Annotated in this window: 35 protein-coding genes; 14 read left to right on the top strand and 21 right to left on the bottom strand. The window is 70.9% G+C overall.

All coding sequences use genetic code 11. The features are described 5' to 3' along the window. Positions 1–191: 191 nt before the first annotated feature. The 3 genes from C1I93_RS06250 to C1I93_RS06240 all read right to left on the bottom strand — a co-directional run bounded on the left by C1I93_RS06250 (position 192) and on the right by C1I93_RS06240 (position 2,946). Positions 192–1,118 carry an ATP-grasp domain-containing protein gene (locus C1I93_RS06250; protein ID WP_111242263.1) on the bottom strand — a complete coding sequence of 309 codons (927 nt, stop codon included), beginning with the start codon at positions 1,116–1,118 and terminating at the stop codon, positions 192–194. A 120-nt stretch (positions 1,119–1,238) separates the two neighbouring features. After that, a complete protein-coding gene (locus C1I93_RS06245) occupies positions 1,239–1,574 on the bottom strand; it encodes a hypothetical protein (protein WP_111242262.1) in 336 nt (111 codons plus the stop codon). 415 nt (positions 1,575–1,989) lie between these two features. Beyond that, positions 1,990–2,946, bottom strand: coding sequence for a heme o synthase (locus C1I93_RS06240; protein WP_111242261.1), 957 nt, complete (start codon positions 2,944–2,946; stop codon positions 1,990–1,992). Between the two features lie 341 nt (positions 2,947–3,287). Between C1I93_RS06240 and tkt the strand changes: the two genes are divergently transcribed. The 6 genes from tkt to pgl all read left to right on the top strand — a co-directional run bounded on the left by tkt (position 3,288) and on the right by pgl (position 11,614). Continuing rightward, complete coding sequence (tkt, locus tag C1I93_RS06235) at positions 3,288–5,342, top strand: transketolase (RefSeq protein WP_249412458.1); 2,055 nt, start codon at positions 3,288–3,290, stop codon at positions 5,340–5,342. 17 nt (positions 5,343–5,359) lie between these two features. Beyond that, the gene (gene tal / locus C1I93_RS06230) at positions 5,360–6,538 is read left to right on the top strand and encodes a transaldolase (RefSeq protein WP_111242259.1); all 1,179 of its coding nucleotides are present in this window, start codon (positions 5,360–5,362) and stop codon (positions 6,536–6,538) included. A 48-nt stretch (positions 6,539–6,586) separates the two neighbouring features. After that, the gene (locus C1I93_RS06225) at positions 6,587–8,149 is read left to right on the top strand and encodes a glucose-6-phosphate isomerase (RefSeq protein ID WP_111242258.1); all 1,563 of its coding nucleotides are present in this window, start codon (positions 6,587–6,589) and stop codon (positions 8,147–8,149) included. A 97-nt stretch (positions 8,150–8,246) separates the two neighbouring features. Further along, on the top strand, positions 8,247–9,761 hold the full coding sequence (zwf, locus tag C1I93_RS06220; protein WP_111242257.1) for a glucose-6-phosphate dehydrogenase: 1,515 nt from the start codon (positions 8,247–8,249) through the stop codon (positions 9,759–9,761). Positions 9,762–9,792: 31 nt separating this feature from the next. After that, positions 9,793–10,809 carry a glucose-6-phosphate dehydrogenase assembly protein OpcA gene (locus tag C1I93_RS06215; RefSeq protein ID WP_111242256.1) on the top strand — a complete coding sequence of 339 codons (1,017 nt, stop codon included), beginning with the start codon at positions 9,793–9,795 and terminating at the stop codon, positions 10,807–10,809. Positions 10,810–10,864: 55 nt separating this feature from the next. After that, complete coding sequence (pgl, locus tag C1I93_RS06210) at positions 10,865–11,614, top strand: 6-phosphogluconolactonase (protein ID WP_111242255.1); 750 nt, start codon at positions 10,865–10,867, stop codon at positions 11,612–11,614. A gap of 82 nt (positions 11,615–11,696) precedes the next feature. Here the strand turns inward: pgl and C1I93_RS06205 are convergent, their stop codons facing one another. The 8 genes from C1I93_RS06205 to rapZ form a co-directional block, all read right to left on the bottom strand. After that, positions 11,697–12,041, bottom strand: a complete 345-nt coding sequence (locus C1I93_RS06205; protein WP_111242254.1) for an RNA polymerase-binding protein RbpA — start codon at positions 12,039–12,041, stop codon at positions 11,697–11,699. Between the two features lie 138 nt (positions 12,042–12,179). Next, the gene (secG, locus tag C1I93_RS06200) at positions 12,180–12,440 is read right to left on the bottom strand and encodes a preprotein translocase subunit SecG (RefSeq protein WP_111242253.1); all 261 of its coding nucleotides are present in this window, start codon (positions 12,438–12,440) and stop codon (positions 12,180–12,182) included. 95 nt (positions 12,441–12,535) lie between these two features. Continuing rightward, a complete protein-coding gene (gene tpiA / locus C1I93_RS06195; protein ID WP_111242252.1) occupies positions 12,536–13,327 on the bottom strand; it encodes a triose-phosphate isomerase in 792 nt (263 codons plus the stop codon). Further along, entirely contained in the window at positions 13,327–14,529 is a 1,203-nt protein-coding gene (locus C1I93_RS06190) for a phosphoglycerate kinase (protein WP_111242251.1), read from the bottom strand. The genes tpiA and C1I93_RS06190 overlap by 1 nt, the downstream gene beginning before the upstream one ends. Continuing rightward, positions 14,526–15,530 (bottom strand): type I glyceraldehyde-3-phosphate dehydrogenase, encoded by a 1,005-nt coding sequence (gap, locus tag C1I93_RS06185; protein ID WP_111242250.1) that lies wholly within the window; start codon positions 15,528–15,530, stop codon positions 14,526–14,528. Before gap ends, C1I93_RS06190 begins: the two co-directional genes overlap by 4 nt. A gap of 261 nt (positions 15,531–15,791) precedes the next feature. Then, positions 15,792–16,772, bottom strand: coding sequence for a DNA-binding protein WhiA (whiA, locus tag C1I93_RS06180; protein ID WP_111242249.1), 981 nt, complete (start codon positions 16,770–16,772; stop codon positions 15,792–15,794). A 54-nt stretch (positions 16,773–16,826) separates the two neighbouring features. Beyond that, entirely contained in the window at positions 16,827–17,822 is a 996-nt protein-coding gene (locus C1I93_RS06175) for a gluconeogenesis factor YvcK family protein (RefSeq protein ID WP_111242248.1), read from the bottom strand. After that, positions 17,819–18,736 carry an RNase adapter RapZ gene (rapZ, locus tag C1I93_RS06170; RefSeq protein ID WP_223256564.1) on the bottom strand — a complete coding sequence of 306 codons (918 nt, stop codon included), beginning with the start codon at positions 18,734–18,736 and terminating at the stop codon, positions 17,819–17,821. The genes C1I93_RS06175 and rapZ overlap by 4 nt, the downstream gene beginning before the upstream one ends. Positions 18,737–18,861: 125 nt before the next feature. Here rapZ and C1I93_RS06165 point away from each other — a divergent pair, with 125 nt between their 5' ends. Continuing rightward, a complete protein-coding gene (locus C1I93_RS06165) occupies positions 18,862–19,512 on the top strand; it encodes a hypothetical protein (RefSeq protein WP_111242247.1) in 651 nt (216 codons plus the stop codon). Between the two features lie 50 nt (positions 19,513–19,562). Here the strand turns inward: C1I93_RS06165 and C1I93_RS06160 are convergent, their stop codons facing one another. Beyond that, positions 19,563–20,132: an RBBP9/YdeN family alpha/beta hydrolase gene (locus C1I93_RS06160; RefSeq protein WP_181445034.1), complete on the bottom strand. Its 570-nt coding sequence runs from the start codon at positions 20,130–20,132 to the stop codon at positions 19,563–19,565. Positions 20,133–20,682: 550 nt separating this feature from the next. Between C1I93_RS06160 and recQ the strand changes: the two genes are divergently transcribed. From recQ to C1I93_RS06145, 3 genes are read left to right on the top strand one after another with little or no spacing between them, the layout of a single operon-like run. Beyond that, positions 20,683–22,653: a DNA helicase RecQ gene (gene recQ / locus C1I93_RS06155; protein WP_223256566.1), complete on the top strand. Its 1,971-nt coding sequence runs from the start codon at positions 20,683–20,685 to the stop codon at positions 22,651–22,653. 13 nt (positions 22,654–22,666) lie between these two features. Beyond that, complete coding sequence (locus C1I93_RS06150) at positions 22,667–23,440, top strand: glycerophosphodiester phosphodiesterase family protein (RefSeq protein ID WP_212808326.1); 774 nt, start codon at positions 22,667–22,669, stop codon at positions 23,438–23,440. 16 nt (positions 23,441–23,456) lie between these two features. Beyond that, positions 23,457–24,020, top strand: a complete 564-nt coding sequence (locus C1I93_RS06145; RefSeq protein ID WP_111242245.1) for a DUF4231 domain-containing protein — start codon at positions 23,457–23,459, stop codon at positions 24,018–24,020. Here the strand turns inward: C1I93_RS06145 and C1I93_RS06140 are convergent, their stop codons facing one another. The 5 genes from C1I93_RS06140 to C1I93_RS06120 form a co-directional block, all read right to left on the bottom strand. Beyond that, a complete protein-coding gene (locus C1I93_RS06140; protein ID WP_181445033.1) occupies positions 24,021–25,124 on the bottom strand; it encodes a patatin-like phospholipase family protein in 1,104 nt (367 codons plus the stop codon). 42 nt (positions 25,125–25,166) lie between these two features. After that, complete coding sequence (locus tag C1I93_RS06135; RefSeq protein ID WP_181445032.1) at positions 25,167–26,336, bottom strand: diguanylate cyclase regulator RdcB family protein; 1,170 nt, start codon at positions 26,334–26,336, stop codon at positions 25,167–25,169. Positions 26,337–26,340: 4 nt separating this feature from the next. After that, positions 26,341–27,168, bottom strand: a complete 828-nt coding sequence (locus tag C1I93_RS06130; protein WP_111242242.1) for a hypothetical protein — start codon at positions 27,166–27,168, stop codon at positions 26,341–26,343. 18 nt (positions 27,169–27,186) lie between these two features. Next, positions 27,187–29,010 (bottom strand): acetate and sugar kinases/Hsc70/actin family protein, encoded by a 1,824-nt coding sequence (locus C1I93_RS06125; protein ID WP_146603446.1) that lies wholly within the window; start codon positions 29,008–29,010, stop codon positions 27,187–27,189. Between the two features lie 116 nt (positions 29,011–29,126). Next, entirely contained in the window at positions 29,127–29,969 is an 843-nt protein-coding gene (locus C1I93_RS06120) for an NmrA family NAD(P)-binding protein (protein ID WP_111242265.1), read from the bottom strand. Between the two features lie 81 nt (positions 29,970–30,050). On the opposite strand from C1I93_RS06120, the gene C1I93_RS06115 reads away from it, so the two are divergent. Then, positions 30,051–30,671 carry a TetR/AcrR family transcriptional regulator gene (locus C1I93_RS06115; RefSeq protein WP_111242240.1) on the top strand — a complete coding sequence of 207 codons (621 nt, stop codon included), beginning with the start codon at positions 30,051–30,053 and terminating at the stop codon, positions 30,669–30,671. On the opposite strand, the gene uvrC is transcribed toward C1I93_RS06115, so the two are convergent. Further along, positions 30,672–32,603 carry an excinuclease ABC subunit UvrC gene (gene uvrC / locus C1I93_RS06110; protein WP_111242239.1) on the bottom strand — a complete coding sequence of 644 codons (1,932 nt, stop codon included), beginning with the start codon at positions 32,601–32,603 and terminating at the stop codon, positions 30,672–30,674. 110 nt (positions 32,604–32,713) lie between these two features. On the opposite strand from uvrC, the gene C1I93_RS06105 reads away from it, so the two are divergent. Further along, positions 32,714–33,079 carry a MerR family transcriptional regulator gene (locus C1I93_RS06105; RefSeq protein ID WP_111242238.1) on the top strand — a complete coding sequence of 122 codons (366 nt, stop codon included), beginning with the start codon at positions 32,714–32,716 and terminating at the stop codon, positions 33,077–33,079. 129 nt (positions 33,080–33,208) lie between these two features. Next, positions 33,209–34,147 carry a zinc-binding dehydrogenase gene (locus C1I93_RS06100; protein ID WP_223256568.1) on the top strand — a complete coding sequence of 313 codons (939 nt, stop codon included), beginning with the start codon at positions 33,209–33,211 and terminating at the stop codon, positions 34,145–34,147. 16 nt (positions 34,148–34,163) lie between these two features. Here the strand turns inward: C1I93_RS06100 and C1I93_RS06095 are convergent, their stop codons facing one another. Further along, positions 34,164–35,492: a jacalin-like lectin gene (locus C1I93_RS06095; protein WP_111242236.1), complete on the bottom strand. Its 1,329-nt coding sequence runs from the start codon at positions 35,490–35,492 to the stop codon at positions 34,164–34,166. Between the two features lie 142 nt (positions 35,493–35,634). On the opposite strand from C1I93_RS06095, the gene C1I93_RS06090 reads away from it, so the two are divergent. After that, on the top strand, positions 35,635–38,904 hold the full coding sequence (locus C1I93_RS06090; protein ID WP_111242235.1) for a penicillin acylase family protein: 3,270 nt from the start codon (positions 35,635–35,637) through the stop codon (positions 38,902–38,904). Between the two features lie 62 nt (positions 38,905–38,966). On the opposite strand, the gene C1I93_RS06085 is transcribed toward C1I93_RS06090, so the two are convergent. Further along, positions 38,967–39,434, bottom strand: a complete 468-nt coding sequence (locus C1I93_RS06085; RefSeq protein WP_111242234.1) for a Rieske (2Fe-2S) protein — start codon at positions 39,432–39,434, stop codon at positions 38,967–38,969. A 195-nt stretch (positions 39,435–39,629) separates the two neighbouring features. After that, positions 39,630–42,569 (bottom strand): excinuclease ABC subunit UvrA, encoded by a 2,940-nt coding sequence (gene uvrA / locus C1I93_RS06080; RefSeq protein WP_111242264.1) that lies wholly within the window; start codon positions 42,567–42,569, stop codon positions 39,630–39,632. Positions 42,570–42,693: the final 124 nt, after the last annotated feature.

The following is a 42,693-nucleotide window of genomic DNA, read 5'->3' as shown; positions in this document are numbered from 1 at the left end:
GCGCTGCCGACCGGCTGGCCGACGCGATCGTCACCCAGCTGCGCCGCCGCTGAGACCGTCCCCGCCTGAACAGCCTGGCCCCCGGCCTGAGCCCGCGGTGCTTCCGGCCCAGCCTGAGCCCGCGGTGCTGCTGGCCCAGCCTGAGCCTGCGGTGCTTCCAGCGCGGGCTGAGCCTGCGCGCGTGGACGGTCTCAGCGGCGGCGCAGCTGGGTGACGATCGCGTCGGCCAGCCGGTCGGCAGCGCCGTCGGCGTAGCCGAGGAACAGCGACGGCTCGGTCAGTTCCAGTTCGACGAGTACGGGCCCACCGTCGTCGCCGGGCAGCAGGTCCACCCGGGCGTAGAGCAGTCGCTGCGCCGTGCCGGGGATGGCCGCCAGCACCTTCTCGGCCAGCGCCACCTGCGCGGCGGTGGCCGTGCGCGGGCTTATCGTCTCGGGCTTGAACAACCCGCCGAGACCGAGATCGGGGCCGGTCAGCAGCGCACCCTTGCGGATCGCGTGGCTGAATCTGAGCCCGTCCGGGCCGGCGAAGAAGAGCAGGGCCGTCTCACCCTCGGAGTCCACCGCGCGTAGGTACGGCTGGAGCATGGCCGTGCGGCCCGCCTCGGTGAGCCGGCGCACGTGCGCCTCGGCCAGCGTACGGTGCTCCGGGTCGGCCAGGTCGTAGCGGCCGGTGTCCGCGGAGCCGGCGCTGACCGTCGGCTTGATGACGTACTCGCCGTGTTCGCTGTCGGGCCGCCACGGTTGTCCCGGCTCGACCCATGCGGTCGGCACGGTGGGCACCCCGGCGGCCGAGAGTTCGTCGAGGTAGCGCTTGTCGGTGTTCCAGCCGACCACGTCGGCCGGGTTGACCAGCCGGGGCACCCGCCCGGCCCAGGCGACGAACTCGTCCCGCCGGGGCGCGTAATCCCACGGGGAGCGCAGCACCACGAGGTCGTACCCCGCCCAGTCGACGGTCGGGTCGTCCCAGACCGCGACGGTGGCCGCGACGCCCCGGGCAGCCAGCGGGGCGAGCACCAGCCGGTCGTCCTCATCCAGCTCGGTGAGGTCGGCGCAGGTCACAAGGGCGATCCGCGGTTCGTCCCGGGCCGGCACGTGGCGGTTTTCTGGTGCGTTCATCGCGTCGCTATCCCGGCGGGCCGTGGCCGCCAACTAGGACGGCCGCAGCGGCCGGGTGGGCCACTGCGACCGATCGGATACAGGTCAGCTATCTCTATGGTGACGAATTGTCGTGTTATCTCAGCGAGCCATCGTGCGGCGAGCCATGGAACGCCAGAGGTCATTGCTCGGGCGCATCTGGTCCATCAACTCCCGCTCCCAGGCGTTCTCCACAGCGACTCCGGCCTGCGCGCAGGCCTCGCGGGCCACGACCGTGTCCTCCGCGAACTGGTCGCCCCACGCGCCGTCGGAGCCCACCAGGACGACCCGCGCGCCACGCTTGCCGACGTACTCGATGACCGCCTTCGCCCCACCGTGCTCGGCGGCGAACGTCTTGATCCCCGCCACCAGGCCGTTGGGGGCCTGACCGGAAGCGGTCTGATCAGCCGTCAGCGTCGTATCGGAACCATCTGCCATAACCCGAAGCCTATGCAGAGCCGCACCCTAAGGGGGCAGAACCATGAACCTTTTGTGATACCGATTACGCAGTGGTTTAAGCAAGTCGAGAGGTGTTTCGCCCGCATTTTACCGGCCATAACCGGACCAACCGACACCCCGGATGGCCAGTAACCGGGTGATGCCGAGCGGATCGGGCCGGTCCCCCTTGGGGGAATTGTGCCGACAAAGTCGGATCGCAGTACATCTATGGCGTTCCGCCGGGCAAACCGCAGTGCCACTCCTCGGCCGAGGCCGCGCCGCCCGCCACCCCACCGATGCCCGACTGCGGCGGGATACGTGGAACCGGGGTGGTGGGGCTTGTGTTAAAAGGGGGCCCTTCCTATGCACGAGGCGTTAAGAGGGGGCCCTTCCTTACCCGCCGTCCTGGCATGCCTTACAGCAGGGCGTCGAGGGCGGCGGCGGCGAAGACGATGGTGAGGTACGTCGTCGACCAGTGGAACAGCCGCATCGGCTTGACCGGCTCGCCCCGGCTCGCCCGACCGGCGAGCTTGTGCGCCTCGATCAGGAAGATCACGCCCACCACCAGGGTCGGCACGCCGTAGACCGGGCTCAGACCGAGCGCCCAGACGGCCAGCGAGGTGAGCACGGTCAGCCAGGCGAAGAGGATGATCTCGGCGTTCACCCGCCGCACCGAGGCCACCACCGGCAGCATCGGGATGCCGGCGCGGGCGTAGTCGTCCTTGTATTTCATGGCCAGCGGATAGAAGTGCGGCATCTGCCAGAAGAAGACCACCGCGAACAGCGCCCAGGCCACCGGCGACAGCGACCCGGTCACCGCGGCCCAACCGATCAGCACCGGCGCGGCCCCGCAGGCCCCACCCCAGAAGGTGTTCGCCGCAGTGGTCCGCTTGAGCCAGAGCGTGTAGATCACGTCGTAGTAGACGATCGCGGCCAGGGTGAGCCCGGCGGCGAGCAGGTTGGTGAAGGCTGCCATCAGCGCCAGCGAGACCGTCGCCAGCACCAGGCCGAAGATCAGGGCGTTGCGGGGCGTCACCGTGTGCGCCGGCAGTGGCCGCCGCTTGGTCCGCCGCATCAACTGGTCGATGTCCCGGTCGATGTAGCAGTTGAGGACGCTCGCCGCGCCGGCCGCGAGCGAGCCGCCCACCAGCACCACCGCGACCAGCCAGAGCGACGGCAGCCCGCCGTGCGCGAGCATCATCGCCGGCACCGTGGTCACCAGCAGCAGCTCGACGATCCGCGGCTTGGTCAACGTCACATACGCCGCCACCACCACCCGCAGGTCGCGGGAGCGGACCGGGGTCTCCTCCGCCGCGCGCACCGACGACTGTCCGGCAGTTTTACTGACCGGGCGCTCGGTGATCATGCTCACGGATTGCCACCTTCCGGCGTGGGCAGGGGATTCTCCGGCGGCCGGACCGGCTGCGGGCCGACACACCGCCCCACACACTACGCGCTGTCGTTTTGGCTGCCCGGGCGACCCGGTAACGGTGCGGACCGTCACACCGGCGGCTGAACCGCAGCGTCGACAAGAAACGTACAGACCAGCATGCTGAGATCCTCGGGCACACGTTTAGCGGCGCTCGATAGGGTCACCAGTGAGGGTTCCGCCCATCTCGCCGAGGAGCACTGACCACCGTGGCTGCCAAGCACCCCGCACTCGACTGGACCGACCTCGATCGCCGTGCCGTGGACACCGTCCGCGTACTGGCCATGGATGCCGTGGAGAAATCCGGCAACGGCCACCCGGGCACCGCGATGAGCCTCGCTCCCGCCGCATACCTGTTGTTCAACCGGGTCATGCGGCACAGTCCCGCCGACCCGAACTGGCCCGGCCGGGACCGCTTCGTGCTCTCCGCCGGCCACTCCAGCCTGACGCTCTACATCCAACTCTTCCTCGCCGGCTACCCGCTGAGCCTGGACGACCTCAAGTCGCTGCGGCAGTGGGGTTCGCTCACCCCGGGGCACCCCGAGCACGGGCACACCCCGGGCGTGGAGACCACCACCGGCCCGCTCGGGCAGGGCCTGGGCAACGCCGTCGGCATGGCCATGGCGGCGCGCCGCGAGCGTGGCCTGTTCGACCCGGAGGCCGAGGCCGGCGAGTCCGCCTTCGACCACCACATCTGGTGCATCGCCTCCGACGGCGACATCGAGGAGGGCATCAGCCACGAGGCCAGCGCGCTCGCCGGGCACCAGCAGCTGGGCAACCTCTGCGTGATCTACGACGACAACGAGATCTCGATCGAGGACGACACCCGCATCGCGATGAGCGAGGACGTGGCGGCCCGCTACGCGGCGTACGGCTGGCACGTGCAGACGGTCGACTGGCGCCGCGGCGACGCCGACCAGGGCGACTACCACGAGAACGTCGAGGAGCTCTACCAGGCGCTGCTGGCCGCCAAGGCGGAGACGGCTCGCCCGTCGTTCATCGCGCTGCGCACCATCATCGGTTGGCCGGCACCGAACAAGCAGAACACCGGCAAGATCCACGGCTCGGCGCTGGGTGCCGACGAGGTGGCCGCCACCAAGGAGATCCTCGGCTTCAACCCGGCCGAGTCCTTCGAGGTCAGCGAGGAGGTGCTGGCCCACAGCCGGGAGGTGCTGCGCCGGGGTGAGGCCGCCCAGCAGGAGTGGACGGCCGCCTTCGACGCCTGGTCCGCGGCCAACCCGCAGCGGCGCGCGCTCTACGACCGGCTGGCCGGTCGGGTGCTGCCCGACGGTTGGACCGAGGCGCTGCCGGAGTTCCCGGCCGACGCCAAGGGCGTGGCCACCCGGGCCGCCTCCGGCAAGGTGCTGGCCGCGCTCGCCCCGGTGCTGCCCGAGCTGTGGGGCGGGTCGGCCGACCTGGCGGAGAGCAACAACACCACGATGAAGGGTGAGCCCTCCTTCGTCCCCAGCCAGTACGCCACCAAGGAGTTCCCCGGCCACGAGTACGGCCGCACGCTGCACTTCGGCATCCGGGAACACGCCATGGGCGCGATCCTCAACGGCATCGCCCTGCACGGCGGCACCCGCCCGTACGGCGGCACCTTCCTGGTGTTCAGCGACTACATGCGGCCCTCGGTGCGGTTGGCCGCGCTGATGAAGCTGCCGGTGGTCTACGTCTGGACGCACGACTCGATCGGGCTCGGCGAGGACGGCCCGACCCACCAGCCGGTGGAGCACCTGACCGCGCTGCGCGCCATCCCCGGCCTGGACGTGGTCCGCCCGGCCGACGCCAACGAGACGGCCTGGGCCTGGCGGCAGGCCCTGGAGCACACCGACCGGCCGACCGCGCTGGCGCTGAGCCGGCAGCCGCTGCCCACCCTGGACCGGTCCGAGTTCGCCGGGGCCGAGGGGACCGCCAAGGGCGGCTACGTGCTGGCCGAGGCGTCCAACGGCAAGCCGCAGGTGATCATCGTCGGTACCGGTTCCGAGGTGCAGCTCTGCCTGACCGCCCGGGATCGGCTGGAGGCCGAGGGCACGCCGACCCGGGTGGTCTCGATGCCGTGCCAGGAGTGGTTCTACGAGCAGGACGAGGCGTACCGGGAGTCGGTCCTGCCGCGCGGGGTAAAGGCGCGGGTGAGCGTGGAGGCGGGCATCGCGATGTCGTGGCGCGCGATCGTCGGCGACTGCGGCGAGAGTGTCAGCCTCGAACACTACGGCGCGAGCGCCCCGCACTCCGTGCTCTTCGAGCAGTTCGGCTTCACCCCCGACCGGATCGTCGCCGCCGCGCACGCGGCGCTGACCCGGGTCGGGGACATCACCGGTTTCACGACCGGCAACTGAGGGGAGCGTTGGCGTACATGACTGACCGACTGGGCGAACTGACCGCTGCGGGAGTGGCGGTCTGGCTCGACGACCTTTCCCGGGTACGACTCAGCTCCGGCGGGCTGGACCAGCTGCGCCGGGAGCAGCACGTGGTCGGGGTGACCACCAACCCGACCATCTTCGCCAAGGCGTTGAGCGACGCCGACACCTACGACTGGCAGTTGCGCGACCTGGCCACCCGGGGCATCGAGGTGGAAGAGGCCGTCCGCATGCTCACCACGTACGACGTGCGGTGGGCGTGTGACGTGATGCGGCCGGCGTACGACGCCAGTGAGGGTGTCGACGGCCGGGTCTCCATCGAGGTGGACCCGCGCTCGGCGCACGATGCGGCCAAGACCGTCGCCGAGGCCAAGGCGCTGTGGTGGTTGGTGGACCGGCCGAACCTGTTCATCAAGATCCCGGCGACCGAGGCCGGCCTGCCGGCGATCACCGCCGTGCTGGCCGAGGGGATCAGCGTCAACGTCACGCTGATCTTCGGGTTGGACCGTTACTCGCAGGTGATGGAGGCGTTCCTCGCCGGCCTGGAGCAGGCCAAGGCGAACGGCCACGACCTGTCGAAGATCGGCTCGGTGGCCTCGTTCTTCGTCTCCCGGGTCGACAGCGAGGTGGACAAGCGCCTGGAGAAGATCGGTTCGGACCAGGCCAAGGCGCTGCGCGGCAAGGCCGCGGTGGCCAACGCCCGACTGGCGTACGAGCGCTACGGCGAGGTCTTCTCCTCGGCCCGGTGGCAGGCCCTGGCCGACGCGGGCGCGCACCCGCAGCGGCCGCTCTGGGCGTCCACCTCGACCAAGAACCCGGACTACCGGGACGTCATCTACGTCGAGGAGCTGATCGCTCCCGGCACCGTCAACACGATGCCGGAGTCGGTCGTGCACGCGTACGCCGAGCACGGTGAGACCCACCCGGACACCGTGACCGGCGCCTACGCCGACGCCCGGCAGGTCTTCGCCGGCCTGGAGTCGGCGGGTGTGGACATGACCGACGTGATCGACACGCTGGAACGTGAGGGCGTGGAGAAGTTCGAGGTGAGCTGGAACGAGTTGCTCGACGGCGTCCGCAAGTCGCTGGCCGCCGCCGGGCAGGGCACCGCCCGCCCGAGCGACGCCGCCAAGAGCAACGCCGACGCCGCCGCGCGGGCCGGAGGCAATGCGTGACGGTGTGTCCCGGCCCTGCCCACGCCGCCACCCTGGCCGGGTGGCGGCGTGGGTGAACTGCTGGACGCACCTGCCGAGGCCGCTGGCGGCCTCGCGGTGTACGGCGCGGCGGCGGTCGACGCCGCCGCGCCGGCCGCCACCCGGCAGGCGCTCGTCGACGCCGACGTACCGGGTTGGCTGCACGCCCACCGGCACGGCCGTGAACTGCTCCCCCAACTGGCCGAGTTGACCGCGGAGCTGGCCGACCTGGACCACGTGGTGCTGGTCGGACCGGCTGAGCCGGCGCTCGCTGCCGGGACCGTCGCGCGGACCACCGGGCGGCCGCTGACCGTGCTCGACACCACCGACCCCGGTCCGGTCCGTGCGGCGCTCGCCGACCGGCTGGCCCGCACCGTGGTCGTGCTCGCCGGTCGGGCCGACACCCCGGAGATCGACAGCCACCGGCGCGCCTACTGGCAGGCGTTCCTGGATGCCGGAATGACCGAGGCCGAGGCGAGCCGGCATTTCGTCGTGGTCACCGAGCCGGGCTCGTCGCTGGAGGCGGTCGCCGCCGAACTGGGCGCGATCATCGTGCCGGCCGGTCCTGCGGTGGCCGAGGGCTACCGCGCGCTCACCGCGTACACGTTGGTGCCCTGCGCGCTGGCCGGCGTCGCCGTGGCCGACCTGCTGGACGAGGCCGAGGCGTTCTCGGCGTCACTGGGCCGGCCGGGGGACAATCCGGGCCTGGCGCTCGGTGCCGCGCTGGCCGCCGCCGCGACCACCGGGCGGGACAAGGTCGCCCTGGTCGCCGACGGCAGCGGCGTCGAAGGGCTCGGCGACTGGGTGGCGCACCTGCTCGCCGGCACCAGCCGCGACGGCATCGGCATCCTGCCGGTGGTGGTCGAGTCACCGGACACCCCCGGGGTGACCGGCGCCGACGTGCTCACCGTCAGCTACGGTGGCGCGCTGGCCGCCGGTGCCGTGCCCGGTGCCGGCACGACGGCCGACGTCGCGGTCAACGGCCCGCTCGGCGCGCACTTCCTGGCCTGGCAGTACGCCGCCGCGATGGCCGCCACCGTGCGAGGGACCGAGCCGCTCGACTTCCCGGACACCGACTTCGGCGGGCCCCGCACGGCACCGCCCGCCGAGCCGCGGACACCGTCGGCCGTCGAGGACGCCATCGAGGTGTACGCCCCGCCGGGCGCTCCGGCCGACCTGGCCGGAGCCCTGCGTCAGCTGCTGGACGGGGTGGACGCGAACGGTTACCTGGCGGTGGTCGCGTACCTCGACCGGCACGCCGACGCCGACGCGGCCCGGCTGCGTCCGCTGCTGGCCCAGGCGACCGGACGACCTGTCACCTTCGGTTGGGGACCGAGTCACCCACGCGCCGTCGGGCAATACCACATCGGCGGCCCGCCGGCGGGTAGTTTTCTTCACGTGACCGGTACGGTCAATGTTGATCTGCCGGTGCCCGGGAGACCGTACTCCTTCGGGGAACTACTGGCGGCGCAGGCCGCCAGCGACCGCCGGGCCCTGGCTGGTCGCGACCGCCCGCTGCTGCACCTGCACCTGACCGACCGGACAATGGGCCTGGCCCACCTGTTCGACGCGATCGGGTCCCTGCGGGCATGACGATGAACGACGTGGACGACCAGGATCGGGAAGGCACCGTGAGCGCAAGGAGTGAGCCGATCCTGCGAGCCCCGCAGTCGCGAACAGAGGAGACAGAGTGAACCCGCTGCGCGACCCGCAGGACCGGCGGCTGCCGCGGATCCCGGAGCCGTGCGCTCTGGTGATCTTCGGAGTGACCGGAGACCTGGCCCAGAAGAAGCTGCTGCCGGCGGTGTACGACCTGGCCAACCGTGGCCTGTTGCCGCCCGGTTTCGTGGTGGCCGGCTTCGCCCGGCGCGACTGGCGGGACGGCGACTTCGCGTCGCTGGCCCGGGAGGCGGCGAAAGCACACTGCCGGACCCCGTGGCGGGAGGAGGTCTGGTCCCGCCTCGAACACAACATCAAGTTCGTCGGCGGCTCGTTCGACGACGACGCCGCCTTCGACCGGCTCGCCCAGTGCCTGGACGACCTGCGGGACAGCCACGGCATCCACGGCAACGCGGCCTTCTACTTCTCCATCCCACCGGCCGCCTTCCCGGTGGTGCTCAAGCAGCTCGCCCGCACCGGCATGGCCGACAACGAGAAGTGCGGTGGCTGGCGCCGGGTGGTGGTGGAGAAGCCGTTCGGGCACGACCTGCCCTCGGCCAAGGCGCTCAACGACCTGGTCGACGACGTGTTCACCCGGCAGGACGTCTTCCGCATCGACCACTACCTGGGCAAGGAGACGGTCCAGAACATCCTCGCCCTGCGCTTCGCCAACAGCCTCTTCGAGCCACTCTGGAACTCGCAGTACGTCGACTCGGTGCAGATCACCATGGCCGAGGACGTCGGGATCGGCAGCCGCGCCGGCTTCTACGACTCGGTCGGCACCGCCCGCGACGTGTTGCAGAACCACCTGCTGCAACTGCTCGCCCTGGTGGCGATGGAGGAGCCGACAAGCTTCGACGCCGACGAGATCCGGGCCGAGAAGCTCAAGGTGCTCAAGGCCATCACCGTGCCGCGGGACGTCGCGAAGGACACCGTACGCGGGCAGTATCTGCCCGGCTGGGTCGGCGGCCAGCGGGCCAAGGGCTACCTGGAGGAGGAGGGCGTCCCGTCGACCTCCACCACGGAGACGTACGTGGCGGTGCGGCTCGGCATCCAGAACCGCCGCTGGGCCGAGGTGCCGTTCTACATCCGCGCCGGCAAGCGGCTGCCGCGCCGGGTCACCGAGGTCGCGGTGATGTTCAAGAAGGCGCCACACCTGCCCTTCACCGCCGCCGACATGGAGATGCTCGGCAACAACCAGCTCGTCATCCGGGTCCAGCCGGACGAGGGCGTGGTGCTCAAGTTCGGCTCCAAGGTGCCGGGCACCACCATGGAGGTCCGCGACATCGCGATGGACTTCCAGTACGGCGAGGCGTTCACCGAGTCCAGCCCGGAGGCGTACGAACGGTTGGTGCTCGACGTGCTGATCGGCGATCGGACGCTCTTCCCCGACGCCGCCGAGGTGGAACAGAGCTGGGCCGTGGTGGACCCGCTGGAACACGCCTGGGAGGGCACGAAGCCGGAACCCTACCGGTCCGGCGAGTGGGGGCCCCGGGCCGCCGACGAGATGCTGGCCCGCGAGGGTCGGACCTGGCGGCGGGCGTGACCGGGCAGCACGAGCGAACCAGGAGGCTCCGTTGATCGGATTGTGGGACACCACCGGCAACGAGGTGGTCAAGGCGCTCGCCGCCGAACGGCGCAGCGCCGGTGGGGTGGCCAGCGGCATGGCGCTGACCCTGATCGTGGTGGTGGACGAGAAGCGGGTCCGCGAGGCGGAGGCCGCCGCAACCATCGCCGCCGCCGCACACCCGTGCCGACTGCTCGTGGTCGTCCGCTCCGACCTGGAGCGCGACCGCAGCCGGCTGGACGCGGAGATCGTCGTCGGCGGGCGACTCGGCCCGTGCGAGGCCGTGGTCATGCGGATGTACGGGCGGCTGGCCCTGCACGCCGAGTCGGTGGTGATGCCGCTGCTGGTGCCGGACGTGCCGGTGGTCACCTGGTGGCACGGCGAGCCGCCGGACGAGATCGCCACCGACTTCCTCGGCGTGGTCGCCGACCGGCGGATCACCGACAGCGCCCAGGCCGCCGACCCGATCGAGGCGCTGCGGCAGCGCGCCCGCGACTACGCCCCCGGCGACACCGACCTCGCCTGGACCCGGATCACCCCGTGGCGCACCCTGGTGGCCGGCGCGTTCGACACCACCGAGGCGCAGCTCACCGATGCCGCGATCGTCGCGCCGCCGACCGACCCAACCGCCGCGCTGATGCGCGGGTGGCTGCGCAGCCGGCTGGGCATCAAGCCACGCTGGGAACGGAGCAGGGAGTTCCCGCGCATGCGCGAGGTGCAGCTGCGCTGCGCCAACGGCGACGAGCTGACGCTGACCCGCGACGACAGCATGGCGGTGTTCCGGCGTACCGGCCAGGAGGACCGCACCCTGCCGCTGGTCCGCCGGCCACTCGGCGACGAACTCGCCGAGGAGCTGCGCCGGCTCGGCTCCGACCAGGTGTACGCCGAGGCGCTCGGTGCCTTCGCCGGCCTGACCAACCTGGACCGCCGCCCCGACCGGCGGGTGCACGTCTGGAAGGACCCGGCCACCGCCCAGCGGGCCGAGGCGGGCGTCAGCGCGCACGCCTCGACCAGCACCGGATCCTGACCCCGCCGATCGACGGCACGACACGACCGCCGACGCGCGGTCGCGGAAGGACACCATGACAGAGGCGAGTGTCGCCGTACACGCCGATGCCGACCTGCTGGCGCAGGCCGTCGCGGCCCGGTTGGTGGTGCGGCTGCTCGACGCGCAGGCCGCGCGGGGCGAGGCGTCGGTGGTGCTCACCGGCGGCCGGATCGCCGCGGCGGTGCACCGCGCGGTGACCGCGCTGCCGGCCGCCGCCGCCGTCGACTGGTCCCGGGTCGACGTGTGGTGGGGCGACGAACGGTTCCTGCCCACCGGCGACCCGGAACGTAACGAGACCCAGGCCCGCGCGGCGCTACTGGACGCGCTGCCACTCGATCCGGCCCGGATCCACCCCATGCCGGCCGCCGACGCCGGCGTCGAGCCGGAGGAGGCCGCCGCGCGGTACGCGGCCGAACTCGCCCGGGCGGCCCGCTCCGGCACCGCCGAGCTGCCCCACTTCGACGTGCTGATGCTCGGCGTCGGCGAGGACGGGCACATCGCCTCGGTTTTCCCAGAACACCCGGTGCAGCACGAGAGCCGGCCGGTCAGCGCGGTCCGGGACAGCCCGAAGCCGCCACCGATCCGGACCACTCTCACCCTGCCGGCGATCAACACCGCCGAGGAGGTCTGGCTGGTGGCCAGTGGCGCCGGTAAGGCCGAGGCGGTCGGCATGGCCCTGGCCGGCGCCGAGCCGGCACAGATCCCGGCGGCCGGGGTGCGGGGCACCAGCCGTACCCTCTGGCTGCTCGACCGCGCCGCCGCCACCTCCATCCACCCGCGGTGAAAGGAGGGGCCCCCTATTAACGCCTCGTGTATTAAAGGGGGCCCCTCCTAACACCGCAGCGCGCCGCGTGCCGGGTGCGGGTTCAGCGGGGGTTGCGGCGCTGCCGCAGGGCAGCCAGTGCCTCGGCGAGCAGTGCCTCGCCCTCGGCCTCGGTACGCCGCTCCTTGACGTACGCCAGATGGGTTTTGTACGGCTCGGCCCGGCTCCGCTCCGGTGGATGCTGCGCGTCCTCACCGGCGGGCTGACCGCAGCGGGTGCAGTCCCACACCGGCGGGGCCGCCACGTCGGCGGCGAGCCGGACGTCGATGCGATGCCCGTTACGGCACCAGTAGCTGACCGACCGGCATGCGACGGGTGGATGGCGATCGGGGTGGCGTGGGGGCGCGGACCCGACCCGGGCGCCCCGGATGACGTGGCCGTTCGACACGGCGCTGACTCCTGTCGTGGGAGGGGACCACCGTCGAGGGGGAGAGACGGCGGGCGACGCGGTGCAGCGGGTGAAACGGACTGCGCGCGGCCCGTCGAATGACGAACCGCGCGCAGATTCTACGACCAGTGGGTCTGCTCAGACTCCCGTGCCCACCTGCAGGCGGAGCCAGAGCCCGAGACCGATGACGCAGGCGAACCAGACAATGCCCACCAGAACGGTGTAGCGGTCGAGGTTCTTCTCGGCCACCGACGAGCCAGCGAGGCTGGAGCTGACCCCACCGCCGAACATGCTGGACATTCCACCGCCCTTGCCGCGGTGCAGCAGGATCAGCAGGGTGAGCAAGACGCTCGTGATGACCAGCAACACGATCAACGTGTAGGCGAACCAGATCGGCATGGCGGGGGTCAGTCCTCTCGTTACGATCCTCGCCCGGGCAGTTCGGGCACGGCGGCACCGACCGGCGGACGGGCGGAGTCAAGGATAGCGAGCGATCAGGCCGAGATGTGCTCCGGGAACCGGCAGATCTTCGCGAACTCCTCGGCGTCCAGGCTCGCGCCGCCCACCAGGGCGCCGTCCACGTCCGGCTGAGCCATGATCGCGGCCACGTTCGACGACTTCACCGAGCCGCCGTAGAGGATCCGGACCTGCTCGGCCGTGCTCGGGTCGAAGGTCTCGGCCAGCCGGCTCCGCACCGCACCGCAGACCTCCTGGGCGTCGTCCGGGGTGGCCGTCTTGCCGGTGCCGATCGCCCAGACCGGCTCGTACGCGACGACGACCTTGGTGACCTGCTCGGCGGTGAGCCCCTTGAGCGCCGCGTCGAGCTGGTTGTTGCAGTGCGCCACGTGCCCGCCCTGCTCCCGGATGTCCAGCCCCTCCCCCACGCAGAGGATCGGGGTCAGCCCGTTGGCCAGCGCGGCCTGCACCTTGGCACCGACGAGCGCGTCGTCCTCGCGGTGGTACTCCCGCCGCTCGGAGTGCCCGACCGCCACGTAGGTGCAGCCCAGCTTGGCCAGCATCGCCCCGGAGATCTCCCCGGTGTACGCGCCGGAGGCGTGCGCCGAGAGGTCCTGCGCCCCGTAGCCGATCAGCAGCTTGTCGCCCTCCACGACGGTCTGCACCGTACGCAGGTCGGTGAAGGGCGGCAGGACCACCGTCTCCACCGCGGTCAGCTGCTTCTCGGTGAGGCTGGCCGCCAGCTTCTGCACCAGCAGGTTGGCCTCGAGGTGGTTGAGGTTCATCTTCCAGTTGCCGGCCATCAGGGGCCGGCGGGGAGCGCTCGCCATCAGTTCTCCAGGGCCGCGATGCCGGGGAGGGTCTTGCCCTCCAGGTATTCCAGGGAGGCGCCACCGCCGGTGGAGATGTGCCCGAACGACTTCTCGTCCAGCCCCAACGCCCGCACCGCAGCGGCCGAGTCACCGCCGCCGACGACGCTGAACGCCTCGGATCCGGCGATCGCCTCGGCGACCCCCCGGGTGCCGTTGGCGAACGCGGCCATCTCGAACACGCCCATCGGGCCGTTCCAGAAGATCGTCCGGGTGCCGGTCTTCAAGGCCGCGGCGAACCCGGCCACGGTCTCCGGCCCGATGTCGAGCCCGACCCGGTGACTGGGGATGCCGTCGGCGGGCACCACGTCGTGCGCGGCGTCCGGGGCGAAGGCGTCGGCGGCCACCACGTCGACCGGGAGCATGATCTTGCCTTCGGAGCGCTCCAGCAGGTTGCGGCAGGTCTCGACCATGTCCTTCTCGAGCAGCGACGTGCCCACCTCGTGGCCCTGCGCCTTGAGGAAGGTGAAGCACATGCCGCCACCGATGAGCAGCCGGTCCACGGTCGGCAGCAGCGCCTCGATCACGGCGAGCTTGTCGGAGACCTTGGAGCCGCCGAGCACCACCACGTACGGCCGCTCGGGGTCGCCGGTGAGCGTGGAGAGCACCTCGACCTCACGCAGCACCAGCCGGCCGGCGACGTGCGGCAGCCGCGCCGGCACGTCGTACACGCTGGCGTGCTTGCGGTGCACGGCACCGAAAGCGTCGTCGACGTACGCGTCGCCGAACGCGGCGAGCTGGTCGGCGAAGGCACCCCGCTCGGCGTCGTCCTTGCTGGTCTCCCCCTTGTTGAAGCGGAGGTTCTCCAGCAGCGCGACCTCGCCGTCGGCGAGGTCGGCGACGGTGGCCTGGGCCGACTCGCCGACGGTGTCGGTGGCGAAGTGCACAGGCGCGCCGAGCAGCTCGCCGAGCCGACCGGCGACCGGGGCCAGGCTGAACTGCGGGTCCGGCGCGCCCTTCGGCCGACCCAGGTGCGAGCAGACGACCACCTTGGCGCCGGCCTCGGTCAGCGCGCCGAGCGTCGGCAGCACCGCCCGGATCCGGCCGTCATCCGTGATGGCGCCGGTCTGCTTGTCGAGCGGGACGTTCAGGTCGGCGCGCACCAGCACGCGCCGACCCGACACCCCCTCGGCGAGCAGGTCGTCGAGGGTACGGATGCTCACAGCGACGAACCCACCAGCTTGACCAGGTCCACCAGGCGGTTGGAGTAGCCCCACTCGTTGTCGTACCAGCCGACGACCTTGACCTGGTTGCCGATGACCTTGGTCAGCGGCGCGTCGAAGATGCACGACGCCGGGTCGGTGACGATGTCGGCGGAGACGATCGGGTCCTCGTTGTAGGTGAGGATGCCGCGCAGCGGCCCGTCCGCGGCGGCCTTCAGCGCGGCGTTGACCTCGTCCACCGTGGTCTCGCGGCCGACGGTGACGGTGAGGTCGGTGGCGGAGCCGGTGGGGATCGGCACCCGCAGGGCGTACCCGTCGAGCTTGCCCTTGAGGTCCGGCAGCACCAGGCCGATGGCCTTCGCGGCACCGGTCGAGGTCGGCACGATGTTCAGCGCGGCGGCGCGGGCCCGGCGCAGGTCGGAGTGCGGCGCGTCCTGGAGGTTCTGGTCCTGGGTGTACGCGTGGATGGTGGTCATCAGACCCTGCTGGATGCCGAACGTGTCGTGCAGCACCTTCGCCATCGGCGCGAGGCAGTTGGTGGTGCAGGAGGCGTTCGAGATGATGTTGTGCTTGGCCGGGTCGTAGCTGCCCTCGTTGACGCCCACCACCACGGTGACGTCCTCGTTCTTGGCCGGCGCCGAGATGATGACCTTCTTGGCCCCGCCGTCGAGGTGTGCCTTGGCCTTGGTGGCGTCAGTGAAGAAGCCGGTGGACTCGATGACCACGTCGACGTTCAGGTCGCCCCACGGCAGCGCCGCCGGGTCCCGCTCGGCGTACGCCTTGATGCTCTTGCCACCCACGATGATCTCGTCGGCGGTGGCCTTGACCTCCTGGCCGAGGCGGCCCAGGATGCTGTCGTACTTGACAAGGTGGGCGAGCGTGCCGTTGTCGGTGAGGTCGTTTACCGCCACGATCTCGACGTCAGCGCCGGACGCCAGCACTGCCCGGAAGAAGTTACGGCCGATCCGGCCGAAGCCGTTGATGCCAACCCGGATGGTCACAGGTCCCATCTCCTCGCGTTTTGGTCCGCCGGCGTGGAGATCCTCGGCGGCGGAGTGTTGTGCGCCGACCGTTGGAGCCGGCCGTCTACGATTTCTCGGCCACCCCGCCGCGGTCCGTGGGACCAGACCGCCGTGAGGCGGTGGGTACGGCGGGAAGTGCCGCTGCCGGCCCCCTTGCCGTACGCAGCGACCCTATCCGAGCGTACGCACCCGCGCTGCGTCGGGTGGTTCCTCACCGCACCCGGACGACCCACCGTCCTATCAGACCACGAGCATGTCGGGTGTGACTGCCGCTTCGGTATCCGGGATGCCCAGGTCCCGCGCCCGCTTGTCGGCGAGCGCCAGCAGCCGGCGGATCCGGCCGGCGATGGCGTCCTTGGTCAGCGGCGGGTCGGCGAGCGCGCCCAACTCCTCCAGCGACGCCTGCCGGTGCTCCAGCCGCAGCCGCCCGGCCGAGGTCAGGTGCTGCGGCGCGTCGTCGGCGAGGATCTCCAGCGCCCGGGTGACCCGGGCCGCGGCGGCCACCGCCGCCCGCGCCGAGCGGCGCAGGTTCGCGTCGTCGAAGTTGGCCAGCCGGTTGGCCGTGGCGCGCACCTCGCGGCGTACCCGGCGCTCCTCCCAGGCCAGCACGCTGGCGTGCGCGCCGATCCGGGTGAGCAGCGCGGCGATCGCGTCGCCGTCCTTGACCACCACCCGGTCCACGCCCCGCACCTCACGGTTCTTCGCGGTGATGCCGAGCCGGCGGGCCGCGCCGACCAGGGCCAGGGCCGACTCCGGCCCCGGGCAGGTGATCTCCAGGGCGCTCGAGCGGCCCGGCTCGGTGAGTGAGCCGTGTGCCATGAACGCGCCCCGCCAGGCGGAGACCGCGCAGCAGACGTTCGCGGCGACCACGTGCGGCGGCAGGCCGCGTACCGGCCGACCCCGCACGTCCAGCAGCCCGGTCTGCCGGGCCAGGGCCTCGCCGTCCTTGACCACCCGGACGATGAAGTGGCTGCCCTTGCGCAGGCCGCCGGAGGCGAGCACGTGGATCTCGCTCGGATAGCCGTACACCTCGGCGATCTCGCGGCGCAGCCGGCGGGCCACCGCGCCGGTGTCCAGCTCCGCCTCCACCACCACCCGACCGGAGACGATGTGCAGCCCACCGGCGAACCGCAGCAGCGCCGCCATCTCCGCCCGCCGGCAGCAGGGCTTGGGCACGTCGACCCGACTCAGCTCGTCCTTGACCGCAGCCGTCATCGCCATTGTGCGTCCCCTCACGGACCGGTTCCGGCGTGTCACCGGAGATTACGTACGTGTCTAACGATCGGCGCCCAGGACGGGCACCAGCGCGGCGCCCAGGGCGGCCGGATCATGACGGGGAGTGCCGTCGTCGACCGCGACGGGAGCGAGAACCAGTCGGGCTCCCAGCGATTCTGCCGCACGACCGACCGGTTCGGGGTCACCGACCGCCTTGGCGTCGGCGAGCACGAAGTCGACCACCAGTTCCGGCAGGTACCAACGCAGCGCCGCCAGGTGATCGGCGACGGAGAGACCGAGGGTCTCCTTCTCGGCGGCGAGGTTGAGCGTCACCAGCCGCCGGGCCGGGCTGGCCAGGATCGCCGCGGCCAGCTGCGGCACCAGCAGGTGCGGCAGCACGCTCGTGTACCAGCTGCCCGGCCCGAAGATCAGCCAGTCGGCGGCGCCGATCGCGGCGACCGCCTGCGTGCAGGCGGCGGGCGCCTGCGGGGTCAGCCGCAGCGACTCGACCCGCCCGGTGGTGATCGCCACCTGGTGTTGGCCGCGTACGGTGCACACCGCGTCGGGGTGGTCCGGGTCCACCCCGCGTACCTGGGCCTCGATGCCGACCGGCTGGCACGACATGGGCAGCACCCGACCCACCGCGCCGAGCATCGCCCCGGCGTGTTCCAGGGCGGCCACCGGATCGCCCAGCAGCTCCATCAGGCCGTGCAGCACCAGGTTGCCCACCGCGTGACCGGCCAGCCCGTCACGCCTGGCGGTGGTCAGCCCGTTACTGCCGCCGGTGGCGGTCACCTCGGCGAAGCGGTGCTGGAACAGCCCTGCGCTGCGCCGGGTGGCAGGGTGATCACCGGCGAGCGCGACCAGCGCCTGGCGCAGGTCACCGGGGGGTAGTCCGCCGCGCTCGGCGCGCAGCCGACCGCTGGAGCCGCCGTCGTCACCGACGGTCACCACGGCGGTGATGTCCAGGTCCAGTTCCGGGGCGCAGCGACGTAACGCCCGCAGTGAGACGGACAGGCCGTGGCCGCCGCCGAAGGCCACCACCCGGATCGTCATTCCCGCCCCAGGTCGCGGTGCTGCGCGTTGGCGGCCAGCCCGGCGCGGCGCAGCCGGGCGGCCAACTCCTCGGCGATCGCCACGCTGCGGTGCTTGCCGCCGGTGCAGCCGACCGCCACGGTCAGGTACCGCTTGCCCTCCCGCTCGAATCCGGCGGTGGTGGCGCCGACCAGGTCCGCGTACGCCTCCACGAAGGCGTCCGCGCCCTCCTGCCCCAGCACGTAGGCGCTCACCGCCTCCTCCCGGCCGGTGTGCTCACGCAGTTCGGGTACCCAGTACGGGTTGGGCAGGAACCGGGCATCGAGCACGAAATCGGCGTCCGGCGGCAGGCCGTACTTGAACCCGAAGGAGATCACTGTCACCCGCAGCTTGCGCGCGTCCTCGCCGCCGAACAGCTCCTCGACCCGGCGACGAAGCTGGTTCACGTTCAGGTGGCTGGTGTCGATGATCACGTCGGCCTGGTCACGGGCCTCCTCCAACAACCCCCGCTCGACCGCGATGCCGTCGGCGAGCCGGCCGTCGCCCTGCAACGGATGCGAGCGCCGGACGCTCTCGAACCGGCGGATCAGGACCTCGTCGTCGGCGTCGACGAAGACCACCCGGGGCGCGTAGCCGCGCTCCTTCAGCTCCCGGATCGCCTCGGCCAGGTCGGTGGAGAAGGCCCGGGAGCGTACGTCAAGCACCATCGCGGTACGCCGGGCCGCCCCACCAGCCTTCACCGCCAGCTCGGCCATGTCCAGCAGCAGCGCCTGCGGCAGGTTGTCCACCACGTAGAAGCCGACGTTCTCCAGGGCCCGCGCCACGGTGCTGCGCCCGCCGCCGGACAGGCCGGTGACCACGACAAGCGTGGTGTCCGTCTCGGCCACCGTCCCGGAACCGCCGGTGTGGTGACCGCTCGTGTGCGCCTCGCCCACCCATAACCCCCAAGCCGTGGCGCCCCGGTCGATACCGACCGGGCCTGGTCAATCAGCGACTCTAGCTCGCCGGTGCTGTCGGCTGGCTGACGGCGTCAGGTGTGGTCTGCGGCTATCCTCCGGCCATGGGCAGACACGGGGCGCGACTGCGCTGGGTGGTGGCCCTCGTCTCGGTCACCGTCGCGGTACTGGCCACAGTTGACCACGCCCGGCAACGCGAACGTGAGCAGCACGGCAGCCCGGACGCGGTCACCGTCACCGTCGAGGCGATGTTGCCGGCGGCGCACCAGGTGGCCGACCTGGCCGCCGCGTACGGCTGGCGCAACGGCGCAACTGTCGACGGCGACCCGGACAACCAGTCCGTGCTGCTGCGGTTGCGCTGGTCCGGGCCGGAACTGCCGGGCAACTACCAGGTGATGCTGCTGGACAAGCGGCTGACGCCACCCCGGGTGGTGCCACCCTTCGATGGCTGGGACGCCGTCGGCGGCACCGGCTTCAACTGGGCCGACTCGTACGAGCAACTGGCCGACCGCTACGACTGGCTCGCCGGTGCCGCCTCCCGTCCGGAGTCGAGCGACTCGCTGCGTACGCCCGACAACCTGGGCGCGGTCGGCACCCGCGCGGTCGCCGACGGCAGCCTGGTGGCGCTGTTCCGGATGGGCACCGGCGCGGCCCCGCTCACCGACCCGGCCGACCTGCTCGTCGCCTTCTGCCACGTCGATGAGACAGGCGCCCCCCGCTGGGCCAAACCCGTCCCGGTCCCCCGACCCTCCTGACCGCCGTGCCGGTCATCACGCCCCCGGCCCGGGCGAGACGAGGCGGAGCGTCAGGTACCAGCCGATCCGTCGTGACTCGGCGGCACGGTCAACGATCGGACCAAGCGCTGGCCGTCGGGCCACGGGCCGAACCCGGTCTTGGAGTCCAGGTGCCCGACCGCGCCCGCGTCGAACAGCTCCGAGCCCCAGTCTCGCGCGTACGCCTCGAACTGCGCGAACGTGGCATGTGGATCGTTGCGACTGGCGACCAGGATCGAACGGAACGGCAGCGGTTCGCGTGGCACGTGGCCGATGAAGACGTCGACGGTCTCGTCCGGTTCGGCAGTCCAGTCCGGATCCAGATACGGCGGCGTGACCAGCAGCGCGGCCCGGACTGGGCCGACGTGCTGGCTGGCCCAGACAGCGACGGTCAGGCACCCGGCGCTGTGCGCCACCAGGATCACCGGCTCGCTGTCGGCGCTTATCGCCGCGTGCAGCGCGGCGACCCGTTCGGTGACGACAAACGGCGGGCCGGGCGGTTCGGGGGCCCATCGATACTTCGGGTCGCTGCTGACCCACCTGCGCGACCAGTGGTCGGGTAAGGGAACTCCTCGACCGGGCACGACAAGGTAACGCGTCACCCCCAGCACGCTAGCAACTGGTGACCGTCGTGGCACCGGTCAGCCGCCCCCGGCGACCCGTCGGTGGGCGAGCAGGGCCGAGCCGAACAAGCCGTTGCGCCCCGGCCGCGCCCACCGGCTCCGCTGCCAGTGCGATCGCATTGACCAGGGCAATCAGGTCCGCCATCGCGACGTCCGCGGGTACGGATCCGTCGTCGACCGCCCGCCGCCGAAGCGGTTCGCCCGCGGGAACCCTTGCGGTCACTGCGCCTCGATCGGTGACAGAGAACCGAGACGACACGCCGAGACGAGACTCGTAGAACCGTCACCGATCCCCGTGCTCGGGCACCAGTTGCGGCGTCTCGTGAAGGACACGGGCAGCCAGCGGTCCCGCCAGCCCGCGCTGACCTGACCGATGGCGCGTTCGTCGTGTTGGCCGACGAACGCCTTCGGATCCGCGCCTTGCCCATCGGCTGACGACTCGACGACAGCAGGCGACCGGGCCAGGGCGCCGTTGGCATCTCGGGAACGGCGTCCGCCAGTCAGCGGGAGTGGCTCGTAGAATCCTCGGATGGTCTCCCCCGCCGATCCGAGCAGCACCGAGCCGAGCAACACCGAGCCGAGCAACACCGAGCCGAGCAGCACCGATCGAAGCAGCGCCGACCTGAGCGTCGCCGAGTTGGCTGCCTCCGACGCACCGACCGGGGAGAAGGTGACAGCGGCGCTCGATGTACTGCAGAGGATCTTCGGGTACGACGCCTTCCGTGGTTTCCAGCGTGAGGTGATCGACCACGTGGTGGCCGGCGGGGACGCGCTGGTGCTGATGCCGACAGGTGGCGGCAAGTCGCTGTGTTACCAGATTCCGGCGCTGGTGCGCGATGGCGTCGCGGTGGTGATCTCGCCGCTGATCGCGTTGATGCAGGACCAGGTGGACGCGCTGACCGCGGTCGGGGTGAAGGCCGGCTTCCTCAACTCCACGCTCGATTTCGACACCCGCCGGCTGGTCGAGGCGGAGTTCGTGGCCGGGGAGATCGACCTGCTCTATCTCGCGCCGGAGGCGCTGGCCAGCCAGGCCACGCTGAGCCTGCTGGACCGGGGCCGGATCAGCCTGTTCGCCATCGACGAGGCGCACTGCGTGTCGCAGTGGGGGCACGACTTCCGGCCCGACTACCTGAACCTGTCGATGCTGCACGAACGCTGGCCCGGGGTGCCCCGGATCGCGCTCACCGCCACCGCGACGAGCGCCACCCGGACGGAGATCGCCACCCGGCTCCAGTTGGGCGAGGCGCGGCATTTCGTGGCCAGCTTCGACCGGCCCAACATCCAGTACCGGATCGTGCCGAAGCGGGAGCCGCGCAAGCAACTGCTCGCCCTGCTGCGCGACGAGCACCCGGGCGACGCGGGCATCGTCTACTGCCTGTCCCGCGCCTCGGTGGAGAAGACCGCCGAGTTCCTGGTCGCCAACGGCGTGGACGCGTTGCCGTACCACGCCGGTCTGGACGCGGCGACGCGCGCGGCGAACCAGCAGCGGTTCCTGCGCGCCGACGGGGTGGTGATGGTGGCGACCATCGCCTTCGGGATGGGCATCGACAAGCCGGACGTACGCTTCGTCGCCCATCTTGACCTGCCCAAGTCGGTCGAGGGCTACTACCAGGAGACCGGCCGGGCGGGACGGGACGGGTTGCCGTCAACCGCCTGGCTGGCGTACGGGCTGCAGGACGTCGTACAGCAGCGCAAGATGATCGACACGTCCGAGGGCGACCTGGCGCACCGGCGTAACCTCGCCGCTCACCTCGACGCGATGCTGGCGCTCTGCGAGACGGTCCGCTGCCGCCGCGCCCAGCTGCTTGAGTATTTCGGCGAGCCGGCCGGCTGCGGCTGCGGCAACTGCGACACCTGCCTGGAGCCGCCCGAGTCGTGGGACGGCACGGTGGCCGCGCAGAAGCTGCTCTCCACGGTGTACCGGCTGGACCGGGAGCGTAACCAGCGCTTCGGCGCCGGACACTGCGTCGACATCCTGCTCGGCCGCAGCACCGACAAGATCGTCCAGCATCGGCACGACTCGCTCACCGTGTTCGGCATCGGCGAGGAGCTGAGCGAGGCGGAGTGGCGCGGCGTGGTGCGGCAGTTGCTCGCCGAGGGGCTGCTGGCGGTCGAGGGTGACTACGGCACCCTGGCCCTCACCGACGCCAGCGCCGAGGTACTCGGTAAACGGCGTACCGTGATGATGCGCCGTGAGCCGGCGCGGGCGGCGCGGGTGGCCAAGCCGCGGGGCGCAGCGACAGTCGTCGCCGAGCTGCCCGCCGAGGCGGCCGGCACCTTCGAGCGGCTGCGCGCCTGGCGCGCGGCAACCGCCAAGGAGCAGGGCGTCCCGGCGTACGTCATCTTCCACGACGCCACGCTGCGCCAGATCGCCGCCGACGCCCCGTCCTCCCTGGCCGACCTCTCCCGGATCAGTGGCGTAGGCGAGAACAAACTCGCCAAGTACGGTGAGCAACTCCTCACCGTACTTGGCGAGGAGACGGCGGCTCAGCAGCCCTGACCTATCGTGGAGGGTGACTTCGGGAGGGGAACGGTTGGCATCCGGGTGGAGTTGGCTGACGCAGACCCCGATCGCGCATCGCGGGCTGGTCGGGCCCGGTCGACCCGCCAACTCGCTGGCCGCCTTCGAGGCCGCTGCCGCCGCCGGTTACGGCTGTGAACTCGACGTGCAGTTGACCACGGCCGGCGAGTTGGTGGTGGTGCACGACTACGACCTGACCGACCTGACCGGCGCGGCCATCCGGACCGGTCGACTCACTCCGGCGGATCGGCAGCGGCTGCGGCTCGACGGTACCGACGAGCGCATTCCCTCCCTGATGGAGGTGCTGCGGCAGGTCGCGGGCCGGGTGCCGCTGCTGATCGAGCTGAAGCGTCCGGTGCCGATCCTGCCGCCAACGCTGGCCTCGGCCGTGCTGCGGCAGCTCGCCGGCTATCCGGGACCGTACGCCGTCGAGTCGTTCGATCCAGTGTTGGTGGCGGCGCTGCGGGTCGCGATGCTGCGGATGCCGGCACAGCGACGCGCGCCGGTCGGCCGGATCTGCGGGTTGTTGCGCACCGCCGACCCGCTGACCCGACTCATCGGCCGCAGCATGCTCAGCAACGTCGTGACCCGACCGGATTTCCTGGCGTACGAGGTGGACGGCTTTCCGTCACGGCTGGTCGCCTGGTGGCGTCGCCGGGACGTGCCGGTGCTCGCCTGGCCGGTGACCACAGTGGAGCAGGAGAGATACGCCCGGCAGTTCGCCGACAACATCGTCTTTTCCGGCTATAGGCCATCCCAGCAATGAGACTTACGCTCGGGATATGCCTGAGGAATCGCGTGCGGACCACAGAACTCGCGACCACAGCAACGCCGACTCCGACGACCCTATGGCGGCGTACCGCCGACTGGCTGAGACGAATGTGTCGAGCCTGCGGAAGCAGTACGACTGGCGGGCGAAATGGCACCGCCGTCATTTCCGTTTCACCGGGATCCTGGTGATCGTCGTCAGTGCTGCGCTGCCACTGCTCGCCGGCTTCCGCTATCCGGGAAAAGACGTGGTCATCGCCCTCGCGGGCGTGGTCATCGCCACCGCGACCGCCTTGCGCACGTTCTATCAGTGGGATCAGATGTGGAGCCTGCTCCGACGGACCCATTTCGAGTTGATCAGGGCCTTCAGCCAATGGGAACTCGAGTTCGGCCGGGCCGAATCGGTCGACGACCCGCAGCGGCGGGAAGAACTCGGCTACGAGGCGACCCGGGCCCTGTTGGAGAAGGTCGAGACAATTCGCAGCGGCGAGTCGGAGAAGTTCTTCGGCGCTCTGAGTTTCCCCGAGGGTGGCGTCGGCGGGCGGATGCTCCGGGTGCCACCGCAACCCGGTGGCTGATCATCGCGGTGGGGTCGGTGGCTCACGCAACTCACTGACGGCCTCCAGGGCCGCCCGTTGGCTCTCCCGGCGCAACCACACCAGACCGGCCTGCTGCGCATAACTGGTCAGGGCTGTGGTCATGTCGGCGTGGCCGAGCGCACGCAGTTGGGCCATCCGCTGTGGCGAGAAGTCGAGCAGCCCGTTCGCGGCACCGACCAGTCCTTTCGGGCTCAGCGGGCGACTCGGGCGCACCTCCAGCAACTTGATTCCGGCCCGGTCGCGTTCCCGGAGCACGTCGAGGGCGTCGAGGTGCACCGCGATCACCAACTCGCAGCCTTGCGCGGCGAACGCCCGGACCGGCACCTTGTCCTGACCCAAGCCGCCATCGGCGTAGTACCGCTCGCCGACGCGGCGGGAACTGAACAGGAACGGCAAGGCGGCGCTGGCCAGCACCGCAGCGCACACCTCGGCGCGAGGCAGGTGGTTGAGATGCAGAAGTTCGGCCTTGCCGAGACGGGCCGCGAGCCAGTTGACGGCATGCTGCACGGCACGCTCAAGCGGGAACCACGGTGGCGGTCCCACCGGCAGGCCGGTCACCCACATCGGCGGGCCGACCCGCAGCGTGTCGACGTCGACGACCTGTTCGACCAGCTGCTCCAGGTAACCGTTGTCGAGCAGCAACCGAACGGCGCGCACCGGCAGGTTCGCCACGCCCACGGCGAACGCCTCGTCCACCTCGCCGGAGTCGTCGGGTCGCCCGGGTTGGCCCACCACGGCGGCGCTCAACCGGGAGCTGACCTTCGTCCAGAGGTCGCCGAGCCGCTGCGCGCCGGTCGGTAGGTCAGGGGCGCAGGCCAGCACCACCCCGTTGAGGGCACCGATGCTGCTTCCGGCGATCGCCTCGATGGACAACCCCTGCGCGGCCAGGGCCTCGATCGCACCCAGTTCATAGGCGCCCTTTGCCGCGCCGCCGCCGAGTAACAACCCGATCCGGGGCAGCCCGGGCGGGGTCACGTCGATCGGCGGCGGCACCTGGGGCGGCCCGGTTGTCCCGGGTGCCACCGCCTGCTTTTCGATCTCCTGCGCACGCTCGGCGATCCGGCGCAGCCGGTCGTCGGTCATCGCTGCCTCCCGTCTGCTCGTCGCGCCGGCACACGCCATGGATCAGGGATGCGCATCGGCGAGCCAGGCGCGGGTCTCGGCACCGGCATCGGCCAGTTCGTCGACGATGCGATGGACGAACTCCGGCACCGTCATGGTGCTCTCCAGCAGTTCGTCGCCGCGGGCCCGCACATCGCGCAGCGCCTGCTGACCAGGGGTACGGCCGTCCGGCAACGCGGCTGGCTCGGCCGCGTACCGGATGGCCAGCGCCAGCGCGACCAGCAACGGCCGGTTCGGCACCGGCTGCAGGTCGGGGGTCTCGTCATCGAGCAGTTCGGCCACCAGGTGCCGGTCGTCGGTATCGGTGATCTCCGCGCACGCCTCGTCCAGCAGTTGCTCCAGTGGCCGACCGCCGATCCAGGCGGTGGCCGAGGCCGCGTCGTCCAGGATCGCCTCCACCAACCACTCCCGCTGGATGCGGTCGCCACTGGCGAACTCGTGCTGACCACAGGCACCCGCGACGATCTCGCTACCGAACAGCGTCACCTGGTAGAGCCACGGCAATCCACGGTAGGCGCCATTGCGGTAACGGGCGAGCGAACGACTGAACGCCTCCCAGGCGTGTTGCCGTAGCTGTAGCTGGATCAGCTGGTGATGCTGCGCAACCAACTCGGTGGCGAGCAGCTTCAGCAGCGCATCCTGGTGATCGAGCCGGCTCTCCAGCAGCCGCAGCCGCGCCTCGTGCTGCGCCAACTGCCGCTGCTGCTGGTCGAGCCGGCGTTCCTGCCGGGCCAGCTCCTGGTCGACCACTGTGGCGATCTCGCGGATCAGTCCGCTGAGCTGACCGACCTGGCCCCTGGTCTGCGCCACCGCCTGGTGGGTGTCGGCGAGTCCGACCTGAAGATCGCGCAGGTGTACCGCGCACTCGCGCAGCGCGAGGTCGGTCACGGCGCCACGGGCGGCCAACTCGTTGACCCACGCCAGTGTGTTGGCCTGGCTGCGAACCACTGTCTGGTCGAGATAGTGGCGCTGCTTGCGGGCCTTGCCGGTCACCTGGTCGAGCAGGCGCGGGAAGAAGGTCGCCCGGCGTTGCTGGACCACCATCGCCTGCACTGAGCCGATGTCGCTGACCAGTTCGATGAGCAGCCTGCTCTGTACGACCGGCACCCGCTGGGCGAGCACCACCACGTCCACCCTGTCGTCGGGCAGCCGGGGAACTATCGGTTCGCTCATCAGCTCACCCGGCTCCCGGCTCGGGCGGCTCGACCGTGAACACCAGCGCCGGGCTGAAGACCTCACCGCCCGCGACATAGCTCGGTGCCACGACGAAGTCGATCGCGCCCGTCGCCTGGCAGTTGCGCCAGGGGCGTACGGTGCCCGGCACCACCGGCTCGCCCCGAGGCACCTCGTCGACCAGCACCATCGGCTGCTGGCAGCGGGCCAGCTCGGCGCGGAGCCGACGGGTCTGATCGCAGGCGTTGCGGACAGCCTGTCGCTCCGCCTCGGTGAGCTGTTGCCGTGGGTCGTCGACAGTCGTCGACGCGGCACCGGGCGGGGCCGTCGCGCGCAGCCAGGCGGCAAGCTCCTCCTCGTCGACAGGCCCCCGACCGAGCATCAGGCCGATCAGCTCACGGACCAGCCGGGCGGTCGCGCGGCTACGCGCGGCGGAGGGTACGGACCCGGAGCGCATCCGCAGCCGAGCCAACTCGGTGTACTCCTGGGTGGCAAGCAGCTGGTAGCGACCGGCCAACTCCTCGTGATGCACCGGATCGAGACGTGTCGCCCCGGCGGCACCGGCAATCACCGACCGCTGATCCGCCAACTGCGCGCCCTGGTCGGCCAGCCGGGCGTCCTGGTCGGCCAGCCGGGCGCGGAGGCGCTCGACCTCGGCTCGCAGCGCGGCCAGTTCCCCCGCCGAGCCCTCCTCCGGCGCCCTTACCGGCTCCGCAGCGCCCGACGTCGCAGCGTTCTGTATCACCGTCACCAGCGACGCGAGTTGCCCGCGAGCCTCACGCAGTTCGGTGACGACCCGCTCGACGGCGATCCGCCGGCTGTACCCGAACACCGCAGCCCCCCTCTCCGATCAGTTCGGTGACCCGTGCCGGATATTGGCGAACAGTGGATCGAACAACATCTTCACCTCGGCTTTCGCGCCGGTCCTCTGGTTGATCGCCACCGCTCGTATGGTCGTCTCGCCGAAATACAGCTCCAGCCTGACGGCGCGTTGGCGGATGGGCAGCCCCGTGGTCGCCCGGATGTCGACGAGCATCCGGTTGAGCGGAAAGACGTCCGCTTCGTCGACGTACTGCGGATCGGTCTTGTCCGTCCAGTAGAAGCCGAGTTCCAGCGTCTCCTGGTTACGCAGGGTGGGGAAGGTCTCGGCGACGACGCAGCTCTGCGCCGGCACCGGCGCTCCCCGGGTGACGAGCACCTTGAAGCGGCCGGTGCAGCGCCACACGTTCTCGTGGTCGATGATCAGCCGCTGCCGATCGTCGATGCCGGGACGAAACTCCAGGCTCTGCGCGAGACCGTAGGTGCGTGCCGACCGGCGTTGCCAGATCTGCTCGGGGGCGTAGCCGAAATGCACGCCCCCACGAAGCACCGCTTCCCGGGGCTGCTGTGGTCGCATGGCCAGGGCCAAGCCGTCGAACCGGTGCCGCACCCGGCGGCGCAGGTACTCGTTGTTGGCGAAGCCGCCGACCAGGACCAGCACAATCGGGCCGCCATCGGATTCGCCGCGTACCTCGTCGAGTTTGGTCGCGATCAGGTCGATGATCGGCTCGACGACCCGATCCAGCAGTGCCTGCACCTCGACGGAGGTCAGTCTGAGATAGCGCTCGTCATCGGCGAGGTCGGTCAGCCGGTCGCGGACCCGGGCCGGCAGCGCCGCCCAGAGCGGGGCCGGAATCTCCAGCATCGGGTTGCTGGTGATCTGCGGTGGTTCCCCTGGTCCGAAGGCGACCGACAGGTGCGCCTTGACCGCGTCCCACTCGTCCTCCATGGCGTTGAGGAGCCGACGCTGGGGGCCCGCCTCCCACCTGGCCAGCACCTCCGCGCCGAACCGGTCGGTGAGCACCTGCCGGCGGAACTGCTGGTTGACGTACTGGGATCCGAGCGCCCCGCCGATGCTGCCGGTGCCGATCTCTCCCAGCACCGTCTGCCCGTGCCGCTTCTGCGCCTGATAGGCGGAGATGTCGACGGTGCCACCGCCGCAGTCCACCACCACGACCCGGACCCCGTCCATGATGGTGAAGTCGGTGTTGGCGCCGCGTCCGTCCAGTGCCCGACCCGGCGTGGTCAGGCAGTAGAGGGCGGCGACCTCCGGTTCCACCCCGAGCAGGACATGCGCCACGTCGGTGAAGCCGGCCCGGGCTATCGCCTCGCGCATGAACTGCCGCTGTCCGGCCGACCAGATGGCCGGCACCGTGACGCACCAGCGGATGTCCCTTTCTCGGATCTCCCCGACGTCGGCCCTGATCTGGCTCAACGCGCTGATCCGCATCCGCCGCAGCATGCCGGCCACCAGCACCCGCAGCGCCGGCTCGTCGTCGAGGTCGACCGCACCCTCCGCCTGCGGCACCGACCGGGTCTCCGGCTGCGGGCTGAGCGCCATCTTGAAGGCGTAGGCGAAGCCATGCAGGCCCGCCTTGGCGCGCCGGTTCGCCGGGGTGTCGGACCAGCGGTACTTCGCGGTGTATCCCCAGTCGACGGGACCGCCGGCGGCATTGGTGACGACCGCGGACAGATCCTTGACCGTACGTTGTGGACTGTCCGGCCAGCCACTGCTCACCACGATGTTCTTGTCCCGGGTACGCGGATCGTCATTGTGCGGACTCACCACTACATAGGCGTAACCGCTGCCATGGGTGCCGAAGTCGATCGACACCACCACTTTTGGGCGTCCCACAAAACTCCCGACAAGCGCGCGTCCCCACTGCCGCTGACAGGCTAGTCAGCGGCGATCATCGGCAGGAAGCGGCCGGTCGGATCCACTGCCTGTCCGGCTTCGGACAGCAGAGGGCATCAGGGCCAGGAGGTGGCGTGGTCGGTGACGAAGGTGGCGAGGGTGCGCGGAGGGCGGCCGGTGATCGTCTGGACGGTGTCGGTGGTGTCGGCCCACCGGCCGTCGCCGACGTCGCGCATCAGCGTGGCGAGGTCGTCGGCGAACGCCGGAGGCAGGCCGGCCGCGCGTAGGCGCTGCGCCATGGCGGCCACCGGCAGATCGAGATAGCGCACCGGGCGGCCGAGCACTGCGGTCATCGTCTCGGCGACCTCGTCGTGGGTGGGTGCCTCGGGGCCGGTCAGGATCAGCGTGGCGTCCGCCTCGACCGGCCGGGTCAACAGGGCAGCGGCGACATCGGCGATGTCCCGAGCGTCGAGGTAACCGACCCGACCGGGCCCGTACGAGCCGTAGAACCGTCCCTCGCCATCGGCGAAACTGACCTCGGTGAGGAGATTCTGCATGAAGCCGACCGGTTGCAGGATCGTGTGCGGCAGCCCCGAGTCGCGTAGATGGTCGTCGATTTCACTGTGCTGGCCCTGGGCCAGTGGCGCGCCGGGGGCCGCACCGCGTACCGATATCTTGACCACCTGCGCGACGCCGGCCTCGGCGGCGAGGTCGATGATCGACAGTTGCTGGTGGACGAAGTCCGGCCCCGGCACCCCGTTGAGCAGCAGGCGGGCGCCGGGAACGAGGGCGGCGCGGATCGAGCGGTGATCGGCGAAGTCGGCGAGTGCGACATCGCCGCCGAGGTCGGCGAGGTGTCGGACCTGGCGCACCACCGCCCGCCGGGTCACCCCCTGCCGGTCCAGTCGATCGACAAGCGCGCGCCCGATCTGTCCGGACGCGCCGGTCACGATGATCACCAAACCTCCAAGCGGAATGAGGCATTCCGGTTGCCTGGTGGCTAGGATAACCGGAGGACAGCATTCCGGATAGAGGACACCATGCCGACAGACGACGCCGCTCCCCTGCGGGCCGACGCGCGCCGCAACCTGGAAAAGATCATGTCGGCCGCCCGCGACGTGGTCGTCGAGCATGGGCTCGATGCACCGATGGAACTGGTGGCACGCCGTGCGGGGGTGGGCGTCGGCACGCTCTACCGGCGGTTTCCCACCCGGGAGGCGCTGCTCGGCGCCGTCGCCGAGGCGTACGTCGCCGACCTGGTGACCGCCACCCGACGGATCATCGACGGCGCGGTGGATTCCTGGTCGGCGCTGCGCGAACTGGTCGACTGGTGCGCGTCTCCAGGGCAGGGCGCGCTGGCCGCGGCCCTGGCCGACCTGCCCGTCGCGCAGGTGCAGGCGCTACCCGCGTTCGCCCGGTCCCGCCACGAGTGGTTGGAGCTGCTGGACGGTCTGGTCACCGACGGGCAGCGGGCCGGGATGATCCGCGCGGACATCGGCACCGGCGATCTGGTGGCCCTGCTCACCGTCTTCACCTGCCATCCGGACCAGTTGCCCCGACACGTCGCCGACCAGCCGGCCCGTTATCTGCACCTGATGCTGGACGCGCTGGCCGCCACCGCACCCCGCGCCACCCCGCTGCCCGGCACCCCGCCGAGCTGATCAGTCAGCTGGGGTCGTGGGGGCGAGGGCGGCGAGAATCGCCTCGGCCGTGCGCTGGCCCACACCTGGCACCTCGGTGATCTCCTCGACCGTTGCCGCCGACAGACGTTTGAGGGAACCGAAGTGCCGCAGCAGGGCCTTGCGGCGCACCTCGCCCAGGCCGGGGATGTTGTCCAGGGCGGAGGCGGTCATCCGCTTCGAGCGGCGCTGCCGGTGGAAGGTGATGGCGAAGCGGTGCGCCTCGTCGCGTACCCGTTGGAGCAGGTAGAGCCCTTCCGAGGCGCGCGGGAGGATGACCGGGAAGTCGTCGTCGGGCAGCCAGACCTCCTCCAGCCGCTTGGCCAGCCCGCAGAGCGCCACGTCGTCGATGCCCAAGTCGGCGAGGGCCTGCGCGGCGGCGGCCACCTGCGGCGCGCCACCGTCGACCACCACCAACTGCGGTGGGTACGCGAACTTGCGTGGTCGTCCGGTGGTCGGGTCGACGCCGGGACGGTCCGGGTCCGAGGCGGTCTCCTCGCCGATCTCACCGGTCTCGGCGCGAGCGTCGAGGTAGCGGGCGAAGCGGCGGCGCAGCACCTCGGACATCGCGGAGAGATCGTCGGTGGCGCCCCGGACGATGAACCTGCGGTATTCGCTCTTGCGGGGCAGCCCGTCCTCGAAGACGACCATGCTGGCCACCACGTCGGTGCCCTGGATCTGCGAGACGTCGAAACACTCGATGCGCAGCGGCGCGGTCCGCATGCCCAGCACCTCGCTGATCTCGTCGAGGGCCTTGCTGCGGGTGGTCAGGTCACCTGCCCGCTTGAGCTTGTGCCGGGCCAGGACGTCCTTCGCGTTGCGCTCGACCGTCTCCAGCAGGGCCCGCTTGTCGCCGCGCTGCGGCACCCGCAGACCGACCCGGCTGCCCCGGCGGGTGGAGAGCCAGTCGGCCAACGCGTCGGCGTCGGCGGGCAACTCCGGCACCAGCAGCTCACGCGGCACGTCGGTCTCGCCCTGTTCGCCGCCGTAGACCTGGGTGCAGAAGTGGTGCACCAGGTCACCGACTGTCAGTTCCTCGGTCTTCTCCACCACCCAGCCGCGCTGGCCGCGCACCCGACCGCCACGCACGTTGAAGACCTGGACCGCGGCCTCCAAGGGGTCGTCGGCGAAGGCGACCACGTCGGCGTCGGTGCCGTCACCGAGCACCACCGTCTGCTTCTCCATCGCCCGCCGCAGCGCGGCGATGTCGTCGCGCAGCCGGGCCGCCCGCTCGAACTCCAACTCCGCGCTGGCCTCGGCCATCTCGCGTTCCAGCTTGCGCACCATGGTGTCGGTGCGCCCGGCCATGAAGTCGCAGAAGCCGTCGACGATCTCGCGGTGCTGCTGCGCGCTGACGCTGCCGACGCAGGGCGCGGAACACTTGCCGATGTAGCCGAGCAGGCAGGGCCGGCCGACCTGGCCGGCCCGCTTGAACACCCCGGCGGAGCAGGTCCGTGCCGGGAAGACCCGCAGCAGCAGGTCGAGCGTCTCGCGGATCGCCCAGGCGTGCGAGTACGGACCGAAGTAGCGCACCCCCTTGCGCTTGCTGCCCCGCATCACCTGCAACCGTGGGTATTCCTCGTCGAGGGTGACCGCGAGGTAGGGGTAGGACTTGTCGTCGCGGTAGCGGACGTTGAACCGCGGGTCGTACTGCTTGATCCAGGTGTATTCGAGCTGCAGCGCCTCGACCTCGGTGCCGACGGTGACCCAGTCGACCGCCTCGGCGGTGGTGACCATCTGCCGGGTCCGCTCGTGCAGACCCAGCAGGTCGGCGAAGTAGGAGTTGAGCCTGCTGCGCAGGTTGCGGGCCTTGCCGACGTAGATCACCCGGCCGGTGCCGTCGGAGAAGCGGTAGACCCCCGGCGACTCGGGGATCGTGCCGGCGGCGGGACGATAGGTCGACGGATCAGCCACGCTCCGAGACTAGTCCGCGCCCCCGACAGCGGGTTCGTGACGCTCGCGGCGTCCTTGACACCCTCGTACCACGTCGGAAGAGCACGGGGTGGCCACGCGTTAGGTACAGCGTGCGGATCGGCGAAGCCTCCAGGGTCAGCGGCGTGAGTGCGAGATCGTTGCGGTTCTACGAGGACGAAGGGCTTATCGTCCCTGGCCGCTTCGACAACGGATACCGCGACTACTGCCGGTCCACCATCAACCGGGTGCTCGTCATCCGCTCGCTGCTGGAGTCCGGGCTGCCCGTACGTCTGATCAGGGAAGTCCTGCCGCACCTCAGCGACGGCCCCGAGGTCGGCACGGGTCCGCTGGACGCGGACTTCCTTGCCGAGGTGCGGAGCTACCGTGCGCGACTCGCGGACCGGATCGCCGTGCTCAGCGCCCAGCAGTCGGCTCTCGACGCCTTCCTCCACCGGGCCCGTCAGCACGGTCCGTGACCGGCGACTTGAGCTTGACACAAGTGTGAGGCCCCTACCGTCCCGGACATGGAAATCATCGACAGGCGACCCGGTGCCGCCAAGACGATGCGAGCCCTCGTCCAACGATCGCACCGCGGGCCGAAGGAGTTGGTCCTCGCCGCCGACGTCCCCTACCCGGTCGCGGGCCCGGACGAATACCTGATCCGGGTCGGTGCGGCCGGGCTCAACTTCGCGGATGTCATGCAGACGCACGGAACCTATGTCGGTGGGCCGCCGGCACCGTACGTCGCGGGCTTCGAAGCCGCTGGTGAGATCGTGGCCGTCGGCTCGGAGGTGGAAAACCCGTTCCCGCTCGGCACCCACGTCGTCGGCACTGGCCCGGGTGCCTTCGCGGAATACATGGTGATGCCGGCCGCGGCAGCGCTGCTGATCCCGTCCGGCTGGAGCGACGCCGAAGCTCTCGGCATGGTGCTGAACTGGGTCACCGCCCTGGCGGCGCTGAAGCCGCTGGGCGGCGTCGAGAGGGGTGCCGTGGTGCTCGTGCACGCTGCGGCGGGAGGAGTGGGACAGGCGGCGGTCCGCCTCGCCCGGCACTACGGCGCACGCGTCATCGCCACCGCCTCCGCGGCAAAGCACGACACCGTTGTTGCGCTCGGCGCCGACGAGGTGCTGGACCGCGCACACCCCGATCTGGCAGCGGAGATCAACCGTCGGACCGGCGGTGTCGATCTGGTCCTGGAGTCCGTCGGCCGGGCCACGTTCGGCGTCAGCCTGGCGGTGGCCAAGCCCTTCACCGGACGGATCGTCGTGTTCGGTGCGGCCTCCGGTGACGCGGGCCTCACCACTCACGACCTGGTCTTCAGCTACCACGCGCAGGTGCAGGGTCTGCACATCGGCGCGCTGGCGGCTGCTGCGCCGTCCCGCTACGAATCGCTGCTGAATGAGATCAGGGTGCTCATCGCAGCGGGCGTGTATCCGCCCGGCAGGCCCCAGATACATCCCCTGGACCAGGGGCCGGCCGTGCTTCGGTCGCTCGAGGCGGGTCAGACCTGCGGCAAGCAGGCCCTCGATCCGTGGCGGCGGTGACGGACGACCGGCGAGCCTAGCCGCCGGCCCCGACAGCCCAGATCACCCCGAGCTGGTCGATCTCGTCGCCGCCGCGACCGAAGAACCCGGCGAGCGCGCCGCCGGGCGGCGCGGTGAAGGTCACCGCCGCCGAGGTGGGGCTGCCGGCGGCGAGCGTACGGCCGTGGTTCGTGGTGAACCGGGCCGAGAAGATCCGGGTACGGCCGTTGCGCTGCCCCTGGGTGAGGGTGACCTGGGTGATCCGCTCGCCGGTGGCGAGGGCGAGGCTGACCGCAGTGCCACCGGTGCCGCCGTGCGTGCGGGTGGTGCCGTCGGCACGGGTCAGCCCGACGGCGTCGAGCCGGGCGCCGCCACGCAGGGTGAGCGTGGTGACCCGGGGGCCGACGGCGTCCAGGTCGGTGAAGGGGGTGCCGTGCGGGCCGCCCCAGGTGTCGCTCTGCCGCAGCCCGTCGTCGAGGGTCCAGCGGAACCAGGCAGCGTGCGGGTAGTGGTCGGAGAGGTGGTCGCCGGCCTGGTCGAGGAAGCGGGCGTACTCGTTGTGGTAGCGCTCGAGGGAGAGCCGGACCAGCTTGCTCCCCCGGTAGAGGATCTTGTCGACCACCTCGCAGGCGTTCGTCAGGTGGTCGGGGTCGCAGGTCAGCGCCGGGCTGCCGGCGGCCGGCGGCTGTCCGCCCTGCTCCTGCTGGACCCAGGCGTCGGTCAGGCCGTTGGCGGTGACCAGGTCGCGGATGTTGTCGCCCGCCCGGGTGTAGCGGACGTTGAGGTCGCCCATCACCACCACCGCGTTGCCGGCGGAGTTGGCCGCGATCCAGTTCGACAGTTGGGTGATGTTGGCCCGGCGGGCGGCCAGGTCGGCGTCGGTGCTGCCGGCGTTGGTGTGCACGTTGTAGAAGTCGACGAAGACCCCTTCGGCCAGCCGGTGGCGGGCGTACGTGAAGCCCTTCGGGGTCAGGCAGTCGGTGCCGTTGCAGCGGTCCCACTTCACCCGGGTGAAGGCCGAGTACTCGACGTTCGACATGGTGTTCAGGCCGTCACCGAAGGGCACACCGCCACTCGTCGGCGTGCGGTACGGGTGCCGGTCGGTGGCGTACAGGTCGGCGTGGTAGTTGAAGTCCTCCTGCACGTGCACGATGTCGTACGCGTTGACCCGCTCGCCGATCGGCCTGGTGTTCACCGACGGCCGGCCGCTGGAGAGCGGTTCCGGCAGCCCGGCGACGTTGTAGGTGAGCACCGAGAAGGTCCCGGCGGCACTTGTCGCGGCGGTGGCGGTGGTCGGGGTGGGAGCTGGCGCCGGCAGCAGGGCGGCGAGTAGCGCCGCGGCGGCGAGCAGTGGCACGGCAGTCATGCGGGGCGTCCCTTCTCGATGGCGCCGTCCATGGTGGCGATTGACGCCTTCCAATCTCGGGTGAGGGAGCCTACCATCCAGTAACCGAATGTTCTTCATGTAATGATCCCCGCCCGCTGGCCCCCGTCCACAGAGGATCGCCATGCCTGGTCATACCGCCACCCGCCGGCTGCTCGCCGGCGCGACCGGCGCCATCGCCGTCGCCGCCCTGCTCGTCGCCGTCCCGACAACCGCCACCGCCACCCCGGTCATGACCGCCCCGGTCAGCACCACCCCGGCGGCGGACGAACTCGCCGCCACCGCCTTCGCCGGCAACGACTACTGCCTCGGCGAGTGCGGCGAGATCCTGCCGCCGGGCCAGAACGGCAACGCCACACTCGTCGAGATCCTGGGCAACCAGGCGTTCGGCACCCTGCCCCGGCACTCCGCCGACCAGCTCGACAAGTACGCCGACCTCGTCTACGGCTACGCCGGGCTGCGCGAGGAGCAGATCGACAACTTCTTCCACGACGCCGCCTTCGGCGTCGCCCCCAGCCAGGTCGAACGTGACTACTCGCCGCGCTCGGACGTGCGGATCGTGCGGGAGAAGGCGACAGGCGTACCGCACATCACCGGCACCACCCGGGGCGGCACCATGTACGGCGCCGGCTACGCCGGGGCCGAGGACCGGCTCTTCACCATGGACCTGCTGCGGCACGTCGGCCGGGGCACCCTCACCTCCTTCGCCGGCGGGGCCCCCGGCAACCGGGCGCTGGAGCAGAGCGTCTGGCGCACCTCGCCGTACACCGAGACGGACCTGGCCGTCCAGGTCGAGGCGCTGCGGCGCAAGGGTGGCACGCGCGGCGAGCAGCTCTACGCCGACGTGCAGGAGTACATCGCCGGAGTCAACGCCTACATCCGCACCTGCATGGACAACCGCAACTGCCCCGGCGAGTACGTGCTGACCGGCCACCTCGACTCGATCACCAACGCCGGTGGCCCCAAGCCGTTCACCATGACCGACCTGATCGCGATCGCCGGCGTGGTCGGCGGCCTCTTCGGCGGCGGTGGCGGCACCGAGATGCAGTCCGCGCTGGTGCGGATCGCCGCTCGGGCCAAGTACGGCCCGGTCGAGGGCGACCGGGTGTGGCAGGGCTTCCGCAACCAGAACGACCCGGAGACCGTGCTGACCCTGCACGACGGCCAGAGCTTCCCGTACGGCGACGCCTCCCCCGACGCGCCGAGCGTGGCACTGCCTGACGCCGGCTCGGCCCGGGTCGAACCGATAGTCACCGACGCCACCGGCTCCGCCACCTCGACCTCCACCTCGAACAGCGCCTCGGAGCTGGCCGCCGCGCTCTCCGGGCTGACCATCACCCCGGCCAACCGAGGGATGTCGAACGCGGCAGTGATCTCCGCCGAGCACTCCGCCACCGGCCACCCGATCGCCGTCTTCGGGCCGCAGACCGGGTACTTCTCCCCGCAGCTGCTGATGGTCCAGGAGTTGCAGGGCCCCGGCATCAGCGCCCGGGGCGCCGCCTTCGCCGGACTCAACCTGTACGTCCTGCTCGGCCGGGGCCAGGACTACGCGTGGAGCGCCACCTCGTCGGTCCACGACATCACCGACACGTACGCGGTGCCGCTCTGCGTACCCGGTGGCGGCACGCCGACCACCGCCAGCAACCACTACCTGTTCCGGGGGCAGTGCCTGGCGATGGAGGAGCTGTCGCACGTCAACAGGTGGAACCCGACCGTCGCCGACAGCACCCCGGCCGGGTCGTACAAACTTGTCGCCTGGCGGACCAAGCTGGGCCTGGTGGGCTGGCGCGGCACCGTCGACGGCCGGCCGCACGCCTTCACCCAGTTGCGTTCCACCTACGGGCGGGAGGCCGACTCGGCGCTCGGCTTCCAGATGTTCAACGACCCGGCCGCGATGGGCACCGCCGCGGCCTTCCTCGACTCGGCGAACAACGTCGAGTACGCCTTCAACTGGTTCTACGTCAACTCCACCGAGTCGGCGTACTTCAACTCCGGGCTCAACCCGGTACGCGCCGCCGGCAGCAACCCGAACCTGCCGATGAAGGCGGAACGGGCCTACGAGTGGCAGGACTACAACCCGGAGACGGGCACCGCCCGGTACGCCCCGCGCGCCGCCCACCCGCAGTCGATCGACCAGGACTACTACATCAGCTGGAACAACAAGCAGGCCAAGGACTTCGGTGCCGCCGACGGCAACTTCAGCTTCGGCGGCGTACACCGGGGTGACCTGCTGGACAAGCCGGTGAAGGCGGCCCTCGCGGCCGGCCGGAAGTTCGACCGGGCCACGCTCACCGAACTGGTGCAGCGGGCCGGCCTGACCGACCTGCGCGGCGCCGAGGTGCTGGGCGAGCTGATCCGGGTGCTGGAGAGCCAACCGGTCACCGACACCGCCCTGGCCGCCGAGATCAGCCGGCTGAAGGCGTGGCGGCAGGCGGGCGCGCTGCGGGTGGAGACCGCCAAGGGCAGCAAGGTCTACCAGCACGCCGAGGCGATCCGCACCTTCGACGCCTGGTGGCCGCTGCTGGTCCGGGGCATGTTCCGCGACCCGCTCGGCCCGGACCTCTACCAGTCGCTCGTCAACACCCTCCAGATCAACGAGGCACCCTCCGGGCTGCAACAGGGTGACGTGTCGAACCTGCCCTCCTCGGCGAACAGCGCGCAGACCCACAAGGGTTCGGCGTTCCAGTACGGCTGGTGGGGCTACGTCGACAAGGACCTGCGGGCGGTCCTCGGTGACCCGGTCGCCGGTGGCCTCGGGCGTACCTTCTGCGGCAACGGCAACCTGGGTTCCTGCCGGCAGGTCCTGCTGGACACCCTGCGCACGGCGGCGGGCACGCCGGCCGCCACCACCTACCCGGGCGACGCGAGCTGCGCCGCCGGGGACCAGTGGTGCGCGGACGCGATCATCCAGTCGCCGCTGGGCGGCATCAAGCACGCCACCATCGCCTGGCAGAACCGCCCCACCTACCAGCAGGTGGTCTCGTTCCCGGCCCGGCGCGGCGCCGACCTGACGAACCTGGCCGCCGCAGCGCCGGTGAGCGCCTCCAGCAGCCAGCTCGGCAACGGCGCGGCCCGCGCCGTCGACGGTGACCTGGGCACCAGGTGGGCCAGTTCCTGGTCCGACAACCAGTGGCTCCGGGTGGACCTGGGCAGCGTACGGTCGGTCGCCCGGGTGGTGCTGGCCTGGGAGGCGGCGTACGCCAGGTCGTACCGGATCGAGGTCTCGACCGACGGCAGCACCTGGCGGCAGGTCTGGTCGACCACCGCGGGCGACGGCGGCACCGACGTGGTCGCCTTCCCCACCCAGCAGGCCCGGTACGTGCGGATGACCGGCCTGACCCGCGGCACCTCCTACGGCTTCTCGCTCTGGGAGATGTCCGTCCACGCGCACTGACCGGGTAGGTGGCCGGGACGGTTCGTCCCGGCCACCGCCGGACGTGCCGCCGTCCCGGCTGGTCAGGCGAGCTGGATCTGGTCGCCCTCGACCTTGACGTTCTTCGCTGCCAGCGGTGCCGGTGACGGACCCGACTGCACCGCGCCGTCCTCGATTGAGAACTTGCTGTTGTGGCAGAGACAGTTGATCGTGCCGCCGTCGACGTTCGACACGTTGCACCCCTGATGCGGGCACCTCGGATCGAAGCCGCGGAACTCCCCCGCCGAGGGCTGGGTGATCACGATCCCCTGGGCCGCGAGGACCGCACCCCCGCCGACCGGGATGTCGGTGGTCCGGGCCAGGGACTGCGCGCCCTGCCGGTCGCCACCACCGGCATCCCCGGTGTTCGTCACGGCCGGGCCGGGGCTGGTCGTGGCGTCCCCGTCACCGTCCGAACCCCCGCAGGCGCTCAGCACCACCGCCGCGCCGGCGGCACCCGCGCCGGCCAGCAGCGCCCGCCGCGTTCGGATCGGCACCTGATCGTCACTCATCCGTCAACCTCCTCGGCTTCACCGTTCATGATCCGTAGCTGCGCTTCCTCTGACGGACCACTCTGCCTGGGGGTTCACCCGATCGGCTACCACGCAGCTCTCGACAAGGTCCGCCGCCACCTCGGCCCGCCGGTCGGCGCAGGTCAGCGGACCAAGGTGGCGGCGCGGGTCAGCGGACCGAGGTGGCGGCGCAGGTCAGCGGGCCGAGGTGGCGGCCTTGCGGGTGCCGCGCGCCTTGCCGTTGGCCTTGGCCGCCCGGGCGGTGGCCGCCGCCGCGCCCTTGGCCGCACCATCCAGCTTGAGCACGGTACGAAGGAACTGCCCGGTGTGGCTCTCGGTGACCTCGGCCACCTCCTCCGGGGTGCCGGTGGCGAGCACGGTGCCGCCCCGGTGTCCGCCCTCGGGGCCCATGTCGATGAGCCAGTCGGCGCTCTTGATCACGTCGAGGTTGTGCTCGATCGTGATCACCGTGTTGCCCTTGTCGACCAGCCCCTCCAGCACCAGCAGCAGCTTGCGGATGTCCTCGAAGTGCAGGCCGGTGGTGGGCTCGTCGAGCACGTAGACGGTCCGCCCGGTGGAACGCTTCTGCAACTCGGAGGCGAGCTTGACCCGCTGCGCCTCACCGCCGGAGAGCGTCGGCGCGGGCTGACCCAGCCGGACGTAACCCAGGCCCACGTCGACGAGCGTCTTGAGGTGCCGGTGGATGGCGGGGATGGCGGAGAAGAACTCGGCCGCCTCCTCGATCGGCATGTCCAGCACGTCGGCGACGGTCCTGCCCTTGTAGTGCACCTCCAGGGTCTCCCGGTTGTACCGGGCGCCCTTGCAGACCTCGCAGGGGACGTACACGTCGGGCAGGAAGTTCATCTCGATCTTGAGGTTGCCGTCGCCGGAGCACGCCTCGCAGCGGCCGCCCTTGACGTTGAACGAGAAGCGCCCCGGACCGTACCCCCGCACCTTGGCCTCGGTGGTCTCGGCGAACAGCTTGCGCACGTGGTCCCAGACCCCGGTGTAGGTGGCCGGGTTGGAGCGCGGCGTACGACCGATCGGCGACTGGTCGACCCCGACGACCTTGTCCACGTGCTCCAGCCCGCCGACCCGGGTGTGCCGCCCCGGCACCAGCCGGGCACCGTTGATCTGGTTGGCGAGCACCGCGTAGAGGATGTCGTTGACCAGCGTCGACTTACCCGACCCGCTGACCCCGGTAACGGCGATCAGCTGCCCCAGCGGGAAACTCACGGTCAGGTTGCGCAGGTTGTGCTCGCGCGCCCCGTGCACCACCAGTTCCCGGCCCGGGGTCTGCGGCCGGCGGCCCTGCGGCGTCGGGATCTCCCGCCGACCGGACAGGTACGCCCCGGTCAGCGACTCCTTGTTTTTCAGCAGCGCCGGCACCGAGCCGCTGTGCACGATCCGCCCGCCGTGCTCGCCCGCCCCGGGGCCGATGTCGACGATCCAGTCGGCGGTGCGGATGGTGTCCTCGTCGTGCTCCACCACGATCAGCGTGTTGCCCAGGCCACGCAGCCGCACCAGGGTCTCGATCAGCCGGTGGTTGTCCCGCTGGTGCAGACCGATGGAGGGCTCGTCCAGCACGTAGAGCACCCCGACCAGACCGGAGCCGATCTGGGTGGCCAGCCGGATGCGCTGCGCCTCGCCGCCGGAGAGGGTGCCGGCGGGTCGGTCCAGGGAAAGGTAGTCCAGGCCCACGTCGAGCAGGAACCGCAGCCGGGCGTTGATCTCCTTGAGCACTCGTTCGGCGATCAGCTTCTGCCGGTCGGTCAGCTCGATGCCGGCCAGCAGATCGGCGCACTCACCGACCGACAGGTTGCACACCTCGGCGATGCTGCGTCCGGCCAGCGTCACGGCGAGCACCTCGGGCTTGAGCCGGGCACCGCCGCAGGCCGCGCAGGGCACGTCGCGCATGTAGCCCTCGTACTTCTCCCGGGACCACTCACTCTCGGTGTCGGAGTGCCGGCGCTCGATCCACTGCACCACGCCCTCGAAGCCGGTGTAGTACGAGCGCTCCCGGCCGTACTTGTTGCGGTAGCGCACGTGCACCTGGTCGTCGGAGCCGTGCAGGATGGTCTTCTGCGCCCGCGACGGCAAGGCCCGCCACGGCGTGTCGATGTCGAAGTGCTCCGCCTGGCCGAGCGCCTCCAGCAGGCGCAGGAAGTATTCCAGGTTGTGCCCGGTCGACCAGGGCTGGATCGCGCCCTCGCGCAGGGTGCGTTCCGGGTCGGGGATCACCAGCTCCGGGTCGACCTCCTTCTTGGTGCCCAGGCCGGTGCACTCCGGGCAGGCGCCGTAGGGCGCGTTGAAGGAGAAGACCCGGGGTTCCAGGTCCTCGATCGCCAGGGGATGGTCGTTGGGGCAGGCCAGGTGCTCCGAGTAGCGGCGCTCGCGCGCCGGATCATCCTCGGGCAGATCGACGAAGTCCAGCAGCACCAGGCCGCCGGAGAGCCCGAGCGCCGCCTCGACCGAGTCGGTGAGCCGCTGCTTGGCGCTCGGCTTGACGCTGAGCCGGTCGATCACCACCTCGATGGTGTGCTTCTCCTGCTTCTTCAGCTTCGGCGGGTCGGTGAGCTGGTGCACCACGCCGTCGACCCGGGCGCGCGCGTATCCCTTGGCCTGGAGCTCGGCGAAGAGGTCGACGTACTCGCCCTTGCGGCCGCGTACCACCGGGGCGAGCACCATGAAGCGGGTGCCCTCGGCCATGGCCAGCACCCGGTCGACGATCTGCTGCGGGCTCTGCTTGGAGATCCGCTCGCCGCAGACCGGGCAGTGCGGCTCACCCACCCGGGCAAAAAGCAGCCGCAGGTAGTCGTAGACCTCGGTGATGGTGCCGACGGTGGAGCGCGGGTTGCGGGAGGTCGACTTCTGGTCGATCGAGACCGCCGGGCTCAGGCCCTCGATGAAGTCGACGTCCGGCTTGTCCATCTGACCGAGGAACTGCCGGGCGTACGACGACAGCGACTCGACATAGCGGCGCTGCCCCTCGGCGAAGATCGTGTCGAAGGCCAGGCTCGATTTGCCCGACCCCGACAACCCGGTGAACACGATCAGGGCGTCCCGGGGCAGTTCGAGACTGACGTCACGCAGGTTGTGCTCGCGCGCGCCACGGATGATCAGACGGTCGGCCACGGTCCGTGTACTCCCGGGTGAGGTGAGGAGGAAGATCTGTCCGCTTTTGGGGTGACCCCAGCGGTTGTGCCAGCGCAGAGCGTGCGCCTCGGCCACTGTAAACCCGCCCCCCGACAACTTCCCC

It is taken from the genome of Micromonospora endophytica (genome assembly GCF_003236305.1).
In the GTDB taxonomy this organism is placed as follows: Bacteria; Actinomycetota; Actinomycetes; order Mycobacteriales; family Micromonosporaceae; genus Micromonospora; species Micromonospora endophytica.
Note: the sequence above shows the minus strand (reverse complement) of the source record. Positions and strands in the feature narration are given on the sequence as shown.

Excerpts from the sequence above, each read along its gene's own strand:
- C1I93_RS06250 (WP_111242263.1), bottom strand. The coding sequence starts at position 1,118 with ATGAACGCACCAGAAAACCGCCACGTGCCGGCCCGGGACGAACCGCGG.
- C1I93_RS06245 (WP_111242262.1), bottom strand. The coding sequence starts at position 1,574 with ATGGCAGATGGTTCCGATACGACGCTGACGGCTGATCAGACCGCTTCC.
- tkt (WP_249412458.1), top strand. The coding sequence starts at position 3,288 with ATGGATGCCGTGGAGAAATCCGGCAACGGCCACCCGGGCACCGCGATG.
- tal (WP_111242259.1), top strand. The coding sequence starts at position 5,360 with ATGACTGACCGACTGGGCGAACTGACCGCTGCGGGAGTGGCGGTCTGG.
- pgl (WP_111242255.1), top strand. The coding sequence starts at position 10,865 with ATGACAGAGGCGAGTGTCGCCGTACACGCCGATGCCGACCTGCTGGCG.
- secG (WP_111242253.1), bottom strand. The coding sequence starts at position 12,440 with ATGCCGATCTGGTTCGCCTACACGTTGATCGTGTTGCTGGTCATCACG.
- tpiA (WP_111242252.1), bottom strand. The coding sequence starts at position 13,327 with ATGGCGAGCGCTCCCCGCCGGCCCCTGATGGCCGGCAACTGGAAGATG.
- whiA (WP_111242249.1), bottom strand. The coding sequence starts at position 16,772 with ATGGCGATGACGGCTGCGGTCAAGGACGAGCTGAGTCGGGTCGACGTG.
- C1I93_RS06175 (WP_111242248.1), bottom strand. The coding sequence starts at position 17,822 with ATGACGATCCGGGTGGTGGCCTTCGGCGGCGGCCACGGCCTGTCCGTC.
- C1I93_RS06165 (WP_111242247.1), top strand. The coding sequence starts at position 18,862 with ATGGGCAGACACGGGGCGCGACTGCGCTGGGTGGTGGCCCTCGTCTCG.
- recQ (WP_223256566.1), top strand. The coding sequence starts at position 20,683 with ATGGTCTCCCCCGCCGATCCGAGCAGCACCGAGCCGAGCAACACCGAG.
- C1I93_RS06145 (WP_111242245.1), top strand. The coding sequence starts at position 23,457 with ATGCCTGAGGAATCGCGTGCGGACCACAGAACTCGCGACCACAGCAAC.
- C1I93_RS06140 (WP_181445033.1), bottom strand. The coding sequence starts at position 25,124 with ATGACCGACGACCGGCTGCGCCGGATCGCCGAGCGTGCGCAGGAGATC.
- C1I93_RS06135 (WP_181445032.1), bottom strand. The coding sequence starts at position 26,336 with ATGAGCGAACCGATAGTTCCCCGGCTGCCCGACGACAGGGTGGACGTG.
- C1I93_RS06115 (WP_111242240.1), top strand. The coding sequence starts at position 30,051 with ATGCCGACAGACGACGCCGCTCCCCTGCGGGCCGACGCGCGCCGCAAC.
- C1I93_RS06095 (WP_111242236.1), bottom strand. The coding sequence starts at position 35,492 with ATGACTGCCGTGCCACTGCTCGCCGCCGCGGCGCTACTCGCCGCCCTG.
- C1I93_RS06090 (WP_111242235.1), top strand. The coding sequence starts at position 35,635 with ATGCCTGGTCATACCGCCACCCGCCGGCTGCTCGCCGGCGCGACCGGC.
- C1I93_RS06085 (WP_111242234.1), bottom strand. The coding sequence starts at position 39,434 with ATGAGTGACGATCAGGTGCCGATCCGAACGCGGCGGGCGCTGCTGGCC.